The sequence below is a fragment of the Pseudomonas sp. E1BtOHC1 genome, assembly GCF_058744285.1.
The window spans coordinates 1,637,501-1,694,428 of record NZ_CP196023.1 but is presented as its reverse complement, the minus strand read 5'-3'; the positions used below and the strand labels follow the sequence as shown (position 1 = coordinate 1,694,428).

Annotated in this window: 46 protein-coding genes, 2 tRNA genes, 3 rRNA genes and 2 pseudogenes (2 of these 53 only partly in view); 21 read left to right on the top strand and 32 right to left on the bottom strand. The window is 62.4% G+C overall.

Annotated features, from left to right (window positions below; translation table 11 throughout):
- Nucleotides 1-240, top strand: the 3' portion of a protein-coding gene (locus tag ACSSVC_RS07750) for a hypothetical protein (RefSeq protein ID WP_346633698.1). The gene continues 219 nt to the left of window position 1, outside the view; only the last 240 of its 459 coding nucleotides appear in the window; its start codon lies beyond the left edge, outside the window; it ends in the stop codon at nt 238-240.
- A 42-nt stretch (nt 241-282) separates the two neighbouring features.
- Here the strand turns inward: ACSSVC_RS07750 and ACSSVC_RS07745 are convergent, their stop codons facing one another.
- Nucleotides 283-840, bottom strand: a complete 558-nt coding sequence (locus tag ACSSVC_RS07745) for a pesticin C-terminus-like muramidase (protein WP_346633699.1) — start codon at nt 838-840, stop codon at nt 283-285.
- A gap of 168 nt (nt 841-1,008) precedes the next feature.
- Between ACSSVC_RS07745 and ACSSVC_RS07740 the strand changes: the two genes are divergently transcribed.
- The 3 genes from ACSSVC_RS07740 (at nt 1,009) to ACSSVC_RS07730 (ending at nt 2,790) form a co-directional block, all read left to right on the top strand.
- Nucleotides 1,009-1,392, top strand: coding sequence for a transcriptional regulator (locus tag ACSSVC_RS07740; protein WP_102861053.1), 384 nt, complete (start codon nt 1,009-1,011; stop codon nt 1,390-1,392).
- Nucleotides 1,393-1,473: 81 nt separating this feature from the next.
- Nucleotides 1,474-2,130: a DUF2589 domain-containing protein gene (locus ACSSVC_RS07735; protein ID WP_346633700.1), complete on the top strand. Its 657-nt coding sequence runs from the start codon at nt 1,474-1,476 to the stop codon at nt 2,128-2,130.
- A 75-nt stretch (nt 2,131-2,205) separates the two neighbouring features.
- Complete coding sequence (locus ACSSVC_RS07730; RefSeq protein WP_123727372.1) at nt 2,206-2,790, top strand: DUF2589 domain-containing protein; 585 nt, start codon at nt 2,206-2,208, stop codon at nt 2,788-2,790.
- Nucleotides 2,791-2,843: 53 nt separating this feature from the next.
- Here ACSSVC_RS07730 and pmrG read toward each other — a convergent pair whose 3' ends face one another.
- The gene (gene pmrG, locus ACSSVC_RS07725) at nt 2,844-3,521 is read right to left on the bottom strand and encodes a lipopolysaccharide core heptose(II)-phosphate phosphatase PmrG (protein WP_346633701.1); all 678 of its coding nucleotides are present in this window, start codon (nt 3,519-3,521) and stop codon (nt 2,844-2,846) included.
- A 494-nt stretch (nt 3,522-4,015) separates the two neighbouring features.
- Here pmrG and ACSSVC_RS07720 point away from each other — a divergent pair.
- Nucleotides 4,016-4,894 (top strand): annotated as a pseudogene (locus ACSSVC_RS07720) (methyl-accepting chemotaxis protein); the annotation flags it as partial.
- A gap of 42 nt (nt 4,895-4,936) precedes the next feature.
- Nucleotides 4,937-5,800 (top strand): methyl-accepting chemotaxis protein, encoded by an 864-nt coding sequence (locus ACSSVC_RS07715; RefSeq protein WP_372342433.1) that lies wholly within the window; start codon nt 4,937-4,939, stop codon nt 5,798-5,800.
- Between the two features lie 212 nt (nt 5,801-6,012).
- On the opposite strand, the gene ACSSVC_RS07710 is transcribed toward ACSSVC_RS07715, so the two are convergent.
- Complete coding sequence (locus ACSSVC_RS07710) at nt 6,013-6,405, bottom strand: DUF3077 domain-containing protein (RefSeq protein WP_492612133.1); 393 nt, start codon at nt 6,403-6,405, stop codon at nt 6,013-6,015.
- Nucleotides 6,406-6,957: 552 nt separating this feature from the next.
- Here ACSSVC_RS07710 and gliR point away from each other — a divergent pair.
- Complete coding sequence (gene gliR / locus ACSSVC_RS07705) at nt 6,958-7,986, top strand: AraC family transcriptional regulator GliR (RefSeq protein WP_404938197.1); 1,029 nt, start codon at nt 6,958-6,960, stop codon at nt 7,984-7,986.
- A 6-nt stretch (nt 7,987-7,992) separates the two neighbouring features.
- On the opposite strand, the gene ACSSVC_RS07700 is transcribed toward gliR, so the two are convergent.
- The 8 genes from ACSSVC_RS07700 to mdaB form a co-directional block, all read right to left on the bottom strand.
- Nucleotides 7,993-8,361, bottom strand: a complete 369-nt coding sequence (locus ACSSVC_RS07700) for a glyoxalase superfamily protein (protein ID WP_123727367.1) — start codon at nt 8,359-8,361, stop codon at nt 7,993-7,995.
- Nucleotides 8,362-8,477: 116 nt separating this feature from the next.
- Complete coding sequence (locus tag ACSSVC_RS07695; protein WP_404938196.1) at nt 8,478-9,944, bottom strand: N-acyl-D-amino-acid deacylase family protein; 1,467 nt, start codon at nt 9,942-9,944, stop codon at nt 8,478-8,480.
- A gap of 1 nt (nt 9,945) precedes the next feature.
- Nucleotides 9,946-10,806, bottom strand: coding sequence for a MurR/RpiR family transcriptional regulator (locus ACSSVC_RS07690; protein ID WP_346633705.1), 861 nt, complete (start codon nt 10,804-10,806; stop codon nt 9,946-9,948).
- Nucleotides 10,807-12,156, bottom strand: coding sequence for a GntT/GntP/DsdX family permease (locus ACSSVC_RS07685; RefSeq protein WP_346633706.1), 1,350 nt, complete (start codon nt 12,154-12,156; stop codon nt 10,807-10,809). It lies immediately after the preceding gene.
- A gap of 216 nt (nt 12,157-12,372) precedes the next feature.
- The gene (locus ACSSVC_RS07680; RefSeq protein WP_346633707.1) at nt 12,373-13,818 is read right to left on the bottom strand and encodes a SulP family inorganic anion transporter; all 1,446 of its coding nucleotides are present in this window, start codon (nt 13,816-13,818) and stop codon (nt 12,373-12,375) included.
- Between the two features lie 212 nt (nt 13,819-14,030).
- The gene (ggt, locus tag ACSSVC_RS07675; protein ID WP_492612132.1) at nt 14,031-15,698 is read right to left on the bottom strand and encodes a gamma-glutamyltransferase; all 1,668 of its coding nucleotides are present in this window, start codon (nt 15,696-15,698) and stop codon (nt 14,031-14,033) included.
- Nucleotides 15,699-16,040: 342 nt separating this feature from the next.
- Nucleotides 16,041-16,952, bottom strand: coding sequence for a LysR substrate-binding domain-containing protein (locus ACSSVC_RS07670; RefSeq protein WP_346633709.1), 912 nt, complete (start codon nt 16,950-16,952; stop codon nt 16,041-16,043).
- Nucleotides 16,953-17,027: 75 nt separating this feature from the next.
- Nucleotides 17,028-17,618, bottom strand: a complete 591-nt coding sequence (mdaB, locus tag ACSSVC_RS07665; RefSeq protein WP_346633710.1) for an NADPH:quinone oxidoreductase MdaB — start codon at nt 17,616-17,618, stop codon at nt 17,028-17,030.
- A 203-nt stretch (nt 17,619-17,821) separates the two neighbouring features.
- On the opposite strand from mdaB, the gene ACSSVC_RS07660 reads away from it, so the two are divergent.
- Nucleotides 17,822-18,136, top strand: coding sequence for a putative quinol monooxygenase (locus ACSSVC_RS07660; protein ID WP_492612131.1), 315 nt, complete (start codon nt 17,822-17,824; stop codon nt 18,134-18,136).
- Between the two features lie 9 nt (nt 18,137-18,145).
- Here the strand turns inward: ACSSVC_RS07660 and ACSSVC_RS07655 are convergent, their stop codons facing one another.
- The gene (locus ACSSVC_RS07655) at nt 18,146-18,910 is read right to left on the bottom strand and encodes a sulfite exporter TauE/SafE family protein (protein ID WP_492612130.1); all 765 of its coding nucleotides are present in this window, start codon (nt 18,908-18,910) and stop codon (nt 18,146-18,148) included.
- Nucleotides 18,911-19,124: 214 nt separating this feature from the next.
- On the opposite strand from ACSSVC_RS07655, the gene ACSSVC_RS07650 reads away from it, so the two are divergent.
- The 3 genes from ACSSVC_RS07650 (at nt 19,125) to ACSSVC_RS07640 (ending at nt 21,072) form a co-directional block, all read left to right on the top strand.
- Nucleotides 19,125-20,006 (top strand): LysR family transcriptional regulator, encoded by an 882-nt coding sequence (locus ACSSVC_RS07650; protein WP_404938193.1) that lies wholly within the window; start codon nt 19,125-19,127, stop codon nt 20,004-20,006.
- Between the two features lie 56 nt (nt 20,007-20,062).
- Nucleotides 20,063-20,638, top strand: a complete 576-nt coding sequence (locus tag ACSSVC_RS07645) for an NAD(P)H-dependent oxidoreductase (protein ID WP_346633714.1) — start codon at nt 20,063-20,065, stop codon at nt 20,636-20,638.
- 62 nt (nt 20,639-20,700) lie between these two features.
- Nucleotides 20,701-21,072, top strand: coding sequence for a MerR family DNA-binding protein (locus tag ACSSVC_RS07640; protein ID WP_346633715.1), 372 nt, complete (start codon nt 20,701-20,703; stop codon nt 21,070-21,072).
- A gap of 277 nt (nt 21,073-21,349) precedes the next feature.
- Here ACSSVC_RS07640 and ACSSVC_RS07635 read toward each other — a convergent pair whose 3' ends face one another.
- From ACSSVC_RS07635 to kynU, 3 genes and pseudogenes are all read right to left on the bottom strand, one after another.
- Nucleotides 21,350-21,775 (bottom strand): transposase, encoded by a 426-nt coding sequence (locus tag ACSSVC_RS07635; RefSeq protein ID WP_472978351.1) that lies wholly within the window; start codon nt 21,773-21,775, stop codon nt 21,350-21,352.
- 5 nt (nt 21,776-21,780) lie between these two features.
- Nucleotides 21,781-23,194, bottom strand: a pseudogene (locus ACSSVC_RS07630) (amino acid permease); the annotation flags it as partial.
- 110 nt (nt 23,195-23,304) lie between these two features.
- Nucleotides 23,305-24,555: a kynureninase gene (gene kynU, locus ACSSVC_RS07625; RefSeq protein ID WP_492612129.1), complete on the bottom strand. Its 1,251-nt coding sequence runs from the start codon at nt 24,553-24,555 to the stop codon at nt 23,305-23,307.
- 188 nt (nt 24,556-24,743) lie between these two features.
- Here kynU and ACSSVC_RS07620 point away from each other — a divergent pair, with 188 nt between their 5' ends.
- Nucleotides 24,744-25,217, top strand: a complete 474-nt coding sequence (locus ACSSVC_RS07620; RefSeq protein WP_102878281.1) for an Lrp/AsnC family transcriptional regulator — start codon at nt 24,744-24,746, stop codon at nt 25,215-25,217.
- Between the two features lie 208 nt (nt 25,218-25,425).
- On the opposite strand, the gene ACSSVC_RS07615 is transcribed toward ACSSVC_RS07620, so the two are convergent.
- Nucleotides 25,426-26,439 (bottom strand): AraC family transcriptional regulator, encoded by a 1,014-nt coding sequence (locus ACSSVC_RS07615; RefSeq protein WP_404938191.1) that lies wholly within the window; start codon nt 26,437-26,439, stop codon nt 25,426-25,428.
- Nucleotides 26,440-26,775: 336 nt separating this feature from the next.
- Here ACSSVC_RS07615 and antA point away from each other — a divergent pair, with 336 nt between their 5' ends.
- The 5 genes from antA (at nt 26,776) to ACSSVC_RS07590 (ending at nt 32,571) form a co-directional block, all read left to right on the top strand.
- A complete protein-coding gene (gene antA, locus ACSSVC_RS07610) occupies nt 26,776-28,164 on the top strand; it encodes an anthranilate 1,2-dioxygenase large subunit (RefSeq protein ID WP_404938190.1) in 1,389 nt (462 codons plus the stop codon).
- Nucleotides 28,165-28,166: 2 nt separating this feature from the next.
- Nucleotides 28,167-28,658, top strand: a complete 492-nt coding sequence (gene antB, locus ACSSVC_RS07605) for an anthranilate 1,2-dioxygenase small subunit (protein ID WP_404938189.1) — start codon at nt 28,167-28,169, stop codon at nt 28,656-28,658.
- A gap of 18 nt (nt 28,659-28,676) precedes the next feature.
- A complete protein-coding gene (antC, locus tag ACSSVC_RS07600; protein ID WP_492612128.1) occupies nt 28,677-29,699 on the top strand; it encodes an anthranilate 1,2-dioxygenase electron transfer component AntC in 1,023 nt (340 codons plus the stop codon).
- A gap of 79 nt (nt 29,700-29,778) precedes the next feature.
- Complete coding sequence (locus ACSSVC_RS07595) at nt 29,779-31,179, top strand: amino acid permease (RefSeq protein WP_233323814.1); 1,401 nt, start codon at nt 29,779-29,781, stop codon at nt 31,177-31,179.
- A 183-nt stretch (nt 31,180-31,362) separates the two neighbouring features.
- A complete protein-coding gene (locus ACSSVC_RS07590) occupies nt 31,363-32,571 on the top strand; it encodes a benzoate/H(+) symporter BenE family transporter (protein WP_346633719.1) in 1,209 nt (402 codons plus the stop codon).
- A 14-nt stretch (nt 32,572-32,585) separates the two neighbouring features.
- Here the strand turns inward: ACSSVC_RS07590 and pdxR are convergent, their stop codons facing one another.
- From pdxR to kynB, 3 genes are all read right to left on the bottom strand, one after another.
- Nucleotides 32,586-34,085: a MocR-like pyridoxine biosynthesis transcription factor PdxR gene (gene pdxR, locus ACSSVC_RS07585; RefSeq protein ID WP_346633720.1), complete on the bottom strand. Its 1,500-nt coding sequence runs from the start codon at nt 34,083-34,085 to the stop codon at nt 32,586-32,588.
- A gap of 185 nt (nt 34,086-34,270) precedes the next feature.
- Nucleotides 34,271-35,122 carry a tryptophan 2,3-dioxygenase gene (kynA, locus tag ACSSVC_RS07580; RefSeq protein ID WP_123723289.1) on the bottom strand — a complete coding sequence of 284 codons (852 nt, stop codon included), beginning with the start codon at nt 35,120-35,122 and terminating at the stop codon, nt 34,271-34,273.
- 105 nt (nt 35,123-35,227) lie between these two features.
- Entirely contained in the window at nt 35,228-35,869 is a 642-nt protein-coding gene (gene kynB / locus ACSSVC_RS07575) for an arylformamidase (RefSeq protein WP_346633721.1), read from the bottom strand.
- A 275-nt stretch (nt 35,870-36,144) separates the two neighbouring features.
- On the opposite strand from kynB, the gene ACSSVC_RS07570 reads away from it, so the two are divergent.
- The 3 genes from ACSSVC_RS07570 (at nt 36,145) to ACSSVC_RS07560 (ending at nt 37,615) form a co-directional block, all read left to right on the top strand.
- Nucleotides 36,145-36,489 (top strand): cupin domain-containing protein, encoded by a 345-nt coding sequence (locus tag ACSSVC_RS07570; RefSeq protein ID WP_102861021.1) that lies wholly within the window; start codon nt 36,145-36,147, stop codon nt 36,487-36,489.
- A gap of 125 nt (nt 36,490-36,614) precedes the next feature.
- Complete coding sequence (locus tag ACSSVC_RS07565) at nt 36,615-37,100, top strand: Xre family toxin-antitoxin system antitoxin (protein WP_346633722.1); 486 nt, start codon at nt 36,615-36,617, stop codon at nt 37,098-37,100.
- Entirely contained in the window at nt 37,097-37,615 is a 519-nt protein-coding gene (locus ACSSVC_RS07560) for an RES family NAD+ phosphorylase (protein WP_492612127.1), read from the top strand. The genes ACSSVC_RS07565 and ACSSVC_RS07560 overlap by 4 nt, the downstream gene beginning before the upstream one ends.
- A gap of 116 nt (nt 37,616-37,731) precedes the next feature.
- Here the strand turns inward: ACSSVC_RS07560 and mmsB are convergent, their stop codons facing one another.
- Nucleotides 37,732-38,622 (bottom strand): 3-hydroxyisobutyrate dehydrogenase, encoded by an 891-nt coding sequence (mmsB, locus tag ACSSVC_RS07555; protein WP_446439088.1) that lies wholly within the window; start codon nt 38,620-38,622, stop codon nt 37,732-37,734.
- Nucleotides 38,623-38,632: 10 nt separating this feature from the next.
- On the bottom strand, nt 38,633-40,159 hold the full coding sequence (locus ACSSVC_RS07550; RefSeq protein ID WP_346633725.1) for a CoA-acylating methylmalonate-semialdehyde dehydrogenase: 1,527 nt from the start codon (nt 40,157-40,159) through the stop codon (nt 38,633-38,635).
- 148 nt (nt 40,160-40,307) lie between these two features.
- Between ACSSVC_RS07550 and ACSSVC_RS07545 the strand changes: the two genes are divergently transcribed.
- Complete coding sequence (locus ACSSVC_RS07545) at nt 40,308-41,258, top strand: LysR family transcriptional regulator (protein WP_346633726.1); 951 nt, start codon at nt 40,308-40,310, stop codon at nt 41,256-41,258.
- A 44-nt stretch (nt 41,259-41,302) separates the two neighbouring features.
- On the opposite strand, the gene yfiB is transcribed toward ACSSVC_RS07545, so the two are convergent.
- From yfiB to ACSSVC_RS07490, 11 genes are all read right to left on the bottom strand, one after another.
- Nucleotides 41,303-41,797: an outer membrane lipoprotein YfiB gene (gene yfiB / locus ACSSVC_RS07540; protein WP_015634043.1), complete on the bottom strand. Its 495-nt coding sequence runs from the start codon at nt 41,795-41,797 to the stop codon at nt 41,303-41,305.
- A 14-nt stretch (nt 41,798-41,811) separates the two neighbouring features.
- Entirely contained in the window at nt 41,812-43,080 is a 1,269-nt protein-coding gene (dgcN, locus tag ACSSVC_RS07535) for a diguanylate cyclase DgcN/YfiN (protein ID WP_346633727.1), read from the bottom strand.
- Entirely contained in the window at nt 43,077-43,658 is a 582-nt protein-coding gene (gene yfiR, locus ACSSVC_RS07530; protein WP_346633743.1) for a regulatory sequestration protein YfiR, read from the bottom strand. The genes dgcN and yfiR overlap by 4 nt, the downstream gene beginning before the upstream one ends.
- A gap of 116 nt (nt 43,659-43,774) precedes the next feature.
- Complete coding sequence (recD, locus tag ACSSVC_RS07525) at nt 43,775-45,856, bottom strand: exodeoxyribonuclease V subunit alpha (protein ID WP_404938186.1); 2,082 nt, start codon at nt 45,854-45,856, stop codon at nt 43,775-43,777.
- Nucleotides 45,853-49,545 carry an exodeoxyribonuclease V subunit beta gene (recB, locus tag ACSSVC_RS07520; protein WP_492612126.1) on the bottom strand — a complete coding sequence of 1,231 codons (3,693 nt, stop codon included), beginning with the start codon at nt 49,543-49,545 and terminating at the stop codon, nt 45,853-45,855. The genes recD and recB overlap by 4 nt, the downstream gene beginning before the upstream one ends.
- On the bottom strand, nt 49,542-52,994 hold the full coding sequence (recC, locus tag ACSSVC_RS07515) for an exodeoxyribonuclease V subunit gamma (protein WP_492612125.1): 3,453 nt from the start codon (nt 52,992-52,994) through the stop codon (nt 49,542-49,544). The genes recB and recC overlap by 4 nt, the downstream gene beginning before the upstream one ends.
- A 164-nt stretch (nt 52,995-53,158) precedes the next feature.
- A 5S ribosomal RNA gene (gene rrf, locus ACSSVC_RS07510) occupies nt 53,159-53,274 on the bottom strand.
- Nucleotides 53,275-53,422: 148 nt separating this feature from the next.
- Nucleotides 53,423-56,314, bottom strand: a 23S ribosomal RNA gene (locus ACSSVC_RS07505).
- A gap of 235 nt (nt 56,315-56,549) precedes the next feature.
- A tRNA-Ala gene (locus tag ACSSVC_RS07500) sits at nt 56,550-56,625 on the bottom strand.
- A gap of 10 nt (nt 56,626-56,635) precedes the next feature.
- Nucleotides 56,636-56,712: transfer RNA gene (locus ACSSVC_RS07495), tRNA-Ile, on the bottom strand.
- Nucleotides 56,713-56,835: 123 nt separating this feature from the next.
- A 16S ribosomal RNA gene (locus ACSSVC_RS07490) occupies nt 56,836-56,928 on the bottom strand; it runs 1,446 nt beyond the window's last position.
- Together the 16S, 23S and 5S rRNA genes with 2 tRNA genes alongside form the textbook arrangement of a ribosomal RNA operon.

Below are 56,928 nucleotides of genomic sequence, written 5' to 3'. Positions count from 1 at the left end.
GACAAACTGCCGGACATGGCTCGCAGCACCTTGATCAATGCCAGCAGCGTGACCCCGCAGAACACCACTCAGGCGCAGTACCGCTATGAGTTTTCCAACCCCATCGGCCAGGCCAAGGGCAAGTCCCTCAAGGCGCTGTGCCTGCTGGTGGATTGGCGCTCGCTGCCCACCGGTACACGGCCCGACGACAGCAGCTACATGGGCAGCGCAAGCCTGCTGCAAATCATCCCCTGCCTCTGAAACCGGCAAGCCGCCCAGGCCGGTAGCCTGGGCGGCAACGGATCATGAACCGAGCTGCGAGCTCAGCAGATCGGCCTCCTTGTGCCGGCGGGTGCCGTAGCTGTCGCCAAAGTTACGCAGGTTGGCCAGGGCACTGGACCAGTCGCGGGCCACCACCTGGGCCCAGAAGTTCGGCGTGCGGCTGGCCAGGTCGCCGTACTGAAAGGCCACCGAAGCGATCACGGTCTGCATCGGTGCCGGCAGTTGGGCGAAATCCACCCCGCTGGCCTTGGTGTAGCTCGCCGCCAGACGATCGACGAAGGGCGCCTTGTACGCCTCGTCGATCAGTTCGGCCTCGTCGCTGCCGATGGTCAAGGGCTGGTCATCGAGAAACGCCTTGGCCTTGGGCCCCGTCAGGCCCAGATAGGGCGTCAAGCGCCGCACCAGATCCGCCGGCAGATTGAGCGCCTGCAAATCCTTCACCCCACGCTGCCCCAGATCGAAGCCGGTGCCCACCGTGACGCCACTCTTGCTCTTGTCCGGATTGGGCACATAACCGCGGGTAATGCCAGCTCCCTCCAGAGCGGCGATAAAACTGAAATCAATCGCATAGCGTGACATGGGGATTTCCTCCTCCAGTTGAAGAAAATCCAGTGCATCACCAGCGACCGATACAACGTCAGAATGTAATAGTTCCCTTTAATAGGGGGGAAATTTCCCACTGAACAGAGGACGACACACCTCCTTAGGATCGAACCAGCTGTATCCATAATTCCAAGGAGGTACCAAATGGACGTGAAAGACCTCAGCCTTATCGATATTCGCCAGCTACCCCATTCGCTCCAGGCCCTCATCGACTGCATCGGCCTGGAAAACGCCTACCGCCTGACGCGTGAATACGGCGGCCGTCCTAAGTACATCCCCAAGCACGCCGAACGCACTTCGCTGGCGCTGATCCTGCCTCCCGATGCCCTCAACGCCCTGATCGAACGCTTCGCCGGATTGGCCCTGGAGATCCCCAAGGCCGACCACTTCTGCCGGCAGATCCGCAACCAGCACATCCAGCTGGAAAGCCTGGGAGGCATCTCCCGCAGCGTCCTGGCGGACAAGTACGGCCTGAGCCTGCGGCAAATCGGCAACATCCGCCGCCTGGAAGCCAACACTCACCGGTAATCGATTCCCGCTGAATCGGCGGCGTTGGCTTGCTTAAGGTGCAAGGGCGCAACTCGCGCATAAACGATAAGGAGATTGACCATGCCAGATATCGACAAGGGCTTGATCGGCGGCGTGATTGCCGCCCTGCCCCTGGACAAGATGATCACCGGTCCGCTGATGGCAATGATCCAGGCGCAGGTCGCCGCGAGCAAAGCCTATGCGGACTTCCTCATGGGTGTGTGTATCCAGAACGGCCAGGCGGTATCGGTGCAGTTCGACTACGACGAAACCCTGGTGGATGACCAGGGCGTCTACAAGGGTACGGTGAAGAAATCGATGCGCATCCCGCTGCTGGCGGCCATCAGTCACCCCAACATCACCATTGAGGAAGGCTCCATCGAGTTCGAGCTGACCATCAGCCAGATGGCTGAAGACACCAGTTCCACCGAAGCCTCCGGCAGTTTCGAGGCGAAGATGGGCTGGGGCCCGTTCAGTGTTTCGGTCAAGGGCGCGGCGAGCCACAAATCCACGCAGACCCGCAAGACCGACACCCGGGCACGCTACGCCATCAGCACCAAGATCATCCGCCAGGACCCACCGGAAGCCCTGATGCGAGTCATCGACTTCCTCACCGACGCCGCCACCAAACCGGTGATGCTGCCGAGTGCCACCGCCACCGACACCGACAAGCTGCCCACCGCCAACGCGCTGAAAATGCCCGATGCACCGGCGGAAAAAAGCGGCGCCAATCCCTGACAGCCACGCTTGACCCAGCCAACCGCCCCGCCGCCACGGCGGGGCACTTCAGCCATCGAACAAGGAGCATGATCCATGGCGTTTTTTTCCCGTCGCAAGGAGCCCATGTCCGCCAGCGACCTGAGCCACATCACCCGTGGCATGCACCAGGCCGCCGCCGCGACCCACAACCTGATCGCCCAGCAATACATCAAGTTGTTCGACCAGTTCTTCGACTACAACGTCAACGACCTGGGTACGCCGATGAAGGCCAAGATGGTCGAGGTGGCGCTCAACGAACAGCACATCATCAACGTCCCCTTGATTGCCCTGGTCTCGCCCAAGGGCCTGGCCCTGCACAAGATGACCGTCGACCTGTCGGTGCGCATGCAGGGCACCGAACTGCAGAAAGCCAGCCACGACCTGGAGAATGGCGAGCTGCAGAGCGAGAAGTTTTTCGTCACCTTCGGCAGCGGCAAGCGCGAAGGCCAGGAGCGCGACCCGGACGAAGTACAGATCAGCATGGAGTTTCGCGACTGCGAGCCGCCAGAAGCGATCCAGCGCCTGATCGAAGAGTTCACCAACCTGATCAGTCCGCAGCGGATCAATGAAAGTCCTGCGCCCGGCACGCTGCCCCCCGCGACAACCCCGCCCGCCGATCCGGACCTGATGGCCCCCTGAGCCCGATTGCCGGCCTCGCCCGGCTGACCGCGACGGCCGGCTCCCCGGGGCCGTCAGGGCTTGAGGTTTACCGAACGCCAGTCACTGGCCTCGATCATCCCGAGCATTTTCGGCGCCCCGTTGAGGGTATCGGTGGACACGAACAGCGAGGCGCCGTAACCCAGGGTCGGGGTCGACAGCTGCAGTTGTTTCTCCAGTTCGTCCATGCACTCACTGTGGGTCACCAGCACCAGATTGCGGCCGGCTACCTTATGCGCCAGCACGTCGCGCAGCATGCTGTTCTTGCAGTTGTACAGCCAGCCGTCGCCACTGCTGACCTTGCTGAACATATAGCCGGCCGTCTGCGCGGTACGGGTCGAAGGGCTGTTATAGATGTCGGTGCGTTCCAGGCCCAACTGCTCGAAGCGCGCGCCAATGCTCACCGCCACCTCCCGCGCTCGATCGGTAATGCCGTCCGCCGGGCCGAGGCAGGCGGCACTGGAACGATCGCAACGCTCCACATGACGCACCAGGACGATCATGTCGCCCTTGGCCCAACTGCTGGTCAAGGCCTTGATCCCGGCCACGTTGCCATGGGCCAGGTCGGGCACCGCCGCCGGCTTGAACAGGTACAGACTCAAGGGGAGCAGCAGCAAACCGCCCAGCAGCAGCGCCAGTGTGTTCTTGTAACGAACCAGGGAACGCCATAAAGGCGGACGCTTGGCCACCGCCAGCACGAGTCTTGTAGCCACAGTCCTGCCGCCCCTTTGAGGATGATCCGAGGTGTTGAGCAGCACGTAGCGAGGCTACAGAACCCGGATGACAATTGAGCGCTGCCGGTCACTCTGGCAGCAACCGGACCGACTCTAGGGTGGGCGGCGTGGGGGAGCGGTGAAATCAATGTGAAAAAAAGCTCAACGGACTGGCGGTTCATCCCGCAAAATAACCGTCCATCGCCTAAAACATTGTCTTGGGACAATGCCGACGAAATCGTTTCAGCTATGGCACATCCCGCCGATACACCCCCTACAAAACACCTTGCTGGTCACCAACAACAACAATCTTCCAGCCAACTCAAGATCAAGAAGAGCTACGTTCCTGGAGGAATTCAATGAGCAGTTGGTTTGCCAACATCAGCGTCAACCTTAAGCTGGGCCTGGGCTTCGGCCTGGTCCTGGCCCTCACCAGCGTCCTGGCACTGACCGGCTGGACCAGCCTGGGCAGCCTGATCGACCGCAGTAACTGGATGAGCGATATCACCCAGCTCAACAGCGGCCTGACCAAGCTGCGGGTCACCCGCCTGCAGTACATGCTGGCCAACGGCGACGAAACCGCCGCCCAGGGCGTGCAGAACACCCTGGACGATTTCAGCGCCCAGCAGAAAAAACTCCTGACCTCGTTCCAGAGCCCGGAAAACATCAAGCTCCTGCAAGGCCTGGGCGCGACCATCAGCGCCTATCAGGACTCGCTGAACAAGATGCGCAACGCCTACCGCACTGGCGACGCTGCGCGCCTGGCGATGAACCAGAACGCCGAACGCGCCAATGACTTGATCAACGGCATCAACACCTGGGTCAAGCAACTGCCCCTGAGCGACGAGCGCTTCGAACAATTCCAGGCCATCACCCAGGCCAAGGAAGCCTTCCAGCTGGCCCGCTATGAAGTGCGCGGCTACGTCACCACCAACAACCCGGACACCGAACAGAAAGCCGTCACCCAGCTCAACGCGGCGATTGCCGAAATGGATCAGCTCAAGAGCCATTTCAGCATCACCCAGCGTGATGCCCTGCAACAGCTGGAAACGGCCCTGAGCGGCTACCGCAGCTCGCTGCAGGCCTTCAAGGTCGCCTTCACCGACGCCGTGCAGGCGCGCAAGGAAATGACCGACCAGGGCGCCGACATCGTCAGCCGCAGCGACGCCCTGTACCAGATCCAGCTGGAGCGCCGCGACATCGAAAGCGCCCAGGCCCGCAGCCTGCAATTGATCAGCACCCTGCTGGCCCTGCTGGTCGGCGTACTGGCTGCCGTCATCATCACCCGGCAGATTACCCGTCCACTGCAGGAAACCCTGGCCGTGGTCGAGCGCATCGCTTCCGGCGACCTCACCGAGAACCTGCGAGTGACCCGCCGCGACGAACTGGGCGTGCTGCAGCAAGGCATCGTGCGCATGGGCGTGACCCTGCGCGAACTGATCGGTGGCATCCGCGACGGCGTGACCCAGATCGCCAGCGCCGCGGAGGAACTGTCCGCCGTGACCGAAGAAACCAGCGCCGGGGTCAACAGCCAGAAAGTCGAGACCGACCAGGTGGCCACCGCCATGCACGAGATGACCGCCACCGTGCAGGAAGTCGCGCGCAACGCCGAAGAAGCCTCCCAGGCCGCGGCCGCCGCCGACGGTGAAGCCCGCGAAGGCGACAAAGTGGTGGCCCAGGCCATCGAGCAGATCGAGCGCCTGGCCAGTGAAGTGGTGCGCTCCACCGACGCCATGACCGTGCTGCAACAGGAAAGCGACAAGATCGGCAGCGTCATGGACGTGATCAAGGCCGTGGCCGAACAGACCAACCTGCTGGCACTGAACGCCGCCATTGAAGCCGCCCGTGCCGGTGAAGCCGGTCGTGGTTTTGCCGTGGTCGCCGACGAAGTGCGGGCTCTGGCCCAGCGCACCCAGAAGTCCACCGAAGAGATCGAGGAACTGGTGGCCGGCCTGCAGAACGGCACTCAGCAAGTGGCCACGGTGATGAACAACAGCCGCAGCCTCACCGACAGCAGCGTCGAGCTGACCCGCAAGGCCGGCGCCTCGCTGGAAAGCATCACCCGCACCGTGTCCAACATCCAATCGATGAACCAGCAGATCGCCGCCGCTGCCGAGCAACAGAGCGCCGTGGCCGAAGAGATCAGCCGCAGCATCATCAACGTGCGCGACGTGTCCGAACAGACCGCCGCCGCCAGCGACGAAACCGCCGCCTCCAGTGTTGAACTGGCGCGCCTGGGCGGCCAGTTGCAAATGATGGTCAGCCACTTCCGCGTCTGATCCGCCGCGCGCCCTTCGCCGGCAAGCCGGCGAAGGACTAGCAAACGCTCAAGGTGGCAGCTATACGCAGGTTGGTAGACCGGGACTCCAGGAAACCCAGCGCACACGAGGTGCCCTGCGCACAGCCGCCATAACACGTCGACGACGCGCCTTTCACGGGCACACCGCTCCGTAGGAGCTGGCTTGCCAGCGAAAGGCGCAACGCGGTCGCCCTACCCTACCGGCCTGGCCGCGCCATCCAGCAGCGCATCCACCACCGCTCGCGCCATCTCCACCGAATGAATCATCGACCAGATCAAGCCGCGCTCGATGCCGCTGGCGCTGGTGATTTCGTCGGCGGTTTCTTCGGCGCACTTGAGCAGCAATGAAACGTGCAGCAGCGCCTCTTCGGCATTGAACCCTTCACGTACCGCGAACAGCTGACGGCCATCGCCATCCCGACATCCAAAGCGGGTGCTGCCAGTGGCAGTGAAACGCTCATGCAAAGGGGGCGAAAGCGCGGTGTTTTGCAGCGCCTGTAGCAAGGTCTTGTTGGGGTCTTCCAGCGCAGTGATCAACTCACGACTGGGTTGCAGAACGGGTGGATCGGGAACGATTTTCTTCATGATCAGCAGCTCCTTTTTATGAAAGCCGCCAGCATCACTTGCAGATGATGGGTGGCGGCTACGTGCGAGCCTGCAAGACCAGGAAGAAGCAAACCCGGTAGATCCGAAGACCTCCCGCACGTAGCCACCATAAATCGAACTGAACAATCAGTGATTCTGAGTGGACGTGGACATTCGCTTCTTGTGCGGGCTTGCAGACCCGATCGCTGGTTTTGGCCAACGACGGACGCAGACTAGCCCCGGACAATTGGAAGGTTCAAGCCACTCGAACAGCTGAAATGTAACGGGTGGATTCTCGCGGAAATGCCCTACAAATCAAAGCGAAAATCCGCCATCAGAGGCGAATCTTATCGCGCGGTGGTTAGGGGAATAGGCGGCGTGCCCTTCGCCGGCAAGCCAGCGCCTACAGAGCAGTGTTCAACCACCCTGGAGCCGGCTTGCCAGCGAAAGGCACCCATCCCTCGCGCCGAGCATTTACACCCATCAGGGTTTGCCCTTACCTTTCCCGGTCTGCGTCCTGCTGTCCGAAGGATCTGTCACCAGGAAACCCCAATGCCCAGCCTCGGTTTTACTTCGGTTCCGCCCTTGCTCAAATATCTGCTCTATGCGGAGCAGTTGGGTATCGCCACGGCACCGGCGCTGGCGGCGGCGGGGCTTGAGGCCGCGCAGTTGAACGACACCAGTCTGCGCCTGCCGGTGGAGGTCCATGAGCGTTTGCTCGACTACTTCTGCCAGCATTCCGGCGATCCGCTGTTCGGCCTCAATTCGGCGCGCTTCGTCAAACCCAACTCCTGGAATGTGCTGGGCTACATCACCATGAACTGCGCCACCCTGGGCGAGGCCATGGGCCGCATCATGCCGTTCGAGAAGCTGGTGGGGGACATGGGCACCAGCCGGGCCGAGGTGGCGGGCGATCAGGTGCGGCTGATCTGGAGCTGTCGTCATCGGCGCCCGGACATTCGCCGGCACCTGGTGGAAAACGTGCTCGCCTCCTGGCTGCTGTATGCGCGCTGGATCGCCGACTCGCAGCTCTCACCCAGTGCAGTGTGGTTCGAGCACTCGCTGCCGGAGTCGGCCGAGGTGGCGCAGTACGAGGCCTTGTTCGGCTGTCCGGTGCTGTTCGGGCAAGCCTGCTCGGCCCTGGTGGCGCCACTGCAATACCTGCAGTTGCCCCTGCGCCAGGCCGATGCGCGGCTGCTCAAGACCCTGGAGGATCACGCCCAGGCGATGATGGCCGCGCTGGCCGATGCGCCCCTGGCGTTGCAGGTGCAGAACGTATTGCGCCAGTTGCTCAAGGATGGCCTGCCGCGCAAGGAGCAGGTGGCGGAACAACTGCAGATGTCCGAGCGCACGCTGCAGCGCCAGCTGCAACAGGCCGGCACGTCCTACCAACAGATTCTCGATGACTTGCGCCAGGAGCTGGCCGAGCACTATCTGCGCCACAGCGAGCTGTCGATCCAAGGGATCGCCGATTGCCTGGGCTTCACCGAATCGCGTTCATTTCACCGCAGTTTCAAGAGCCGCACCGGGTTGACCCCGGGACAGTTTCGTCAGGCCGCGCTGAGCGCCGGCAAGGCCTGAGCCCGGTCAGACGCTGATGGCGTTGGTGAACACCAGCCGATTGCCGAACGGATCGCTGATGGTCATGTCCTGGCTGCCCCAGGGCATGGCCTGGATCTGCGGATGGGAAAACCGGTATTCCTTGGCCAGCAATTGCTGCTGGAAGGCTTCCAGTTCGTCGGTCTCGATCCGCAACGCCGCGCCCGGGGTGCAATCGCCGTGATGCTCGGACAGGTGCAGCACGCACTCGCCCCGGGACACCTGCATGTACAGCGGGAAGTTGTCCTCGAAGCGGTGCTGCCAATCGAGGTTGAAGCCCAGGAAGTCCAGGTAAAACTCCCGGGCCTTGGCTTCATCGAAGATCCGCAGGATGGGGGTGGTTTTGCCAAAGCTCATTGCACGACTCCCTGACTGAAATAAGCCGACTATACAGGCGGCGATTCCCAGCACTTCGGCGCCGCGCAAGGATTCTTTAATAGCACAGCGCTATCACTGTGATGAAGATCAAAGAATCAGACTGCGGATGCGAAGCCCCGGCGCAAATCCCCCTCCCGCGGTAAGAAACGTCCCGAGCGCTGACCGTTGGCCTGGCCCTCGGCATAGCTGCGCACGCCATTGACCCAAACCCCGTCGATCCCTTCCGCCGCTTGTTGCGGGTGCTTGAAATCGGCCACGTCGCGCACCCGCGCCGGGTCGAACAGCACCAGATCGGCCCAGTGCCCCTGGCGAATTTCGCCACGCTGGTGCAGGCCGAACCGTGCAGCCGAAAGCCCGGTCATCTTGTGCACCGCGGTGTGCAGCGGGAACAGGCCGAGGTCGCGACTGAAGTGGCCCAGCACCCGGGGAAAGGCACCCCACAACCGCGGATGGGGGAACGGGTCTTCCGGCAGGCCATCGGAGCCGATCATCGACAGTGGATGGGCGAGTATGCGTCGCACATCGTTTTCATCCATGCCGTAGTACACCGCCCCCGCCGGTTGCAGGCGCTCGGCGGCGACCCGCAGGCTGACGCCCCACTCGTCGGCAATCTCGCTCAGATCACGACCGCTCTGTTCGGGGTGCGGCGTGGACCAGGTGATGGTGATGCGATAGGCATCGGTGACCTGTTTCAGGTCCAGGGTCGAGGAACTGGCGGCGTAGGGATAGCAATCGCAGCCCACCGGATGGTCCTGGGCCGCCTGTTCCAGGGCCGCCAGCAGTTGTGGGCTGCGGCCCCAGTTGCCGGCGCCGGCGCATTTGAGGTGGGAGACGATCACCGGCGCCCGGGCCGCGCGGCCGATCAGAAAGGCTTCATCCATGGCCTCCAGCACCGGTTCGAATTCACTGCGCAGGTGAGTGGTGTACACCGCCCCGAACGCCGTCAGCTCCTGGGCCAGTTGCAGCACTTCATCGGTCTCGGCACAGAAGGCGCTGGCATAGGCCAACCCGCTGGACAGGCCGAGGGCGCCGTCCTCCAGGCTTTCGCGCAGTTGCTCGCGCATGGCCGCGATTTCGGCGGCGCTGGCGGTGCGATGCAGGTCCGAGAGGTGGTTGCTGCGCAGCGCCGTGTGGCCCACCAGGGCCGCGACGTTCACCGCCGGGCGCGCACCATCCACCGCCGCGCGATAGTCGCGAAAGTGCGGATAGACAAACATCGAGCGCTGACCCAGCAGGTTCATCGGGTCCGGCGGATCGCCCTTGAGGCTCACCGGCGCAGCGCTGATCCCGCAGTTGCCGACGATCACTGTGGTCACGCCCTGGCTGAGCTTGGGCAGCATCTGCGGCTGGCGGATCACCACGGTGTCGTCGTGGGTGTGCACATCGATGAAGCCCGGGGCCAGGACCCGGCCGCTCGCATCGATCTCTTCCTCGGCCGTGGCGGCGGACAGCTCGCCGATGCGCTGGATGCGACCGTCGCCGATCGCCAAATCGGCGGGATAGCCCGGGCGGTCGCTGCCGTCGATGATCAGGGCATTGCGAATCAACGTGTCATAGCGCATGTCAGTCTCCCAGGGGCAGGCAGTCGTCGCCGCCCCGGTAATGGTCCAGGGCCAGCTTGATTCGCCGCAGGCGTTCCTGGCTGTCATCGGGCAGGGCCAGGGCCAGCTCGGTGGCCAGCACATCAATGGCCAGCAGCATGCCGTAGCGGGCCGCGGTGGGTTTGTAGATGAATGAGGTTTCGGCGCTATGCAGGGGCAGCACCACGTCCGCCAGTTGGGCCAGGGGTGACTCGGGCAGGGTAATGGCGAGGATGCCGGCACCGTAGTTGCGGGCCAGGGCCACCGGTTCCAGCAACTCGGGGGTGAGGCCGGTCAGGGAACAGGCGATCACTGCGTGTTGCGGCCCCAGGGCGGCGGCGGTGACCCGCATCATCACCGGGTCGTGGCAGGCGGCGATGGGGTAGCCCAGGCGCACTAGGCGCACCTGCAGTTCATCGCTGCACAGGGTCGAGCAGCCGCCCATGCCGAAGGCGTGGATCATCCGTGCCCGCCCCAGCAAGCGCACCGCATCGGCAAACCGCGCCTCCTCGAAACCGGCCAGGTGCTGATGCAGCGCAGACTCGATATCGCCCAGGATCTGCCGGTAGAAACCGGACTGTTCGGGCGCCCCGGCCGGGTCGAGAAAGCGGCTGCCGATACCGCTGGCCTGGGCCAGTTGCAAACGCAGTTGGCGCAGGTCGCGGCAACCGACACTGCGGGCAAAGCGCGACAGGGTGGCGGCGCTGACTTCGGCGCGCTGGGCCAGTTCGTCGAGGCTGGCGGAGGCGGCAAAGCCCACGTCGTCGAGCAGCAAGCGGGCGATCCGCCCTTCCCCGGCGCTGAAGTCATCCAGGCGCGAACGGATCTGATAAAGAATGTCCATCTACAACAGCTCCGCGAGTCCCAGGGTCAAGCCAAAGGCGATCACCGAAATCAGCGTCTCCAGCACGGTCCAGGTCTTGAAGGTTTGAATGACGGTCATATTGAAGTATTCCTTCACCAGCCAGAAGCCACCGTCGTTGACGTGGGACAGAATCACCGAACCGGCCCCGGTGGCAATCACCAACAACTCCGGATGGGGATAACCCAGACCGACGGCCACCGGCGCCACCACCCCGGAAGCGGTGGTCAGGGCCACGGTGGCGGAACCGGTGGCGACCCGCATCAGCACCGCGAACAACCAGCCCATCCACAGCGGCGACAGCTGGAATTCATGGGCCAGGCCGACGATCTGCTCGGTGACCCCGGAGTCGACCAGAATCCGGTTGAGGCCACCACCGGCACCTACCAGCAAGGTGATGCTGGCCGTGGGCGCCAGGCATTCGTTGGTGAACTTGAGGATCGATTCACGGTTGATGCCCTGGGCCAGCCCCAGGGTCCAGAAACTCACCAGGGTGGCCACCAGCAGGGCGATCACCGAGTTGCCGATAAACAGCAGGAACTGATTGAGCCCCGTGCCGGGTTCCGCCAGCAGGTTGGCCCAGCCACCGATCAGCATCAGCACCACCGGCAGCAGGATGGTGGCCATGGTCAGGCGGAAACTCGGCAGGCGCAGGCGCGGCTCACGGGCAATGAACTGACGCTCCAGGGGGTTCTCGGCCGGCAGATGAATGTGCGGCACGATAAACCGGGCATACACCGGACCGGCAATGATCGCCGTGGGCACGCCGATCAGCAGCGCGTACAGCAGGGTCTGCCCCACCGACGCCTGATAGGCCTGCACCGCCAGCATCGCCCCCGGATGGGGCGGCACCAGGGCATGGACCACCGACAGCCCGGCGACCATGGGCAGGCCCACCATCAGCAGCGACACCCCCACCCGCCGCGCCACGGTAAAGGCAATGGGGATGAGCAGCACAAAACCCACTTCGAAAAACAGCGGCAGCCCCACCAGGAAGGCAATGCACACCATGGCCCAGTGAGCGTTGCGCTCGCCGAAACGATCGATCAGGGTCCGCGCCACTTGTTCGGCACCGCCGGATTCGGCCATCAATTTGCCGAGCATGGTGCCCAGGGCCACCACCAGGGCAATGTGGCCCAGGGTCTTGCCGACCCCGGCTTCATAGGCACCCACCACGCCGGACGGCGGCATGCCGGCCATCAACGCCAGGCCGACGGACACCAGAGTGATGACGATAAAGGGATTGAGTCGGTAGCGAGCGATCAGCACGATCAGCGCAATGATGGCGACTGCGGCGTAGCCCAGCAGCCAGTAACCCGATGCAGGAGCCATGGGTTCCTCCTTGAAGACAGTGTCACTTTGGAATGGTTGTGAAACTCATTAATCACTTAAGGAGATGAGTCTCAAGCCAAGTGAAACTAATTTTCGTAAAGAGGCAGGCTTTGTCGCGAACAGCTATGCAAAAGCGGCGGCGATGAAAATCCGCAGTGGGTATTTTCACCCCCTATCACTGAAAAACGGGCGAGCTCTCTCACTCGCCCGCAGGCCTCAGTCGTGTTGCACCCGGGCCCGTTTCAGCAGTTTCTTGCATCGCTCCGACAGGTGCAGCACCCGTAGCTGCTTGCCGGCCTTGGCATAACGCTCGCGCAAGGTCTTCAAGGCGGCGACGGCCGAGTAGTCGACAAAGCTCAGGTGGCGGCAGTCGACGGTCACCTGCTGCGGGTCACCCGCCGGGTCGAACTGATTGAGAAACGGCGTGGTGGATGCGAAGAACAGGGTCCCGTGCAAGTGATAGAGCTTGCTGCCGTCGGCCTCCAGGTGAGCATCGGCGTACAGCTCCCGGGCCTGCTGCCAGGCGAAGTTGAGGGCCGCGATCACAATGCCGCAGAACACCGCCATGGCCAGGTCGGTGAACACTGTGATCACGGTCACGGCGAGGATCACCAGCACGTCGTTCATCGGCACCTTGTTGATCACCCGCAACGAGGCCCAGGCAAAGGTCTGCTGCGACACCACGAACATCACCCCCACCAGCGCCGCCAAGGGAATGCGCTCGATCAGCGGCGACAGGAACAGCACGAACAGCAGGATCAGCCCCCCGGCCACCACCCCGGACAAGCGCCCGCGGCCACCGGAACTGAGGTTGATCACGGTCTGGCCGATCATCGCGCAGCCGCCCATGCCGCCGAACATTCCCGAAACCACATTGGCCGCGCCCAGGGCCACGCATTCGCGGTCCGGGTAGCCGCGGCTCTCAGTGATTTCGTCAGTGAGGTTCAGGGTCAGCAGGGTTTCCAGCAGGCCGACCATGGCCATCAGAAACGCGTAGGGCGCAATGATGCCCAGGGTTTCCAGGTTCCACGGCACTTGGGGCAGCGCCAGGCTCGGCAGGCCACCGGCGATGTGGGCCATGTCACCCAGGGTGCGGGTCGGCAGGCCCAGCAGGTACACCAGCAAGCCCACGCCGAGAATCGCCACCAGGGCCGGCGGCACGGCCCGAGTCAGCCGTGGCAGCAGGTAGACAATGGCCATGGTCAGCGCCACCAGCCCGGCCATCAGGTACAGCGGCTGGCCGCTGAGCCAATGCTCACCACTCTTGAAATGCTCCAGCTGAGCCAGGGCAATGACGATCGCCAGGCCGTTGACGAAACCCAGCATCACCGGGTGCGGCACCATGCGCACCAGCTTGCCCAGGCGCAGCAGGCCAAAGGCGACCATCACCAGCCCGCCCAGCAACACCGTGGCCAGCAGGTACTGCACCCCGTGCTGCACCACCAGGGCGACGATCACCACCGCCATGGAACCGGCAGCGCCGGACACCATGCCCGGCCGACCGCCGAACAGCGCCGTCAGGGTGCAGATGAAGAAGGCGCCATACAGGCCCATCAATGGATTGAGATGGGCCACCAGGGCGAAGGCGATGCATTCGGGCAACAAGGCGAACGAGGTTGTGAGTCCGGCCAGGACATCGGCACGCAGACGTTTTGCTTTCATGATTGACCTGATAGGCGGACCGACGGACGCGGCCCTGGGAGAGCGGAAAGAAGGCGGGGAATGTTACGGAATTGAGCCTCCGGCGACCAGCCGGCCGTCGGAGCCTGCACAACGAATGTAGGAGCTGGCTTGCCAGCGAAGAGGCCGTTGGATCTGGCATCAGATTCACGGGCCCTTTCGCCGGCAAGCCGGCTCCTACCGGGGTTCAGCGGTTATTTGACGACCTTGCCGACACCGCGGCCGCGTGGGTCGGAAGCGGTTTCAAGCTGGGTGCCGTTGACCCGGATCGCCTGGATATCGCCCATCTCCCAACCCTGGTCTTCCAGGGTGTAGCCCATGGTTTTCAGCTCATCGGCGACCTTGCCGGTGAGCGGCGCATAGGCGTCGTAGTAGATCGTGTCCTTGGGCAGCAGTTGGTGATGCAGGCGCTGCGCGGCCACGGCTTTTTCCAGGGGCAGGTTGTAGTCATAGAGGTTGTTCAGCACCTGGAAGATCGAGGTGAAGATCCGCGAACCACCGGGGGTGCCCAGCACCAGGGTGACCTTGCCGTCGCGGGTCACCAGGCTCGGGCTCATGGACGACAGCATGCGCTTGCCCGGGGCGATGGCGTTGGCATCGCCACCCACCACGCCGAAGGCGTTGGCTACGCCTGGCTTGGCGCTGAAGTCGTCCATTTCATCATTGAGCAGAAAGCCTGCGCCCTTGACCACCACACCGCTGCCGTAATCCCAGTTCAGGGTGTAGGTGTTGCTCACCGCGTTGCCCTGGGCATCGACAATGGAGAAGTGAGTGGTCTGGTGCCGCTCAAGCCCGGGGCGCACTTTTTCGGTGGCCGAGATGGCATTCGGGTTGACCTCGGCGGCGCGCTTTTTCAGATAGGCCGGGTCGGTCAGTTGCTTGACCGGCACCTCGGAGAACGCCGGATCGCCCAGGTAGTCGGCGCGGTCGGCGAACACGCGTTTTTCGATTTCCGCCAACAGGTGAATGTACTTGGCCGAGTTCAACTCGACGCCCTTGAAGTCTGCAGCGCGCTCTTCCTTGATGCTGATCAACTGCGCCAGAGCCACCCCGCCGGAACTGGGCGGCGGTGCGGTGTACAGGGTGTTGCCGCGGAAGGTGACCTGCAGCGGCTGGCGCCACTGGACCTTGTAGTCCTGCAGGTCCTGCTTGGTGATCAGGCCTTTGTCGGCCTGCATCTGCGCCACCAGCAAGTCGGCGGTCTTGCCGCTGTAGAACTCCTTGGCGCCCTGGTCGGCGATGCGTTCCAGGGTGGCGGCCAGCTCCGGCTGACGGAAGGTTTCACCCGGCTTCATGCTGCCGAAGTAGTCGCCGAAGTTGGTGGTGCCGTTGAACAGCTTCAACGCATCCTCGCGGTACTGGTACTGCTTGTCCGCCACCTTGAAGCCGTTTTTCGCGTAGCCCACGGCCGGAGTGATCAACTCGCTCCACGGCAACTTGCCGAACTTCTGGTGAGCTTCCCACAGGCCCATCACCGTGCCCGGCACCCCGGCGGCGCGGGCGCCCACCAGGCTCAGGTTCTCGATCACCTCGCCCTTTTCATTCAGGTACATGTCCCGGGTCGCGGCCTTGGGCGCGGTTTCCCGGTAGTCGAGGAAGTAGGGTTTGCCGTCGACGTACATCGTCATGAAACCGCCACCGCCGATGTTGCCGGCTTCGGGGTAGGTCACTGCCAGAGCGAAGGCCGTGGCCACCGCGGCGTCCACCGCGTTACCGCCCTTCTTCAGGATTTGCGCCGCGACATCGGCGCCGTACTGGTTGGGCGCGGCCACCGCACCGCCTTCCAGGGTCACGGCAAAAGCCGAACTGCTGGCGGCGATGGCGGCCGTCAGGGCCAGGGACTTGAACAACAGAATGCGCATAAGGTCCTTCCTTTTCTTGTTATCGAACGGCAAGAACATAGGCCCGGAACCTGGGTTTGGGCAATCGCCAATCGCAGTACACCCGTCCCAACCCACAAACATGGATGACCGTAGGAGCTGGCTTGCCAGCGAAGGCGATTTCGGGACTTGCACAAAACCCGGGGTCTCTTCGCCGGCGAGCCGACTCCTACAAGGGATCGGTTGCCAGAGAGATCCACTGCGTGCGGCCACCGTAGGAGCTGGCTTGCCAGCGAAGGCGATTTCGAGACTTGCGCAAAATCCGAGGACCCCTTCGCCGGCAAGCCGGCTCCTACGAGGGACAGGCAGGGAACGGGGAAGCCTTCAGCCTTGGAACTGGGGGTTGGCGTAGTCCGCCAGCTTGCCCTGGATGAAATCCAGGAAGCACTGGATGCGCAGGGCCAGTTGCGAGTTGCGGTAGTACACCGCGTTGATCGGCTGGCGATAACCGCTGTTGAACGAGGCCAGCACCGGTTGCAGGCGCCCGGCGCGGATGTCGTCGATGGTCATGAAATGCGACAGGCAGGCAATGCCCTGCCCCTCCAGCGCCAGGTGGCGCAGGGTCTCGCCGCTGGAAGCACTGATGCCCGGCTGGATCTGCCAGCGGTCACCGTGCACATGGCGCAATGGCCAGTGATTGAGAGTCTCGGTCTGGGTGAAGCCCAGCAAGGTGTGTTCGGCCAGTTCGGCCACGCTTTGCGGCGTGCCGTGGCGGGCCAGGTAGTCCGGGCTGGCGAGGATATGCAGCGGGCTGCAGCCCAGGGAGCGGGCATGCAGGGTCGAGTCCGCCAACACGCCGATGCGAATGGCGATGTCGGTGCTCTGCTCCAGCAGGTCGATGATCAGGTCGTTGCTGTTGAGCTCCAGCTGGATATCCGGGTACAGGCTCCGGAACTCGGCCACGTAGGGAACGATGGCGTGCAGCATGAAGGGCGCCGCGGCGTTGATCCGCAGGCGCCCGGACGGGTTGCGCTGGCGCGAGGACAGGCGCTCTTCGAGCTCGTCCATCTGGTCGAGAATCAGCTTGGCCTGCTCGAAGAAATAGCGCCCTTCTTCGGTCAGGTCCATGCGCCGAGTGGTGCGGTTGATCAGCGTGGTGTCGAGCTTGGCCTCCAGCCGCGACAAGGTGCGGCTGACCGCCGAAGGGGTCTGGGCCAATTGCTCGGCGGCGGCGGAAATCGAACCGCACTCGATGACGCAGACGAACACTTGCAACTCGTCGGATCGGGCTTTCACAGGAGTCCTTTATCAGCGGTGGTAGGCCCCCGCAAAACCAGAGGCCGGCCTCAAGGCTCTCAATAGTAGCCGGATTCAGCCCGGGAGATTGAACACCGCCTTGAGGTGCTCCGCGTAACGCTGCACGTCGCCTTCGATGTTCGGGCGCTTCATCACGTCGACACAGAGAAAGGTCGGTAGACCGCTCATGCCGAGGAACTGGTTGGCCTTGTGGAATGGAAAGTACACCGCGTCCACGCCCTTGGCTTCGAAGAAGTCGCTGGGGTCGTCGAAGGCCTGCTGCGGTGCGTTCCAGGTCAGCGACAGCATGTACTGCTTGCCCTGGATCAGGCCGCCGCTGCCGTACTTCTGCGAGGCGTCGGAACGGGTCCGGCCATCGCTGGCGTAGAGGCTGCCGTGGCCTTCGGTGAAGACTTCGTCGATGTACTTCTTGACGATCCACGGCGCCCCCATCCACCAGCCGGGCATCTGATAGATGATCACGTCAGCCCAGAGAAACTTCGCCACTTCCTCCTGGATGTCATAGCCCTCGTCGATGTGAGTGACCTTGACCTCCAGGCCGCCACGATCCAGTACCGCCAGGGCGGTGTCGTGCAGGGTAGCGTTGTAGCGGCCATCGGAGTGGGCGAATTGCTTGGCGCCATTGAGCAGCAGTACTTTTTTCATGATCCAGCCTCATCGGGAACAACCCGTTGCGCATCGGTAGCGGCGGGCTGTGAAGATTGAAAACGATGGCGGCAGGGTAATCAGGCAAGGGCCGGAGAATAAGCCCGGGTTGTTCAAAATACATTTGACTCAAACGCACGAATCGACAGCGGATTGTTGCCTTAGAATTTTCAACATCCTCCAACGCAGCGAGCGCTTACAGCATGTCCACGCCCCAGGCCTTTATCCTCCACGCCAAGACCCGTCCCGAGCGCGCCGACGCTTTCGAAGCCTTCTTCCTCGGGCACGTGGCGGCCAGTCGCGCCGAAGCAGGCTGCATCGAATACCACATGCTGCGGGACCGGCAGGACCCGAGCCTGTTCATTTTCTACGAGGTCTGGGCCTCCCAGGAGGCGCTGGATATCCACTCCAACCTGCCGCACATGCGGCAGTTCCTTGAGGCCCGCATGGACTACCTGGAGCAGGACTTCGAGATCCGCGCCATCGACATGCTCAGCCCGGCTGCGGCTGGCCGCTGAGCAAAAGGTCTAGCCACTGATCAACAAATGCCCACCCAGCAGCCCCAGGCCGATAAAGAACGCCCGCTTGAACAGCAGCGCGCTGATGCGCTGGCGCAACCATTGCCCCAGCCACATGCCCAACAGCGCCGGGGCCAGGGTCAGCAATGAAGCCCCCAGCTCAGCGCTGCCCAGAGCGCCACGCCACAGCAAGCCGGCGGCCAGGGCCAGGGTCGAGACGGTGAACGACAGGCCCAGGGCCTGCACCAACTGCTCCTTGTTCAAGCCCAGAGCCTGCAGATAGGGCACCGCCGGGATCACGAACACTCCGGTGGCGCTGCTGATGACGCCGGTGATCAGCCCGCACAGCGGTGCCAGCCAGCACTCATGGGCAGGGGCGAGCCGCAAGCTCGGCAGCAACAGTCCGCTCAGCGCATACAACAGCAAGGCGCCCCCCAGCCCCCGCACCACCCCATGCCCGCCATCGAGGCCCAGCCACAGGGAACCGGCTGCAGTGCCGACGAAAATCGCCAGCAGCATCGGCCACAGACGCTTGAGCAAGGCCGGCAGGTGCCCGCCAAAGGCCAGTTGCCAGAGGTTGGTCAGGGTCGCCGGAATGATCAGCAAGGCCGCAGCCTGCGTCGGATCCATAGCCAACCCCAGCAAGCCCATGGCAATGGTGGGCAGCCCGAGACCGATCACCCCCTTGACCATGCCGGCCAGTACGAAGGTGCCGATGACCAGCAGAGAAAGGGCCATGCCTAGATTCTGATAAAACGCGAGAGAGCTGTTCATGGGCCTATCCTGCGCCCTGCTCGCCGAGCTGGAAATCTGCCATATACTGAGCCAGCCTCTTGTCAGGCAATAGGCATATACAAAACCTATTGCCCACACATCCGTAGGAGCTGGCTTGCCAGCGAAGGCGCGCTCAAGCCCGGTGCAAAATCCGAAGGCCTCTTCGCCGGCAAGTCGGCTCCTGCATAAGAAACTGCTGGTTGGGGAATCATTCATGCACTTCGATCTGATCGACCTGCGGCTGTACCTGAACGTTCTCGAGGCCGGCAACATCACCGCCGGGGCCGCTCGCAGCCATCTGTCCCTGGCCGCCGCCAGCGCTCGAATCCGCGCCATGGAAGCCTCCCTGGGCATCGAGTTTCTCGAACGCGGGCGCCGCGGCATCAGCCCGACACCCGCCGGCAAGGCCCTGGCCCAACATGCCCGGACGCTGCTGCTGTACGCCGAACACCTGCAACAGGACCTCGCCGAATACGCCAAGGGAATCAAGGGGCAGGTGCGCTTGCTGTGCAACACCACCGCCCTCAGCGAGTACCTGCCAGAGTTGCTGGCGGACTTCCTGTGCAACCATCCCCAGGTGGATATCGACCTGCAGGAACTGCCCAGCCAGCGCATCACCCACGCCTTGCGCCAGGGCGCGGCAGACCTGGGTATCGTCTCCGACGCGGTGGATATCCAGGGGCTGATGAGCCGACCCTTGCGTGATGATCCGCTGGTCCTGGTGATGCCCCTGGATCACCCACTGAGCCTGCAGCCCACCCCCAGTTTCAGCGACACCCTGGCCCACGACTACGTGGGCCTGGCCAGCCACAGCGCCCTGGCGGTGTATCTGGAGGAACAGGCCCTGCACCTGGGACGACGCATGCAACTGCGCATCCGCGCCGAAGGTTTCGACGCCCTGCTGCGCATGGTGGCCCGTGGTGCCGGGCTGGCGCTGGTGCCCCTGGCGGCCCTGGAGCGCAACCGTCACCTGCCCTTGCAGTCGCGCCCCTTGAGCGAAGCCTGGGCCCGTCGCCGGTTGCTGTTGTGCGCCCGCGACTTCGCGGCACTGCCGCTGTATGCCCAAGGTTTGTGCGCGGCATTGCTGCCGCCTTGACTCTCCCCTTAGGGGCAGACTTTAGCCTTGAGGTTTATTCCTCAAGGACCACGGCAATGAGCAAACGCATCCTGGTGATTCTCGGCCACCCTTCGCGCCACAGCCTGTGCGCGGCATTGAGCGAGCGCTACGTGAAGGCAGCGCAAGAGGCCGGTCATGAAGTGCGCCAGCTCAGGCTCGGCGACCTGCACTTCGATCCGGTGCTGCGCGAAGGCTACCGGCAGATCCAGCCCCTGGAGACCGATCTGCAACAGGCTCAGGCCGACATCCTCTGGGCCGAACACCTGACCTGGGTGTTCCCCATCTGGTGGGGCGGGATTCCGGCCCTGATGAAGGGTTTTCTCGACCGCGTACTGCTGCCGGGCTTCGCCTTCAAGTACCGCCCCGGCAAGGCCTTTCCCGAGCAACTGCTCAAGGGCCGCACCGCCCACCTGCTGGTGACCATGGACACCCCGCCCTGGTATTTCCGCTGGTTCTATCGCATGCCCGGCTTGCAGCAGATGCGCCGCACCACCCTGGCCTTCTGTGGCATCAAGCCGCTGCGCACCTTGACCTTTGGCCCGGTGCTGGACGCCAGTGAAGAGCGCAAGGCCGATTGGCTGATGCAGGCGCAGTACCTTGCCAGGCTGTGAATCCGCCGGATAATGCGCAACGCCGTCCACCGCCCGCAACCGGTACTGAACAAGGAGTTTTCATGTACATCGGCCAAGCCGCGCAACTGTCCGGGACCACAGTCAAGAGCATCCGCCATTACGAAGCCATCGGCCTGCTGCCGGCCGCGCCGCGCCAGGGCCGCTATCGGTTGTATGACGCCCAGAGCGTCGAACAGCTGATGTTCATCAAGTGCGCCCAGCAGCTGGGTTTCAAGCTCAAGGAATTGCAGCAGGTGTTCGCCACGCACGCGGGCCAGGCGTTCCCCTGGGATCGGGCCCAGGCCGCCCTGGCGCAAAAGAGGCGCGAGCTGCAACAACAGATCGATGACTTGCAGCAGTTGCAGAGCCGGCTCGAAGTCTTCGAGACCAGCCTGCAACAGGCTCGCGAGGAGTGCCCCCTGGGCAGCCTCTAGCGGGTCGTTAAGAAAGGAGCAGAAAAGTGCATTCCGATAGAAAACTCAATTAATTAGTGACGCCAATCAGGCTCAGCGGCTCGCACGAACAAGTACGCTGGCACCGTCCAGACCTCCGGACTCGCTCCACCAGCTCCGCCCTCAGACTTTCGGATGCAACTTGGGGCACCAAACCAAGCTGCGATGTGTTCCTCGGGGACATTTGGGTCCCCCTCAATGCCGACCACGACCGCAAGAAGGCCGTCTAGCTCGACTAAGTCACCACGTTGCCAATTTGTCATGCGCAGCACCTTTGAAGGCTTTCGATTTTCAAGTCAGCTCGTTCGTCGCAAGCGCGACACTCACCACAACTCAAGTCGGGGATGGCTGCCACCACCCAGCGATTGCGCCCAGGCGGATCACATTGTAAGCCGCTAAGGCCCAGGTGACCCAGCCTCGCAAGGTGGCGAGACCTAACCACCCTCCTTAGTCGCTCACTACGCACGCTATACACAACCTGCACCCGCGATGCCCGGAGAATCCGCTCAGACGGAATCGACGGCCGCCCAGCGTCCGCATAGCGGGTGTCCAGCAGATCGCTCAGCTCGCGGAGAATCGTATCGACCAAGATGCGAAGCCTACGAATGGGGTGATCGGCCGGTACACCGGCCTCCACCGATACGTACGAGCTATACGTACGAGAGCAGGCCAAGCTGCTGGACATCCGGGAGGCGTGGCCTCAGACCTCGGACAGTCCGGCGACCGTCCTGGGCTTACGGAAGCACAGGCAGTAGACCAGGGTCAGCAACAGCAGGAAGGGCACCCCGAACACCAGGGTCATCTTGAACGCCTCGGTGAAGAAGGTGGTGATCATCACCGCTCCCATCAGTACCAGCCCCAGCAGGGTGCTGTAGGGAAACAGACGCATGCGAAACGACAGTTGCTGTTCACCCTGACGCTGGTGATAACGGCGGAAGCAGTAGTGGGTGAGGAAGATCATGAACCAGGTGAAGATCGCGCCGAACATCGAGATCGCCATCATCAGAACGAATGAGCTCTCCGGGTACAGCACGTTGATCAGGGTCGCCAGGGCGATACCGGAGCTGGACAGCAGCAAGGCATTCAGCGGAATCCCGGTCTTGCTCAGGGCGCCCATGGACTTTGGCGCAAAGCCGGCGCGGGACAGGCTGAACATCATCCGCGTGGTGATGTAGAGCTGGCTGTTCATCGCCGACAGGGCCGCGATCAGGATCACGAAGTTCATCACCCCGGTGGCTCCGGGAATACCGATAGTCTGCATCACCGTAACGAACGGGCTCTGGGCCTTGCCCGCCTGGACCCAGGGCACGATGGCCAGCATCAGAGCCAGGGTCAGCAGGTAAAACACCACCAGCCGCACGATGGTGGCGCGAAACGCCTGCTTCACCGCACGTTGCGGGTCCTTGGCCTCCCCTGCCGCCACCGCGATCATTTCCACGCTCAGGTAACTGAAGATCGACACGATCACCGCGATCCACATGCCTTCGAAACCATTGGGAAAGAAGCCGCCGTGGGCAGTGTAGTTGTGCACGCCGTAGTCAGGATTGCCGGAGCCGAACACCACGTACACCGCCAGGAGGATGAAACCGACGATGGCGGCGATCTTGATGGTAGAGAACCAGTATTCGAAGTTGCCGAAGGTCTTCACGCTGATGGCATTGAGCAGCACCAGCACGCTGGAGAAGGAGACGATCCACACCCATTCCGGGACGTTGGCGAACCAGTACTTCATGTACATGGCAATGGCCGTGACCTCGGCGCCCACCGCCAGCACGATGGCCGCCCAATAGGCATAGCGCACCAGGAACCCGGCCAGGGGACTGATGTAGAACTCGGCATAGGCGCCGAAGGAACCGGAGGTGGAATGGGCCACGGTCATTTCCGCCAGGCAGCCCATCAGCAGCAGGGTGATCAGCGCGCCGATGGCGTAGCTCAACAGCACGCTGGGGCCGGCATAGCCAATGGCGTAGGCACTGCCCATGAACAGGCCGGTGCCGATGGCCCCGCCAATGGCGATCATGCTCATCTGGCCGGCGGTCAGCTGACGCCTGAGGCCGTGCTCGCGATTGGAAATCGCTTCGAAACCCTTGTTGGAGGTGGTCACTTTGAGTGCCTCTTTATTTTTGTGTGCACGTATGAACGATGTGACGGCCCATCCTTGTGCCGCTTGTCCTGATCACCGCAGGCTGCGGCGACCAGGAAGCAGGAGCCCGGTCAGGTCACGCTGTGACGCACCTGGAATTGCGCCTGGGCCCAGGTTTTTTCATCGAGGATTTCACCGAGGATCTGCACCGCTTCCCAGACCTCACTGAAGCGGGTGTAGAGCGGGGTGAAGCCGAAACGCATGATCCGCGGCTCGCGATAATCGCCAATCACACCACGGGCAATCAGGGCCTGGATCACTGCGTAGCCTTCGGGGTGTTCGAAGCTCACGTGGCTGCCGCGCTTGGCGTGATCCCGCGGAGTCACCAGCTTCAGGTCATGGCCGGCGCAACGCTGTTCCACCAGTTCGATGAACAGGTCGGTCAGGGCCAGGGACTTGCGCCGCAGGCTCTGGATATCGGTCTGTTCGAAGATTTCCAGGCCGCACTCGACCATGGCCAGGGAGGTGATTGGCTGGGTGCCGCACAGGTAGCGGGCAATGCCGTTGCTGGGCTCGTAATGGGTGGCCATGTCGAACTGCCGGGCATGGCCGAACCAGCCGGACAGTGGCTGGGTCACCAGATTGCACAGGGCAGGAGCGACCCAGGCGAAGGCTTGCGAACCCGGACCGCCATTGAGGTATTTGTAGGTGCAGCCGATGGCGTAGTCGGCGCCGCTGCGGTTCAACTCCACCGGCACCGCGCCCGCCGAGTGGGCCAGGTCCCAGAGGCTCAGGGCGCCGGCTTCGTGGATCAGCCCGGTGACGGCCTGCATGTCGTGCATGTAGCCGGTCTTGTAGTTGACGTGGGTGAGCATCACCACCGCCGTGTCCTGGTCGATCGCCGCCGGCAGTTGTTCCGGGCTGTCTACCAGGCGCAGGGAGTAGCCCTGCTGGAGCATCCGGGTCAGGCCTTCGGCGATGTACAGATCGGTGGGAAAGTTGCTGCTTTCGGAAACGATCACCCGCCGCTCGGGGGCGCGCTCGGCCTGCACCTGCAGGGCGGCGCTGAGGACCTTGAACAGGTTGATGGAGGTGGTGTCGGTGATCACCACTTCGCCGCTACCGGCGCCGATCAATGGGGCCAGGCGGTCCCCCAGGCGCTGGGGCAGGTCGCGCCAGCCGGCGCTGTTCCAGCTGCGGATCAGGCCGTCGCCCCACTCCTGCTCTATCACTTGCCGGGCCCGCTCCAGGGAGGCCATAGGGCGAGCACCCAGGGAGTTGCCGTCGAGGTAGATCACGCCTTCGGGCAAGGCGAACTGTTGGCGCAACGGCGCCAGTGGGTCCTGTTCATCGAGACGCAGGCAGTGGTTTTTATCGATCATTGGAAGTCCTGTCTTGGTCAATGTCATGCCCGCCTTGCGTGGGCCGGGCACGGGGTCTGGGCAACCCGCAAACTCAGGAAATAATGGACGAAGCCGCGGAGAATTTTCGTGCAAAGTGCAGCGCGTTACCGTACTACTCTCGAATAAAATTCTAATCCTCCAATAAAAAACGCGGATTTATGCCAGCCATGACCCTCGACTCCACCGACCTGCGCATCCTGCACTTCCTGCAACAGGATGGGCGTATCAGCAATCAGGAACTGGCGGAGAAAGTCGCCCTTTCACCCTCCGCCTGCCTGCGCCGCCTGCGCATGCTCGAAGGCGACGGCATCATCAGCGGCTACCGCGCTCAGCTCAACGCCGAGCGCCTGGGGATCGAGCTGGAAGCCATCGTCCATGTGTCCCTGCGCCAGGACGTGGAAGGCTGGCACGAGACGTTTATCAGCAAGGTCCAGCAATGGCCGGAAGTGGTCGCCGCCTACGTGATCACTGGCGCCAGCAACTACGTGCTGCGCATCCGGGCGCGCAACCTCAAGCACTTCTCGGATTTCATCGTCAATCACCTGAACCGCGCGTCCGGGGTCACCGACATCCGCTCGGAAATCGTCTTGCAGAAGATCAAGGAACAGGACGGCCTGCTGGATCTGGTGCTGCGCAAGTAGCCCGTCCTAGGGTCTGTACGAAAACTCGCCGAGCAAAGATCAGGCAAGGCAAAAACAGGCGAGGAACGGCCGGGGTCGCGTTCGACTTTAGGGGCCTAAATGAGCATTTCGATCGGACTCGCGCACGAGCCTGTTTCTACGTAGCGCCGAAGGCGCGCAGTGCGCAGTGCGCAGTCTGATCGAAGTGCAGGTAGTTTTCGTACAGAGCCTAGAACCCCACCGGGCGCCGCGCCTGGTGGCGCTGGGCCGTGGCGCTCGGCGCCTCGTCGAACAGCTTGCGGTACTCCGCGGAAAACCGCCCCAGGTGGGTAAAACCCCAGGCCAGGGCAATCTCGGAAATATTGCGCGCCGCGCCGTGTTCGAGAATGTCCTGGCGCACGCCATTGAGCCGATGGCGCTTGAGATAGGCCATGGGCGACAGGGCGAAGTACTTGCGAAAGGCCTCGAACAATTTGAAGCGCGAAACGCCGGCGGCGGCTTCCAGGTCCTCCAGGTGCACCGCCTCCCGGGCATGCTCGTGCAGGTACTGGCGGGCACGCACCAGGTAATGCGGCAGCTTGACCCCGAGCATCGCCCGCAACTCCGTGGAGTAGTTGTTGGGCTGGGCCAGGATCAGGCCCTTGATCAGGGAGCTTTCGATTTCCCGGGTGAAGGCCAGTTGCTCGTAGAGCTCGTTGCCCTGGGCCAGTTCGCCAATGAAGTGATGGGCCATGCGCCACCAGGCCGCGGCGGCGCCATGCAGTGCATCCATGGCCGGTTCGAAGCGCAGCGGCTGCTGCACCGGACGTTGCAGCAAGGTTTCCAGGGCCTCGCTCATGGCCGGCCGGGAGATCACCACCTGCAACTTGCGGCAGTCTCCGGAGATGGCCAGTACCTGGCTTTCGTTGGGGGCAATGATCACTCCCTGGCCGCGATCCGAGCGCAGCAGGCGGCCGTCCTTGCTCAGTTCCTGCTCGCCGCACAGGGGCAGGCTCAGGCTGTAGCTGCTGAAGCGCTCGGTGTCCTCGATATCCACCACCACATCGGTGCCGTACTCGATGATGCCCAGGGTCGTGGAGCGCGACCTGAGCACATTGGCACTGTGGTGAAAACGGATGCGTTCGGGGTTCGCGGTTTCCAGACGGTGGGGGCCGCAGATGCCCGCCATCCAGTTCCTGGCCCCTTCGAGGTCATAACGATCGATCCGAATCTCGCGAAACAGCCCATCAGCCTTGCTATTCATCACGGCGCACCCACGGCAATTTTATTCAGCGCGCTCTGACGGCGCGTCTTGTGTGACAGGGCAAGTTTTGCGCCAGCCGACGATGCTGCCAACCCAATGGATAGCAATCGCCAACTAAGTGGATAACCCCGCCCCCTCGTCCTCTTTGGCAGGACTCACAGTAGCCGATCAGCGCCCCGCGATGCAGCCGTCGATCGCTTATCCGCACGATTGTGGGTAGAGGCTACCCAGGCAATTTTGTGGATGGCCTTGGCCGACTAAGCGGATAGCCACCGGCGCCCTGCACTCTCTCTAATGACGGCACCCGATTGGCCTGAATAAAAAAGGTACCGACTCATGAGTGGTGCAAGAAACGTCGAGCAGTGGCAAGACTTCATCCACAGCTGCCTGGATTTTCGCCCCGCGGACGGGGTGTTCCGGATCGCCCGGGAGATGTTCACCGAACCCGAGCTGTTCGATCTGGAGATGGAGCTGATCTTCGAAAAGAACTGGATCTACGCCTGTCACGAAAGCGAACTGCCCAACAATCACGACTTCATCACGATGCGTGCCGGGCGCCAGCCGATGATCATCACCCGTGACGGCGAAGGCCGGCTCAATGCCCTGATCAACGCCTGCCAGCACCGCGGCACTACCCTGACCCGGGTGGGCAAGGGCAACCAGTCGACCTTCACCTGCCCGTTCCACGCCTGGTGCTACAAGAGCGACGGGCGCCTGGTGAAGGTCAAGGCGCCGGGGGAATACGACGAGGGTTTCGACAAGGCCACCCGTGGCCTGAAGAAGGCCCGCATCGACAGCTACAAGGGCTTTGTCTTCATCAGCCTGGACGTGGCTGCCGACAATTCCCTGGAAGACTTCCTCGGCGATGCACGGATCTTCTTCGACATGATGGTCGCCCAGTCCCCCGACGGTGAACTGGAGGTGCTGCCGGGCAAGTCGGCCTACACCTACGACGGTAACTGGAAGCTGCAGAACGAGAACGGCCTGGACGGTTATCACGTCAGCACCGTGCACTACAACTACGTGGCCACGGTGCAGCACCGCCAGCAGGTCAACAGCGATAACGGCACCGGCAGCAGCGCCACCCTGGACTACAGCAAGCTGGGCGCCGGCGACGCCAGCACCGACGACGGCTGGTTCGCCTTCAACAACGGCCACAGCGTGCTGTTCAGCGAGATGCCCAACCCGGCCGTGCGTTCCGGTTACGCCAGCATCATGCCGCGCCTGGTGGAAGAACACGGCCAGGCCAAGGCCGAGTGGATGATGCACCGCCTGCGCAACCTGAACATCTACCCGAGCCTGTTCTTTCTTGACCAGATCAGCTCGCAGTTGCGGATCATCCGCCCCATTGCCTGGAACAAGACCGAGATCATCAGCCAGTGCATCGGGGTCAAGGGCGAGAGCGACGCCGACCGGGAAAACCGCATCCGCCAGTTCGAAGATTTCTTCAACGTTTCGGGCATGGGCACGCCGGACGACCTGGTGGAATTTCGCGAAGCCCAGCGCGGTTTCCAGGGGCGCCTGGAGCGCTGGAGCGATGTCTCGCGCGGCCATCACCGCTGGGTCAGCGGGCCCACCGCCAACAGCGAGAACCTGGGCATCCAGCCGGCCATGACCGGCACCGAAATCACCCATGAGGGGCTGTACGTCAACCAGCACCGAAACTGGCAGAAGTTCCTCCTCGACGGCCTGCAGCGCCAGCCCCTGAAACTGCGTGAGGTGTAAGCATGAATGCGCAATTGCAGTACCAGATCGAGCAATTCTTCTATCGCAAGTCCGAACTCTGCGACGCCCAGGACTGGGACGCCTACCTGCAGCTGTTCGCCGTGGACAGCGAGTTCCACCTGCCGCAATGGGACTCGGAACACGTCTACACCCAGGACCCGAAGCGCGAGATGTCACTGATCTACTACGCCAACCGGTCGGGGCTGGAGGACCGGGTATTCCGCCTGCGCACCGGCAAGGCGGCCTCGACCATTCCCATGCCGCGCACCCTGCACATGGTCAGCAACCTGCGGATCGTCGAGGGCCACAACGGCCATCTGCAGGTGCGCCTGAACTGGCACACGCTGTTCTATCGCCTGGCCACCTCCGAGGACTTCTATGGCCACGCCACCTACGACCTCAAGCCCCACGGCGACAGCTGGCTGATCCAGCGCAAGCACGTGCTGCTGCTCAACGACACGATCAACTCGGTGCTCGATTTCTACCACCTCTGACTCGACGGACATTTCTTCATGACGCACAAGGTCGCGTTCAGCTTTGCCGACGGCAAGACCCTGTTCTTCCCGGTCAAGGCCAATGAAATATTGCTCGACGCCGCCCTGCGCAACGGCATCAAGATCCCCCTGGACTGCCGCGAAGGGGTCTGCGGCACCTGCCAGGGCCGTTGCGAGTCGGGCCAGTACAGCCAGGACTATGTGGACGAGGAGGCCCTCTCGCCCCAGGACCTGGAGCAACGCAAGATGCTCACCTGCCAGACCCGGGTGCAGTCGGATGCGGCGTTCTACTTCGACTTCGATTCCAGCCTGTGCCACAGCGCCGATCCGCTGCAGCGCACAGGCTCGGTGATCGATGTGCGCCAAGTGTCGGACAGCACCGCCATCCTCCACCTGGACCTGGGCAGCAGCGAGGCACCGCTGGAGTTTCTCCCCGGCCAGTACGCGCGCCTGCGAATTCCTGGCACCGACAGCAGCCGGGCCTACTCCTTCGCCAACCGGCCGGGGGCGGACAACCAGCTGCAGTTCCTGATCCGCCTGCTACCCGACGGGGTGATGAGCAACTACATCCGCGAGCGTTGCCTGGTGGGCGACAGCATTGCGCTGGAGGCGCCGCTGGGGGCCTTTTACCTGCGCCAGATCAGCCGTCCGCTGGTGCTGGTGGCCGGCGGCACCGGACTGTCGGCGCTATTGGCGATGCTCGAACAGGTCGTCGAGCAGGGCTGCCAGCAACCACTGCATCTGTACTACGGCGTGCGCCACAGTGCCGATCTGTGCGAACTGGAGCGTATCCAGGCACTGGGCGAGCGCTTGCCGGCGTTTCGCTTCACCCCGGTAATCAGCGACACCGACCCGGATTGGTCGGGCAAGCGCGGCTACATCACCGAGCACCTGGACAGCAGCGAACTGCGGGACAACGACACTGACCTGTACGTTTGCGGGCCGCCACCGATGGTCGATTCGATCCGGATCTGGCTGCAAGAACAGCAACTTAACCGCGTTCAGCTGTATTACGAGCGGTTTACCGAGAGTAATATCTGATTCCGTCAGCATTCAGCCGCGATCGGTCCTGTTCAGCCTGGGATCGGTCCTGATAACAACTAGAAGAGAGCGCAATTTAGTGGATCAGACCTTGAAGCAAGGTGAACTCAAGCGTGGCTTGAAGAACCGCCATATTCAGTTGATCGCCCTGGGCGGGGCGATCGGCACCGGACTCTTCCTCGGCTCGGCCGGGGTGCTCAAGTCCGCCGGACCTTCGATGATCCTCGGCTATGCGATTGCCGGTTTCATTGCCTTCCTGATCATGCGCCAGCTGGGGGAAATGATCGTCGAGGAGCCAGTGGCCGGTTCTTTCAGCCACTTCGCCCACAAGTACTGGGGCGGTTACTTCGGCTTTCTCGCGGGCTGGAACTACTGGGTGCTGTATGTCCTGGTGGGCATGGCCGAGCTCACCGCGGTGGGCAAGTACGTGCAGTTCTGGTGGCCGGAAATTCCCACCTGGGTCAGCGCCGCGGTGTTCTTCGTGCTGGTCAACCTGATCAACATGATGAACGTGAAGTTCTTCGGTGAAGCCGAGTTCTGGTTCGCCATCATCAAGGTGGTGGCCATCGTCGGCATGATCGTCCTCGGCTGCTACATGCTGTTCAGCGGCAGCGGCGGCAGCCAGGCGTCGGTGAGCAATCTCTGGTCCCACGGCGGTTTCTTCCCCAATGGCGGCACCGGCCTGCTGATGGCCATGGCCTTCATCATGTTCTCCTTCGGCGGCCTGGAACTGGTGGGCATCACCGCCGCCGAAGCCGCGGAACCGCGCAAAGTGATCCCCAAGGCCATCAATCAGGTGGTGTACCGGGTGCTGATCTTCTACGTCGGCGCCCTGGCGGTACTGCTGTCGCTGTATCCATGGGATGAACTGCTGGTGAGCCTCAACGCCGGCGGCGACGCCTACAGCAGCAGCCCTTTCGTGAAGATCTTCTCGCTGATCGGCAGTGATGCGGCGGCGCAGATCCTCAACTTCGTGGTCCTGACCGCGGCGCTGTCGGTGTACAACAGCGGCGTGTACTGCAACAGCCGCATGCTCTACGGCCTGGCCGAACAGGGCGATGCACCCAAGGCGCTGATGAAACTCAACAAGCAAGGCGTGCCGATTCTGGCCCTGGGCATTTCCGCGCTGATCACCCTGCTCTGCGTACTGGTCAACTACCTGGCGCCCCACGAAGCACTGGAGCTGCTGTTTGCCCTGGTGGTGGCGGCACTGATGATCAACTGGGCACTGATCAGCCTGACCCACCTGCGCTTTCGCAAGGCCATGGCCGAGCAAGGCGTGGTGCCGTCGTTCAAGGCCTTCTGGTCGCCACTGAGCAACTACCTGTGCCTGGCGTTCATGGTGATGATCGTCGGCGTGATGTGGATGATCCCGGGCATTCGCGCCTCGGTGTATGCGATTCCGGTGTGGGTCCTGGTGATCTGGGGCTTCTATCGCCTGAGTCATGCCCGCAAGGCCGGGCAGCCCGCCCTGCACTAAGGCTCAGGGTTGCAACACCCCCAAAGCCCGGCCTGATCAAGGCCGGGCTTTTTTGTCGACGGCTCAAAAGCGGTCTGCCAATTACGGCAAATGCGGCCTGAAACAACAATCCGCCCCCTATCTAGAATCGACTCCCTCCCGGCACATGAGCCAGGGAGCCTGTTCCTCGATGGAGAGCGGCTTATGAACAGAACTGCAGCAAGCCTGCGCTGGACCGATGTTTTCTCGCCCACCGTGGCGGCGCTGATTTCAGTGCTGGTGAACTACGGCGGGACCTTTGTCCTGGTGTTCCAGGCTGCCGAACTGGCGCGGCTGTCACCGGCCCAGACGGCCTCCTGGGTCTGGGCGGTGTCGGTGGGCGTGGGCCTGACCGGGCTGTGGCTGAGCCTGCGTTACAAGGCACCGATCATCACCGCCTGGTCCACCCCCGGCGCGGCGTTCCTGGCCACCGTGATGCCGTTCACGCCCTATGCCGAGGTGATCGGTGCCTACCTGATCTCGGCCCTGGGCTTCATTGTTCTGGGCGGGTCCGGGGCCTTCGACAAACTGGTGCGGATGATCCCCAAGGGCATCGCCGCCGGCCTGCTGGCGGGCATCCTGTTGCAGTTCGGGATCAATGCTTTTGGCGGCGCCAGTGCCGATCCGCTGCTGGTGATCGTGCTGTTGGTGTCCTACGCCTTGCTGCGGCGTTTCACCTCGCGCTTTGCCGTGGTGGGCATCCTGGTCATCGGCCTGGGGCTGCTCATCGCTCAGCAGCGGATCGACTTTTCTGCCGTGCACTTGAGCCTGGCAGTACCGGTATTCACCGCGCCGCAGTTCTCCCTGCAAGCCTTGCTCGGAGTGGCGTTGCCGCTGTTCGTCATCACCCTCACCGGCCAGTACATGCCCGGGATGCTGGTGCTGCGCAATGACGGCTACAGCACCAGCGCCAACCCACTGCTCACGGTCACTGGCCTGGGTTCGCTGCTGATGGCACCGTTCGGCGCCCATGCCTTCAACGTGGCGGCGATCACCGCGGCGATCTGTACCGGCGAGGACGCGCACCCGGACCCGAAAAAGCGCTACATCGCCGGCATTGCCTGCGGGGTGTTCTACCTCCTCGTGGGAACCTTCGGCGTGACCCTGGCGACCCTGTTCATGGTGCTGCCCAAGGCCTTTGTCACCACCCTGGCGGGCCTAGCGCTGTTGGGTGCCATCGGCGGCAGCCTGGCCAATGCCATGGCCGACGGAGCAACCCGGGAAACGGCGCTGATCACCTTCCTCGCCACCGCGGCCAACGTCACCCTGCTCGGGGTCGGCGGCGCCTTCTGGGGGCTGGTGGCCGGCTTGACCGTGCACCTGCTGATCCATGGCCGGGTCAATCTGCTGGCCGCCCGTGCCGCCAAACCCTGAAGGCCAGCGTCTGACTAGGCCTTTCTCAGGGCCTGGGCCAGGCGCGCCATGGTCGCTTCGATCTCATGGCCACTCAACGAGGCGTAGCCCAACAACCAGCCTTGCTGCTTCTGCTCACCGGCATAGAGCCGGCTGAGCCCCGGCAACTGGATACCGGCCCTGGCGGCTCGTTGCTGGGTCAACGCTTCGCTCCAGCCGGGCTCCAGCAGGCAAGGAATCTGCAACCCGCCCGGTGGCGGCAAGGCCACGGCAATGCCCTGCAAATGCCGCCCGATGGCATCGAGCATGGCTTGCCGACGTCCGGCGTACAGCTTGCGCATGGCCCGCACATGGGCGTTGTAGTGCCCCTCTTCCATGAACCGCGCCAGGGTCAGCTGGAGGATCTGCGGCGTGTGCCCGTCGATGATGCTGCGGGCAGCACTGAAGGCGCTCACCAGCTCGCTGGGCAAGGCCATGTAACCCATGCGCAGGCCCGGGTAGAGGGTCTTGCTGAAGGTGCCGATGTAGAGGGTGCGCTGATACGGGTCCAGGCCCTGGACACAGGCGGTGGGTAAACCGTCGTAGTGGAACTCGCTGTCGTAATCGTCCTCGATGATCCATTTCTCCTGCTCGGCGGCCCAACGGGTCAGTTCCAGGCGACGCTCCAGGGACAAGGTGGCGCCCGTGGGGTACTGATGGGACGGCGTCACATAGACACAGCGGGCGCCACTGCGGTCGGCCCGCAGCAAGTCGGTACGAATGCCCTGGCTGTCGACATCAATGGGCACGATCCGCGCCTCGGCGGCCTCGAATGCCTTGCGTGCGCCGAAGTAGCCCGGGTTCTCCAGCAGGATCGGCTTGCCAGCGTCCACCAGCAGTTGCGCGCACAGAAAGAGCGCCTGGCGGGTACTGCTCAGCACCAGGATCTGCTCGGGCTGCACCTTGGCTCCGCGTTCCAGGTTCAGGTAGGCGGCAATGGCCTTGCGCAGGGGGAGTGCGCCCTGGGGATCGCCATGCAGCAGTACATTGGCGCGGTAATCCTTCAACGCCTGGCGTTGCAGGCGTTCCCAGACGTCCAGCGGGAAGCTGCGGGTTTCCGGCAGTCCGGTAGCAAAGGCGGTGACGGCCTGCTGATCGCTGACGCCGCCCCTTTGCAACAGCAGCGCGCCGCGCCGGCTCAAGCCCGCCCCAGGCTCTGGGCTGTGCCCCGGCGGCCCCTGCAACTGCTGGCGGCGGCGGGCCGAGCCGCGCAACTGAGCACCGATGGTTTCACAGACATAACTCCCCGAGCCTTCGCGACGCTGGATAAAACCGTCGCGCTGCAACTGCACATAGGCGTTCTCCACGGTGTCCCGGGATACCGCCAGCGACTTGGCCAGGGCCCGACTGGCCGGCAGTTTCAACCCGGGGCCCAGGGCGCCGTCGAGGATCAGGCCACGCAAGGCCCGCTGAATGCGCTGGTGCAGGTCCAGGGGCGCGAACTCAGGGTCGCTGAGCCGCATCTTCAGGGTTTCAAGCTCGAAGGTTCGGGACATGTGGTCTGCCTGGTCAGATGAAAGTGGCGCATAAATGGCGGCCACTTTATCGGTACAACGACTCTCGTGTCAGCCGCTGCAACCTTCGCCACCGGCGAACGAAGAATGTGGCAATAGGCAAGCCCAACAAAAACGGCGCGTCCCCAGGTGAGGGCGCGCCGTTTTGGCTTAAGTGAACAGAACGATCAGAGCGAGGATCGAACCCGCCACAGTTCGGGGAACAGCACGGTGTCGAGCATCTTGCGCAGGTAGCCCACGCCTTCGGTGCCGCCGGTGCCGGGCTGGAAGCCGATGATGCGCTCCACGGTGGTCACGTGACGGAAGCGCCACTGGCGGAAGGAATCCTCCAGGTCGATGAACTTTTCCGCCAACTGATACAGGTCCCAATAGGCTGAAGGGTTGGCGTAGACCTCGCGCCAGGCCGCTTCCACCGAAGGGTCATGCTGAGTCGTGGTGGTGCTGTTCAGCGCCAGGCGCGCCGGGTCGATGCTCAAGCCGCTGCGGGCCATCAGGGCAATCGCTTCGTCATACATGGACGGAGTGGCAATCGACGCTTCCAGGGATTGCAGCAGCTCGGGACGGTGGGCGTGGGGCCGCAGCAGCGCCGCGCTCTTGTTGCCGAGGATGAATTCGATTTCCCGATACTGGAACGACTGGAAACCCGAGGACTGGCCCAGGTACGGGCGGATCGACTTGTACTCGGACGGCGTCATGGTGGCCAGCACCGCCCAGGCATGCACCAGTTGGTCGAAGATCCGCGAGACCCGCGCCAGCATCTTGAACGCCGGGGGCAACTGGCCCTGGCGCACCTGCTCGCGGGCGGCCTTGAGCTCGTGCAGCATCAGCTTCATCCACAGCTCCGAGGTCTGGTGCTGGATGATGAAGAGCATCTCGTTGTGGTCCGGCGACAGCGGATGCTGGGCGCTGAGGATGCGCCCCAGATCCAGGTAGTCGCCGTAGCTCATGGAATCGGAGAAATTCAGCTCGGCGTTATGCCATTCATCCGGTGGGTTGCTTGAAAAAGGACATTGGCTCATGGCGTGGGCTCCTCGCCTCAGGCAGCGGTTACCACCCGCAGGCTGTGCAACCCGGGGCGGGATGCACAACGGCGCGGACGGCCAGCTGTGTATTTATTGTAGGAATCAATCGGCCAGGGGACGCAGGATCGCCCGTACCGGACTGGCGTCCAGATGGGCGAAGCGCAGTGGCAGGGCAATCAGTTCGTAGTCGCCTTCGGCAACCTCATCCAGCACCACGCCCTCGAGGATCGCCATGCCATGGCGGGCCACGGTGTTGTGGGCATCCATGGTCTTGGATTGCTGGGGATCGAGGGACGGGGTATCGATGCCGATCAGGCGCACGCCGAGGCTGGCCAGCAGCTCGACAGTGGCTGGAGCAACGGCGGTAAAGTCCGGGTCCCAGGCACTCAGCGGAGCCTGTGGATAAGTGCGCAGCAACACTCGCGCAGGCAGGTTGTCCAGGCGCCCGAGCAAGGCTTCGGGCTGCACCAGGGCGCCACTGTCCAGGCAATGCAGGACCCGGCACGGGCCCATGTAGACATCCAGCGGCACTTCGCCGATGGGCAGGCCATCCGGCCGGTAATGCAGGGGCGCATCGACATGGGCGCCGGTGTGGGGCGACAGGGTCACCCGCCCGACATTCACCGGGCACTCGGGCCCGAACTGCCAGACGCGCTCCTCCTGGAACGGCGTGTCCCCCGGCCAGGTCGGGGTCGCGGTACTCAAAGGCGGGCTGATATCCCACCAGCGTGGTGTATTTTCCATTCGTGCGGCTCTCGGTCACTCCGGACTGAATGATACGAGCGATACCGGTAAAGATTCTTGCGAAATAACTCGGGCATCGTCAGATATTTCGCAAATCCTGCTAAAAAACCGCCCTTTGTCGAGGGAATGTTTCAACCGTCAGCCGCCCGTTATCCGCAACCGATAGCGGCCCTCGCATTGCGCTTCTGGATACCCCGAGGTCGAGAACAGACATCCCCCTGAACGTCTGGCGCTATAGGGTGCGTCTTCAGTTCTCTGCCCGCTAGGAGCACAGCATGTCGCAACCCATTACCGTTCTGCGCGATACCCATCCGCTGCCCGTCCTCGACGCCTGCAAATGGGAAAAACTCGAGGGCGATCCCCACACCGTCAACCTCAACGCCTACACCAGCGAGGACGGCAGCAAGATCATGGGCACCTGGATCTGCACCCCGGGCAAGTGGCGGGTGGCCTATGAGAAGTGGGAGTACTGCCATTTCCAGGAAGGGTACTGCGTGATCACCCCGGATGGCCGCGATCCCATCCACTTGCGTGCCGGCGATATCTTCGTAGTGGAACCCGGGATGAAAGGCACCTGGGAAGTGGTGGAAACCGTGCGCAAGTACTTCGTGTTTGCCTGAACCCCGCACACTCACCGGGAGCCCGCTCGACTCGGGCTCCCCTTCCGGCATTGCCACTCAACTCAACGCACCCCGCCAAATGTCTATATAATCACTGCCAAATGGCAAAGGCAGGAGCAGCACCCATGGTTGCGCTGACAGGCACCGGCATCCCCCCCAAGCGGCGGGGCAAACTGGTATTGAAAGAACAGTCTTCGGACATCCTCCTGGGTGGCCGGGCACGGTTTGACGACCGCATTTCGATCTATCGCCTGACCGAAGAAGGCATCCCCCTGACGGCGATCATCAAGTTCGTCTCCTCGGTGCCCATGCTCAAGGACGAACAGGTGCTGGCCAAGATCATCGGCCTCTCCGAACGCACCCTGCATCGGCGCCTGAAAACCCCGGACGAACCCCTGAACCCGGAGCAGAGTGCCCGCGCGGTACGTTTTGCCCAGGTGCTGGCCAAGGCCCAGGACGTCTTCGGCAGCAGTGAAGAGGCACAGGACTGGATGGCCAAGCCGGTGATGGGCCTCGACGGCCATAAACCGGTGGATCTGCTGACCAACCCCATAGGCTTCGAACTGGTGGACGAGTTCCTCACCCGCCTGGAATACGGGGTCTATCAGTGATCAGTATTCCGGGCAGCAGCGAGATTCATTTCTGGCGACTGGACGCCGCCCGGCACGCCGACAGCTGGGACAGTGGCATCGGTGCCGAGCTGTGCGGCGGTCGCTGGAACTCCAAAGGGGTCAAGGCCGTGTATGGCAGCGCCGACCCCGCCACGGCGATTCTGGAAGTGGCGGTGCACAAGGGCTTTGCCGCACTCGATAACGTGCCCCATGTCCTCACCGGCGCCCTGATCCAGGACCCGTCGGCTATCTATCGCGTGGATGAACGCAGTCTGCCCAATCCCAACTGGCTGATCCCGGGCATCCCCAGTGCCGGCCAGCAGAAATTCGCCGACCAGTTGCTGGCGGATCACCCCTTCGTGCTGGTGCCCTCATCGGTGTCCCGGCACAGTTGGAACATCTTGATCAATCCGTTGCTGGCCAAAGGGCTGTATCAGGTGGTGATCCAGGAGCGCTTCGGCCTCGACACCCGTCTCAACCCTCCCCCGCAAACCGCTGCCAATCGCCCGAACTGAACCCACAAAAAAGCGGGAACCTGCCCGACGCAGATTCCCGCAAATGCCCCTGTTGAAGGGGCTGTGTTCGAAGAGTTGATGCAAGCATCGAGGCGGGGGCGCTCGCCCCCGTCGGTTTACGATTGCGGCTTGCGGTAGCTGTTGACGATGGCCGAGAAGTCCTTGCCGCCTTCCCCACGCTGGCTCATGGCCTGATACAGCTGCTGGGCCACGGCACCCAGCACCACGGGCTGGTGAGCCTGACGGGCGGCCTCGGTGGCCAACCCCAGGTCCTTGAGCATCAGCTCGGCACCAAAGCCGCCGGTGTAGCCGCGGGATGCCGGAGCGGTTTCAATCACTCCCGGCCACGGGTTGTAGGTATCGGAACTCCAGCAACGACCGGTGGAGCTGTTGATGATCCCCGCCAGCACTTGGGTGTCGATGCCCAGCGCATCCCCCAGGGCCATGGCTTCGCTGACGCCGATCATCGAGATCCCCAGCAGCAGGTTGTTGCAGATCTTGGCGATCTGCCCGGTGCCCACTTCGCCGCAATGCACGATGTTGCGCCCCATCTGCGCCAGTACTGGTTGCAGGGTGGAGAACAGCTCGGCACTGGCGCCGACCATGAAGGTCAGGGTCCCGGCCTGTGCACCACCGGTGCCGCCGGACACCGGCGCATCAGCCATGGCCACGCCGTGCTTGGCAGCTGCGGCGGCCACTTCGCGAGCGGTTTGCGGGTCGATGGTGCTGCAATCCACCGCCGGGACACCGCGGCCAATCCCCGCCAACACCCCGTCTTCACCCAGCCACACACTGCGCACATGGGCCGCAGCCGGGAGCATGGTGATCACCAGTTCGGCACCTTCGGCAGCCGCCTTGGGCGAGGCAGCGACGTGCCCGCCCAGCTGCGCCAACTCCGCCAACACGCTCTGGTTGAGGTCGAACAGGTTCAGCTGATGCCCGGCCTTGATCAAGTTGCGGGCCATGGGCGCGCCCATGTTGCCCAGGCCGATAAATGCAATGTTCATGTCAGGCTCCTCAACGCAGGCTGATGGTGGTATTCACACCGTCGTTGACGCTGTCATCGTCGAACCAGCGGCTGGTGACGGTCTTGGTCTGAGTGTAGAACTGCACCACTTGCTTGCCGTAGGGGCCCAGGTCACCGAGCTTGGAGCCACGGGAGCCCGTGAAGCTGAAGAACGGCACCGGCACCGGAATCGGAATGTTGATACCCACCTGGCCGACGTCGATTTCACTCTGGAACTTGCGCGCCGCCGCGCCGCTCTGGGTGAACAGGCCGGTGCCGTTGCCGAAGGGGTTGGCGTTGACCAGGGCGATAGCCTGATCCAGGGTGTCCACCTCCAGCACCACCAGCACCGGGCCGAAGATTTCCTGGGTGTAGATCTGCATAGAGGGGGTCACCCCGGAGAACAGGGTCGGGCCGATGAAGTTGCCTTGTTCGTAGCCCGGGACCTGGATGCCGCGGCCATCGAGCTCCAGCTTGGCGCCTTCTTTCACGCCGCTTTCGATCAGCTCCAGAATCCGCGCCTTGGCGCGCTTGGAGACCACCGGCCCCACATCGGTGCCCGGCTCGCTGCCGGCGTTGACCTTGAGTTTCTGCGCCAGGGCCTTGAGGTCCGGCAGCCATTGTTTCGCGGCGCCCACCAGCACCACCACCGAGGTGGCCATGCACCGCTGACCGGCAGCGCCGAAGCCGGCGCCCACCAGGGCATTGAGGGTCTGTTCGCGGTTGGCGTCGGGCAGCACCACGGCGTGGTTCTTGGCGCCCATCATCGATTGCACGCGCTTGCCGTGCTTGCCCGCCAGGTCATAGACATGGGTGCCAACCGCGGTCGAACCGACGAAGGACACGGCCTTGATGTCCTTATGGGTGCACAGCGCATCCACCACTTCCTTGCCGCCGTGCACCACGTTGAGCACACCGGCCGGCACCCCAGCTTCCACTGCCAGCTCCACCAGCAACATGGTGGACAGCGGGTCCTGCTCGGAAGGCTTGAGGACGAAGGTGTTGCCGCAGGCAATGGCCATCGGGAACATCCACAGCGGAATCATCGCCGGGAAGTTGAAGGGGGTGATCCCGGCGCACACGCCGATCGGCTGGCGCAGGGTGTAGGTGTCCACGCCGCCGGCGACGTTCTCGGCGAACTCGCCCATCTGCAGGGTGCCGATGGAGCAGGCATGCTCCACCACTTCCAGGCCGCGGAAGATGTCGCCCTCGGCGTCGGCGATGGTCTTGCCCTGCTCGGCGCTGAGGACCACGGCGATGCGTTTGGAATGCTCGCGAATCAGGGCCTGGAGCTTGAGCATGATGCGCATCCGCGCGCCGATCGGGGTCAGTTTCCAGGTCTGGAAGGCACGCTGGGCCGCGGCGATCGCGGCGTCGACTTCAGCGGTAGTGGCAAAGGGCACCTTGGCCAGCACTTCCTGGGTCGCCGGGTTGACGATGTCGTGCCATTCCTGGCTCTGGGACTGGACCCATTCACCATCGATCAGCAGTTTGACCTGTTGCAGGGTAGTGCCGTCGGGCTTGAGGGATGCGTTCATGGGGTCTCCTGACTTCTTGAGTTCTTATGCAGGGAACCAAGGCGGGCAAGCGCCTTGAAAGAGGGGCTGTCGCGAGTTGGTGTCGGACGGTTTTTGGAGTATAGATGTGCAAATACCTAATAAGAACGCACATAAAAACCGGTCCATCATGCAAAAAAACATCACCTCGCTAAGCACCCTGAACTGGGACGACCTGAAGTTTTTCCTCGAAGTGGCGCGCACCCGCAAGGCCAGCAGCGCGGCCAAACGCCTGGCGGTGGACTACACCACGGTGTCGCGGCGCATCGGTTCGCTGGAAACTGCCCTGGGCACCCTGCTGTTTGAAAAGTCTCGCACCAACGGCTTTGTTCTGACCGCCGAGGGCCAGCGCCTGCTGGGTTATGCGGAGTCCATCGAAAGCACCCTGCATATGGCGTGCGAGCAGGTCTCGGGCTCAGGCGTGGCGTTGTCCGGGCATGTGCGCATGGGCTGTACCGAAGGCTTCGGCAGCTTCTTCATCACCCCGCAGCTGAGCCATTTCCTCGATGCCTACCCGGCGATCTCGGTGGACATCCTGCCGCTGCCGCACTTCATCAGCCTGTCCAAGCGCGAGGCGGACATCGTCATTGCCCTGGAACGCCCGGAGCACGGGCCCTACGTGTGCTGCAAGCTGTGCGACTACCGCCTGCAGCTGTACGCCACCCAGGAATACCTCGACCGCCACCCGCCGATCCGCCGCCCCGGCGACCTGAGCGAGCATCAATTCATCAGCTATGTGGATGACCTGGCCTTCAGTTCCGAGCTGCTGTACCTGGCCAATGTAGTGCCCGGGGCCAGCGCTAACCTGCGCAGCACCAGCGTCATTGCCCAGTACGTGGCGGCGCAGCAGGGCCGCTCCCTGGCGATCCTGCCGTGCTTCCTGGCCGCCCAGGACCCGCGCCTGCTGCCGGTGCTACCCAAGGAGATCAACCTGACCCGGCAATTCTGGATGTACTGCCGGGAGGATCTGCGCAAGCTCAAGCGGATCACCCTGTTGTGGGATTACATCCGCGAGGTGACCGAGCAGAATCGGCCGCTGCTGATGGGGGACAGTCGCAGCATGCTGTTCGCCACCCCCTGATCCTTAACGGCCGCAACGACAACCGCAACGATGTGGGTCGCCGATCAGTCGGCGATCACCACGATCGACACCCGACGGTTCTCGGTGCGTCCGGCCACGGTGCTGTTGGAGGCCACTGGCTCACTGCTGCCAAGACCGCGCAACTGGATGTTTTCTTCACGCATGCCGACCTGGGTCAGCACCTTGACCACGCTCTTGGCCCGGCGCACGGACAGCTGCACGTTGTAGGCTTCCTTGCCCGAAGCGTCGGTGTGGCCATCGACCCGGACCTTCTGGATATCGACGCTGAGCAGCGCCTTGCCGATGCGCTGGACGATCTCGGTGCTGGCCTGGTTCAAGGTTTCCACATCACTGCCAAACAGCACCTTGCCGGACAGGCCGAAGGCCCAGCCTTCATCCGTCAGTTCGAAGCCCTCCTGTTTCAGTACCGCGATCTGTTTCGGGGTCAGACCTTTGGGCGGCACACTCTGGCAGCCCGCCAGGGCCAGCAGGGCCATGAATACCAGGGTGCTGAACAGTCGAACCGAACGTTGCGTCATTGAGAACAAGGGAATTAGCTCCTGTTTTGTACCTGAACGATAGGGAGCTCCGCCCCCACTGTGTGTTGCCCGCCTCGCGAACCGCGCTTGGCTTGGTACATGGCTTCATCGGCAGCGTTCAACAGGCTGCCGGGAGTCACGCCATGATCCGGGTACACGGCAATGCCGATGCTCAGCGACGTCATGATCGACAAGTTGCCAGGCAATTGAATCGGCACGTCCATGCTGTGGATGATTTTGTCAGCGATGCGTTGGGCATCTTCAAGCCGGTGCAGCGGGCTGAGCAGCACGGCGAATTCGTCGCCACCCAGACGGGCCACCAGATCGTCTTCGCGTAGCTGCGCACGAATTCGCGTGGCCACCGCCACCAGCACCGCATCGCCGGCAGCGTGACCGAAGTTGTCGTTGATTTCCTTGAACCGGTCGCTGTCGAGAAACAGCACCGCCATACGCTCGTTGAGCTTGTTGGCACTGCGCAGAGCACGAATCAGCCGGCCCTCGAAAAACGCTCGGTTGGGCAAGCCAGTCAGACTGTCGTGACTGGCCTGGTGAGCCAGGGTTTCATTCTCGCTTTGCAGGTGGGTCTGCCAGGCTTCCAGTTCATCGAGCAGGGCATTGAAGTCGTTGCCGAGGTTGTCCAGTTCGGCGATTTCCGCAGGCGGCACCCGCTGATCGAAGGCCCGCTCGCGCCGGGCCGCGTGAGCCACTTCCGCCAGACTGCGCAAGGGCCCGGTGATCCCTCGCAGTTGCCGGCGTGCCAGGTACAGCGACATCCAGGCACTCAAGGCGGTGCACAACACGATGCCCACCAGACCACTGAGCAGAAAGCGCAGCAGGCTGCCGCCATGGCCGGTGACATTGACGCTGCCCACCTCCCGGTTCTGATGAAGGATCGGCAAGCTGATGGGCTTTTCCAGGATCGCACTGGCAACGTGCATTTCCAGATTGGTCAGCAGACCGCTTTGCGGACGTTGCCAACTGGCCAGCAGACGGCCCTGGCTGTCATAGACCTTGGCATCGGCCACCTCTTCGGTTGAGGCAATCAGGGCCAGCGCCTCGGTGGCCACCACACTGTCGTTGAACACCACGGCAGCTTCCACGGTGTAGCTGATGGACCGGGCAATCAGGTGCAGGTTGTGATCGGCATAAACCCGCAGTGCCAGGACTCCGAGGAAGGTCAGGGACAGGCTGGCCATGGAAATCGCCAGCAGGGCGACGATCAGGTGGCCGCGACCTATGACCGACCGCAGGGTGGGGCGGGCGTTGGGCTTGAACCAACTCATGGGGCCGCCGGGCGACGACGCGACAGTTGCAGCACGCTGGGATGAATCTTCACCCCGCTGCGGGCCACTGAATCCAGGTTGACCTCGAACGACACCTGGTTGTCGCTGACCCGCAGGCAGAACAGGCTGCCCACGGTGCACTGATCGCCGCCCTCGCTGATGCTCAGCACGGGTTGGCCGGTCAGCGAATTGAACAGGCGGGTGCGTTCATCATTGCTCAGTTTGCCGACATAGATCGAGTCGCACTCACTGACGATTGCCGGGCTGCTGGCCAACAGGCGGCGCACCAGCACCGGACGGCCGGTAGCCTGGGTGGTGCCCTTGAGCAGATCGTCGGTGTATTCGGTCGGGCCCACCACGCACAGGCGCAGTTCTGCAGGTTCCACCGGCCAGCGAGCGTAGCTGAGGATGCCCAGCACTACTTGCGTCACCGCCTTGGCCCGCTGTTCAGCCAGGCTGGTGGAGGCTGACGATTCTGGCTGCGCAATGGCAAGCAGACTGAACAGGCAAAGAATGGTCGACAGTACACACTGCCTCCACCCCAAAATGCGCTCTGTCCTGAAGACAGCCACGTCCATGCAGGGATTCTCTTTGAATTTCACGGAAATGATGCCGCAACGATAGCACAGCCCGGGAAAATGCAGCGAGCCCAGCGCCCCGAAACGGAGCTGGGTACTGGAGCGGGACATAGGCCTCAGTCCAACTCCAGCATCAACCCGCTAAGACGCTTGACCTTACGCCGCACCGCCTCTTCAAACACCCCGGCCCGAGGCTCGATCAGGCTGAACCAATCCTTGGCCCGGGTGATACCTGTATAGATCAGTTCCTTGGTCAGCACCGGGTTCAGGGCATCGGGCAGAATCAGCGCAGTATGAGCGAACTCCGAGCCCTGGGACTTGTGCACGGTCATGGCGTAGACAGTTTCCACATCATTGAGTCGACTCGGCAGCACCAGGCGTACCCCGCCCTGGCCATCGTTGCGCGGGAAGGCCACCCGCAGCACCTGACGCCCGGCTTGCGGCCCCTCATGTTCCGGCAGCTTGAGGGCGATGCCGATATCGCCATTCATCAGGCCCAGGCCATAGTCGTTACGGGTCATCAGCACCGGACGACCTTCGTACCATTGCTGGTCGCTGTCGATCAGGCGAGCCTTGAACAACGCCTGAGTGACCCGCAGGTTCAGTCCTTCGACGCCCCACGGCCCCTTGCGCACCGCACAGAGCAACTGGAAGCGGTCGAAGGCCTGGAGGACGTTGCGCGCCCAATCGGTCCAGCGGCGGTCTTCCAGGACGGTGTCCGCGGGCGGACGCTGGCTGCGCAGCACATTCAGGTAATGCCGATAGCCTTGTGGCCCCTCGCCGTGGCCCTCCAGCAATAGCCGCTCAAGGGCCCGGTCCTGCTCGCCCTTGAGGCTCAGGCCGTACAAGTCCGCATGGCTGCGAGCCGCCAGCAGGCGCCGCGCCTCCTCGGCCTGCTGTTGATTGACCCAGCGCGCCAGCTGGCCAATGCCACTGCCTTCGCCAAAGCGCCGGGAGTGGCGCAGCATCACCACCTGCTGCGCCAGGGGATGCTGATGCCCGGTGTCTTCCTGCAAGCCACTGGCGCCAAGGTTCTCCGCGCTGACCGCTTCCAGCCAGGCGCGAGTCTGCGGGTTGTACCAGCCGGCCTCGGCATCACGACACAGGTCACCGAGCACCGCACCCGCCTCCACCGAGGCCAGTTGATCCTTGTCTCCCAGCAACACCAGGCGTGCATGAATGGGCAAGGCGTCCAGCAGATTGGCCATCATTTCCAGGTCGATCATCGAGGCTTCGTCCACCACCAGTACATCCAGGGGCAGGCGGTTGCCGGCGTGGTGGCGGAAATGCCGGGTGCCCGGGCGATTGCCCAGCAAGCGGTGCACCGTGGTCACTTCGCTGGGGATCTTTTCCCGTACCTCGTCGGCGACTGCCAGGGACCGCACTTGCAGGCTGATGGACTCGGTGAGGCGGGCCGCGGCCTTGCCAGTGGGCGCCGCCAGACGAATGCGCAAGGGTTTGCGCGCCTCCACCGCCGGAGCCTGGAGCAATGCCAGCAGACGCACCACGGTGGTGGTTTTGCCAGTGCCGGGGCCACCGGTGATGATGCTGAAGGCGCCTCGGGTAGCCAGCGCGCAGGCGAGTTTCTGCCAATCGATGGGCCCGGCAGCCTTGGCCGGGCCAAATAGCCCGTCCAGGCGTTGGGCCAGATTCTCCGGAGTCGCCTCCGTCGACGCCAGGCGCTGGCGCAGGGCGTTGTCGATCCGCCGTTCATAGGCCCAGTAACGCCGCAGGTACAGGCGTTTTCCGGACAGCACCAACGGCCGCTGCTGGGATGCCTCGCCGTGATCCGCCGACAGGGCCACCAGCCGGCTGCCGGCCAGGACCTTGCACCAGTGAGCCCCCTCCAGATTCGCCAACACCTGGGAAGGCAGCACCGTGGCACCGCCTTGCGAATCCCCTTCCGGCGGCAGCGACAGAGCGAAATCCGGCTCCTTGAGGGTTTCGAACAGGTCCAGGCAGACGTGCCCATGACCCAACTGGTGACTGGTCAGAGCCGCGGCCATGAGCACCAACGGATCGCAGCCGGGGTCCAGCTCATGGAGGAAGCCGACGAAGGCCTTGTCCAGGGCCCGCAGCCAGCCGCGTTCGACCCAACGCTCAAGCAACAACAGCAGGTCTTCGGCGCGAGACAGGGGCGCCAGGTCAAACTGGGGCGCTGGCGGCTCGGCCAACTCGGCAAACAGATCCTGGGTCATAACAGCACTCCCTGTTCCCAGGCGGGCTCGGTCTTGGGCGGCTCGGACTGGCCCTGGAACATGCGGTCGAGACGTTCGATCAACTGCCGTGGCGGCCGGGCAAAGTAAGCGCCCTGGCTCGCGGAGCGGCTGCCGCGCAAAAACAGATACAAGGCGCCGCCGATGTGCCGATCGTAATCGTAGTCCGCCAGCCTGGCCTTCAACTGCCGGTGCAGCGCCAGCAGGTAGAGCACGTATTGCAGGTCGTAGCGGTTGTCGAGAATCGATTGTTCCATGGCCTGCTCGGTGTAGGCCGCGTCGTCCACGCCCAGCCAGTTGGATTTGTAGTCGGCCACGTAATAGCGGCCCTGATGTTCGAATGTCAGGTCGATGAAGCCCTTGAACATGCCATTGAGCAGCACCGGCTCGGCGGTGACTCGAGGCGCGCCCTGGTGAGTCTGCTGGCGCACCTGCTCGTCGAGCTTGAGCACGTCGACCTTGTGGCTGGCAAACCAGAACTCCATTTCGACCCGGTACTGGGTCAGTCGCCCCAGCACCACTGGCGGTTGCCCGTCCCCCACCGGCAGGGATGCCTGCAACAAGTGCTGCAACCAATCGCTGAGGGTCGGAATCCAGCCTTGCCAGCCGCGCCGATTGCAACGGCGGGCGATGGCATCCTCGATCACCTCAGGGGCGGCGGCAAAGCCCTCCTCCCCGGCCCATTCCAGCAGACCGTGGAGGAAGGTGCCGGGATTCGGGCCCCGGGGAAAACGGTGAATATCGCCACCACTGGCGGCTACTTCCCGAGGGGCCTCGGGGTCCAGCCGCTCATCGTCGAAGAGCTTCTGTGCCTGGGGATTTTCCGGCGCTTCGGTGTTGCCGGCGCCCAAGGTGTCGCTGATGCGCAAGGCACTGTAGGAGGCGATCCACCAGTTCTCCGCCGCGCGTCGAATCGGCTGCAGCGGGGCCAGCAGGCTGGCGTCATTGCGCGGCGGGTAGAAGCACTGGTCATCGGCCGCAGGCAGCTCGCTGACACCGATGGCCTCACAGCCTTGCTGCAAGTCCAGGAGCCAGCGCAGCAATCCCTTGGACTCGCCCAACAGAGCACCGCCGCCAAGCAGGTAGCCCAGGGCCGACAAGTGCAGCACCGAGCTGCTGTGGTTGCCGCGCTTGAGGTCGGCCACTCCCAGCCAGCAGGCATGCTGGGCCCGGGTCAGGGCCACGTAGAGCAGACGCAGATCCTCCGCCAGGCGCTCCTCGTCGGCCTGGGCGATCAGCTCCGGTGTCGGTCGCAAACTGACCTGGGCCTTGCCGGCTGCATCGTGGTAATGCAGCGGCAGACGACTGCCATCCACCGGTTTGGTGGAGCAGATGAAGGGCAGGAACACCAAGGGGTATTCCAGGCCCTTGGACTTGTGGATGGTCACCACCTTGACCAGTTGCTCGTCGCTTTCCAGGCGTAGGATCTGCTCTTCACCGGCCTGCCCGGACAGCGCCAGATGCTCGGCCAGATGGCGAATCAGCGCCTGTTCACCGTCCAGTTCCGCAGCGTTCTGCTGCAACAACTCAGACAGGTGCAGAAGGTTGGTCAGCACCCGCTCGCCGTCGCTGCGGGCCATCAGCGCCTGGGGTAGCTGGAAGTCATGGAGCAAGCGTCGGAGCATCGGCAGCACGCCCTGGCTGCGCCAGATCGTCCGGTATCCGCGGAACTGCATGACTCGGGCTTCCCAGGCCAGTTCATCCTGGTTCAGCCGCTCCAGTTCCACCAGGGACAGGTTCAGGGTCAGGGAGGCCAGGGCGGCCCGCAGCGGGCGCTCCACATCCGGCTCGGCACAGGCCTTGAGCCACACCAGCAGGTCCCGGGCTTCCTGGGCGGCGAACACCGAGTCCTTGTCCGAGAGATACACGCTGCGCACCCCGCGGGCGGCTAGTTCGCCGCGCACCGCCTGGGCCTCCTTGCCGTCGCGGACCAGGATGGCGATATCCGCCGGCAACAACCCCTTGAGTTCCTGCTGAGCGCGGGCAAAACCACTACGGCCCTGCTGACCGCCATTGAGCAGATCGACAATGGCGCTGGCACAGGCCGCGGCCTGCTGCTGGCGATACTGGGCCCCGGACAGCGGCTGCTCCGAGGGCAGTTGCCAGAAGTTCAGCGCCGGTACCGCTTGGCCATCCACCTGCAGGCGTTCCTTGCGGCCCTGAGCCGCTACCGCCAGGAAGGGCACCGGGTTCTCGCCATCCTCTTCGCGAAACAGGAAGGCCCCCTGCCCTTGCTGCCGCTGTTCGGCTTGCAGGAACACATGGTTGACCGCGCTGACCATGGCCTGGCTGGAACGGAAGTTGGTGCCCAGGGTATGTAAGCGTCCCGTGGTGGCCTGGCGGGCTCGCAGGTAGGTGTAGATGTCGGCGCCACGGAAGGCATAGATCGCTTGCTTGGGGTCGCCGATCAGGAACAGCCCGGTCTCGGGGTCGTTGGCCTCGATACGGTAGATGCTTTCGAAGATCCGGTACTGCACCGGATCGGTGTCCTGGAACTCGTCGATCAGGGCCACCGGGAACTGCTCGCGAATCAGAGTCGCCAGGCGCTCGCCACCGTCGCTTTGCAGGGCGTTGTCCAGACGCAGCAACATATCGTCAAAGCCCATTTCGGCGCGGCGACGCTTCTCTTCTTCAAAACGCGCACCGACCCACTGCGCAGCATGCTGCAAGACTGCGGCGTCGGGGCTGGGCAAGGCGTCAAGGCTGGCCTTGAGTCCCGCCATGGCATCGAGCCCCGGGTGCTGCGGAGCTTCACCTTTCCAGGCTTCGCTCATCCCGTCTGGAGTCAGGCGGGTGAAGCCGGTGCCAATATCCAACTGCTCGACGGATTCGTCCTCGGCCCAGGCAATGATCTTTTCAAACCAGGGCTCGAAGAAGCGGGCCTGCATCTTGCGGCCGTCGACGCTCTTGCTGGCAACGCCTTGCAGGCAGATATCCCGCAACTCCACCGCCCATTGCCGCCAGGGTGCCTTGAGTTGTACCAGGGCTTCCCGGCGTTCCTGCAGGCAGGCTTCGATCAATTCGCTGGGGGTCTGTTCCGACGGCTCACGACGCTCGCTGCCGAACATCGCGCGTACCCGAGGCAGCAATTGGGCCGGACCGACCCAGTTGGAGCGCACCCAGTTCAGCGCATCGCCCTGCATCGGATAGCAGAACAACCGCCAGTAATCGCGCAACACCTGACCCAGCAGATCGCTGTGGTCGGTTTCCAGGGTCTGGGTAAACAGACTGCCACTGTCGAAAGCGTGCTCGCGGAGCATGCGTTGGCACCAGCTGTGAATGGTCGAGACTGCGGCCTCATCCATCCACTGCGCGGCGATGTCCAGGCGGTTGGCGCAGGCGGCCCATTGTTCGGCGGGATATTGCTCGCGCAGCTCGACGATCAGGCTGTCGGGGGCGCTGGTCTCATCACGGAAGAAGCGTGCAGCCTCCGCTAGACGGGTGCGGATGCGTTCGCGCAATTCCTTGGTGGCGGCATCGGTGAACGTCACCACCAGGATCTGCGGCGGCAGCAATTGGCGACCAAAGCCTGCGGAGTCGCCGCCGTGGCCCAGCACCAGACGCAGGTAGAGCGCGGAGATGGTGAAGGTCTTGCCGGTACCGGCACTGGCCTCGATCAGTTGGCTGCCCCGTAGCGGGAAAGCCAGGGCCAGGGGGGCTTGTTGAGTCATGAGCCGGCCTCCTCGCCGAGGGCCGAACGCCAGGGAGCGTCCAGCAGGGGCCGATAGAGTGTCTCGGCCCAGCCGCTGAAGGTTTCATCGGCAATCAGGGCGTTGTAGTCGGCGAATTGCCGAGCCAGTGCCGGGCTTTCCCGACGCTCGCCTTCACTGTTCTGGCCATCGCCATCGTAGGTCTTGCGGGCCGCAGCGGCGGCTTTGTCCGGGTCAGTCTGCCCCAACCAGGCGAAGGCGGTCTTGACGGCCACCGGCAGTGGCTGGCGCATGCCCGATTGCCAGGCCTGCAGCAGGTTGCCGAGGATCGCCCGAGCCTGATCCTGTTCCAAAGGCGGTAGCAACAGGCTGTCATCGCTGGCCACCAACGCGGTGGTCAGGGAGTAGCCGCTGGCGCAGGCCAGCAGGTGGTTGATCCAGGGCTTGATCAGGCGGTGCCATTTGCGGGTTTTGATCGAACCTATGCCGTTGGGAATGGTGGTCACGGCCAATAGCCCGCCATCCGCCCGTTGATGCAGGTGGCTCAACCAGCCTTCCAGGCGCACGCCCTGCAATTCCAGGCTGACAGGCAATGCACTGGTGACCGGCGTTGGCCATAGATCCAGCAGTTGCCGGTAGCGCTGCAGCAAGTCCGGCAGGGGCTCCATGAGTTCGCGCTGCAGGCATTCACCGAAACCGGCCATGGGCAACAGACCGCTGGCCTGCAGCCTTTGCGCCTGGGCCTGCAAGGCCTGATCCGGGTGCGCGGCATCGCTCAATGCAGCCTCCAGCAAGCTGTCGCTGAGGCTGTAGCGTTGCAGGGCGTCGAGGACAAAAGGCTCCTCGTCAGCCAAGGGAGCTTCCATGGCCTCGAAAAACACCTTGAGCCGTTGGCTGAAGAAGTGCCGTACCGGGTTGCGCAGAAAATCCTGCAACTGGGCCAGGCTCAAGGGTTCATCCTGTACGTAAGGCTCGAGGCGTTCGGTGGCGGCGGTTTCTGCCGGGGCCTGATGCAGTACCTGCCACTCCCGGGCGTAGCTGAACAGGACATCATTGTCATGAAAGTAGCGGGCACTGAAGGGCTGCAGCGGGTGCTCCTGGGTCAGGGCATCGAGCAGGGGTTGCTGCGCGTCCGCCAGTCGCCAGCCGCCGGCCAGATGATCGCGCAACTGGCCGATCAGCACAGAGGCAGGCCGTTCGCTATTGTCGCGGATGCTGCGGCCAACCCAACTGACATAGAGTTGGTCCCGGGCCGAGAGCAAAGCTTCGAGCAGCAGGTAGCGGTCGTCTTCGCGTCGTGAACGGTCCCCGGGGCGGTAGTCGCTGCCCATCAGGTCGAAGTCCAGGGGCGGTTGCGCCCGTGGGTAGTCACCGTCATTCATGCCCAGCAGGCAAACCAGCTTGAAGGGGATTGCACGCATCGGCATCAGGGTGCAGAAGTTCACGGCGCCGGCAAGGAAGCGCTGGGACAAGCGGCCCTGATCAAGGCCCGCCAGCCAGGCTTCCCGCACCACGGTCAGGGGCAACTCATCTTGCAGACCGACGGAGTCGCAGGTTTCCAGCCAGTTTTCCCGAAGGTCCTCGAGCTGGCCCAGGAGGTAGTCGTCATGTTCGGTGCTGGCCAGGAAGAACTGCTCCAGCAAGTGCTGCAGACGCTCGCCCCATTGGGCCGGCACAGCTGGCTGGGTGAGCTGCTGGTAGGCAATCTGCAGAGCATCCAGCAGTGCGACCAGGGGGCCGATCAGCGCGGCATCCAGGCCGCCGATTTCGTCATAAGGCTCAATGCCGTCGCAGGCATCGGAACGACCGACCGCGTATCCCAGGAGCATTCGTCGCAGGCCGAAACGCCAGCTGTTTTGCTCAAGCTCCTGGGGCAGCCCCAGTTCGGCACGTTGCTCGGCGTTCATGCCCCAACGGATGCCGGCACCTTCGATCCAGCGGTGCAAGGTGGGCAGGTCGGCTTCATCGACACCAAAACGCGCACGCAATGCTGGGACGTCCAGCAGGTCGAGAATCTCACTGACAGGGAAACGACTATCCGGGAGTTTGAGCAGGTGTTCGACGGCGATCAGCAACGGGTCACGACCGCGCTGGCCCTGGTCGGTGAGGGTAAAGGGGATGAAACGCCGGTCATCACGCTCCAACTGGCCGAATACCGCACGGATATGCGGGGCGTAGCTGTCGATATCGGGGACCATGACGATGACGTCGCGAGGTCGCAGGTCGGGCTCGGCGCTGAAGCGCGCCAGGAGCTGGTCGTGGAGGATTTCCACTTCGCGCTGGGCACTGTGGGCAACGTGAAAACGGATTGACTGGTCCTGCTGGAGATCGACTTCGGGCCACAGTTCGCGGGTCTCGTTGAGGGGACGCAGTTCGAGGATATCGTCCTGCAGTTGCTGGAGCATGGTGCGTGGCTGGCTGTCGCTGAACAGGTCGATGCGGCCATCGCGGAAAGCCGTGCGATAACTGTTCGGGTCGTCGTAACTGTCTAGCAGGTTGATGTAATCACGTCCCTGCTTGCCCCAGGCGGCCAGCAGCGGATGGGCGTGCTGGTGCAGGGTTTGCGGGTCCAGGGCCAGTGGCATACCGGCTTTGCGCGCCTGGCGCTTGTACTGATGACGCAGCAAATCTTTGTCAGCAACGATGTCCGCCCAGTGATGGCGACAGGGGTTGTGCACACAGAGCAGCACCTGACTGAAACGGGCCAATCCGGCCAAAGCCTCCAGGGCCTGGGCCGGCAAGGAAGAGATACCGAAAACGATCACCCGTGACGGTAGGCCAGTGGGAGCTTGGTCCAGGTTATGGATCCGCTCGATAAAGCGTTGGTGGACTCCGGCTCGGCTCTGGGCCATGCCTTCGGTACCCACATCCAGAAGCAGTGCTCGCCACAGTTCGGCTTGCCAGCAGTTGGCCGGGGTCAGGGCTTTGGCTTCGCCACGAACGTTACGCAGTGAATGCCGTCCAGCGGCCCAGTCCTCAAGCCAATCGGCCCGATAGACTTGGTATTGGTCGAACAGGTCGGCAAGGCGCTCTGCCAGTTGGTAGCGTTTGCGCAAATCGCTGTCGTGGGTCAGGAAGCGCTGCAGGGGTTCGAAGTGGGGCTCATCGATCAGTTCTGGCAGCAGGCGCATCAGACGCCAGGTCAGCGGGGCTTTGTCCAAAAGGGATTTAGGCGGGATTTCGTCCCGGCCCAATACCAGGCGATAAAGTTGCCACATGAAGCTGCCGGGCAACTGCACATCGATGGCGGCGGCAATGCCACAGCCGCCGGAGTCATCCTCTTCAGGATCTTCAGCCAGGGCCAACTTCAACCATTGGGCGATGCCATTGCTCTGCACCAGGGCGATTTCATTTTCCAGAGGGGCCAGCGGGTAACGCCGCATCCAGCTGACCACCAGGCTGCGCAACTCGTCCAGGCGGTTACCGTGAACCACCATGAAACCAGGGTTGAGGGACGAAGCGTCCGGCATAAAGGCTTCCTTGGAGAATGCAAAAAGCTAGGCCGGAACCTTAGCACTGTCACGGGGTGGTGGCAGCCGGACCGAGCAAACAGCGGAAGAGAAACTGCTGCAGCTTTTCTGTCGCGCAAAAACAAAACCCCAATTGCTTTCGCAATTGGGGTTTCGGAATTTAATCTTGACGATGACCTACTCTCACATGGGGAAACCCCACACTACCATCGGCGATGCATCGTTTCACTTCTGAGTTCGGGATGGGATCAGGTGGTTCCAACGCTCTATGGTCGTCAAGAAATTCGGTAGCCAGACCGTCGCTTATGCAACGTGCCAGCAAATGGGTATGTAATAGATTTGTGTGCTTTGTGAGCGGTGCAAACTTTCGGTTTGTTTCGTCTTCACACACCGCAACTCGCTTCTTAAGCAAATTGCTTGGGTGTTATATGGTCAAGCCTCACGGGCAATTAGTATTGGTTAGCTCAACGCCTCACAGCGCTTACACACCCAACCTATCAACGTCGTAGTCTTCGACGGCCCTTTAGGGAACTCAAGGTTCCAGTGAGATCTCATCTTGAGGCAAGTTTCCCGCTTAGATGCTTTCAGCGGTTATCTTTTCCGAACATAGCTACCCGGCAATGCCACTGGCGTGACAACCGGAACACCAGAGGTTCGTCCACTCCGGTCCTCTCGTACTAGGAGCAGCCCCTCTCAAATCTCAAACGTCCACGGCAGATAGGGACCGAACTGTCTCACGACGTTCTAAACCCAGCTCGCGTACCACTTTAAATGGCGAACAGCCATACCCTTGGGACCGGCTTCAGCCCCAGGATGTGATGAGCCGACATCGAGGTGCCAAACACCGCCGTCGATATGAACTCTTGGGCGGTATCAGCCTGTTATCCCCGGAGTACCTTTTATCCGTTGAGCGATGGCCCTTCCATACAGAACCACCGGATCACTAAGACCTACTTTCGTACCTGCTCGACGTGTCTGTCTCGCAGTCAAGCGCGCTTTTGCCTTTATACTCTACGACCGATTTCCGACCGGTCTGAGCGCACCTTCGTACTCCTCCGTTACTCTTTAGGAGGAGACCGCCCCAGTCAAACTACCCACCATACACTGTCCTCGATCCGGATAACGGACCTGAGTTAGAACCTCAAAGTTGCCAGGGTGGTATTTCAAGGATGGCTCCACGCAAACTGGCGTTCACGCTTCAAAGCCTCCCACCTATCCTACACAAGCAAATTCAAAGTCCAGTGCAAAGCTATAGTAAAGGTTCACGGGGTCTTTCCGTCTAGCCGCGGATACACTGCATCTTCACAGCGATTTCAATTTCACTGAGTCTCGGGTGGAGACAGCGCCGCCATCGTTACGCCATTCGTGCAGGTCGGAACTTACCCGACAAGGAATTTCGCTACCTTAGGACCGTTATAGTTACGGCCGCCGTTTACCGGGGCTTCGATCAAGAGCTTCGCGTTAGCTAACCCCATCAATTAACCTTCCGGCACCGGGCAGGCGTCACACCCTATACGTCCACTTTCGTGTTTGCAGAGTGCTGTGTTTTTAATAAACAGTCGCAGCGGCCTGGTATCTTCGACCGGCATGAGCTTACGGAGCAAGTCCTTCACCCTCACCGGCGCACCTTCTCCCGAAGTTACGGTGCCATTTTGCCTAGTTCCTTCACCCGAGTTCTCTCAAGCGCCTTGGTATTCTCTACCCAACCACCTGTGTCGGTTTGGGGTACGGTTCCTAGTTATCTGAAGCTTAGAAGCTTTTCTTGGAAGCATGGCATCAACCACTTCGTCACCTAAAAGGTAACTCGTCATCAGCTCTCGGCCTTAGAATCCCGGATTTACCTAAGATTCCAGCCTACCACCTTAAACTTGGACAACCAACGCCAAGCTGGCCTAGCCTTCTCCGTCCCTCCATCGCAATAACTAGAAGTACAGGAATATTAACCTGTTTTCCATCGACTACGCTTTTCAGCCTCGCCTTAGGGACCGACTAACCCTGCGTCGATTAACGTTGCGCAGGAAACCTTGGTCTTTCGGCGTGGGTGTTTTTCACACCCATTGTCGTTACTCATGTCAGCATTCGCACTTCTGATACCTCCAGCAAGCTTCTCAACTCACCTTCACAGGCTTACAGAACGCTCCTCTACCGCATCACTTACGTGATACCCGTAGCTTCGGTGTATGGTTTGAGCCCCGTTACATCTTCCGCGCAGGCCGACTCGACTAGTGAGCTATTACGCTTTCTTTAAAGGGTGGCTGCTTCTAAGCCAACCTCCTAGCTGTCTAAGCCTTCCCACATCGTTTCCCACTTAACCATAACTTTGGGACCTTAGCTGACGGTCTGGGTTGTTTCCCTTTTCACGACGGACGTTAGCACCCGCCGTGTGTCTCCCATGCTCGGCACTTGTAGGTATTCGGAGTTTGCATCGGTTTGGTAAGTCGGGATGACCCCCTAGCCGAAACAGTGCTCTACCCCCTACAGTGATACATGAGGCGCTACCTAAATAGCTTTCGAGGAGAACCAGCTATCTCCGAGCTTGATTAGCCTTTCACTCCGATCCACAGGTCATCCGCTAACTTTTCAACGGTAGTCGGTTCGGTCCTCCAGTCAGTGTTACCTAACCTTCAACCTGCCCATGGATAGATCGCCCGGTTTCGGGTCTATTCCCAGCGACTAGACGCCCTATTAAGACTCGCTTTCGCTACGCCTCCCCTATTCGGTTAAGCTCGCCACTGAAAATAAGTCGCTGACCCATTATACAAAAGGTACGCAGTCACAGAACAAAGTCTGCTCCCACTGCTTGTACGCATACGGTTTCAGGATCTATTTCACTCCCCTCTCCGGGGTTCTTTTCGCCTTTCCCTCACGGTACTAGTTCACTATCGGTCAGTCAGTAGTATTTAGCCTTGGAGGATGGTCCCCCCATATTCAGACAAGGTTTCTCGTGCCCCGTCCTACTCGATTTCATGACTAAGAGATTTTCGCGTACAGGGCTATCACCCACTATGGCCGCACTTTCCAGAGCGTTCCGCTAATCTCAAAGCCACTTAAGGGCTAGTCCCCGTTCGCTCGCCACTACTAAGGGAATCTCGGTTGATTTCTTTTCCTCAGGGTACTTAGATGTTTCAGTTCCCCTGGTTCGCCTCTTGCACCTATGTATTCAGTACAAGATAACCATCTTATGATGGCTGGGTTCCCCCATTCAGACATCTCCGGATCAAAGTCTGTTTGCCGACTCCCCGAAGCTTTTCGCAGGCTACCACGTCTTTCATCGCCTCTGACTGCCAAGGCATCCACCGTATGCGCTTCTTCACTTGACCATATAACCCCAAGCAATCTGGTTATACTATGAAGACGACATTCGCCGAAAATTTGCAATTGCTGCTCAATTAAGAGCCTCACAAATTTTACCTTAGCCTGATCCGTTACCAGTGAAAGTAACGTTCAGTCTATCTTTCTATCACATACCCAAATTTTTAAAGAACGATCTAATCAAAAGACTAGAAATCAACATTCAAAGTGAATGCTCATTTCTAAGCTTTCAGAAGCAGTTTATGGTGGAGCCAAGCGGGATCGAACCGCTGACCTCCTGCGTGCAAGGCAGGCGCTCTCCCAGCTGAGCTATGGCCCCATAACAAAATTGGTGGGTCTGGGCAGATTCGAACTGCCGACCTCACCCTTATCAGGGGTGCGCTCTAACCAACTGAGCTACAGACCCAATTTCGAGCTTGTAACTGTTAGCTTGGAGCTATCAGCTTGGAGCTTAAAGCTGCTTCTATCGTCTTCTTCAATGAATCAAGCAATTCGTGTGGGAACTTATGGAGCAGCTGATGTCGTCGATTAAGGAGGTGATCCAGCCGCAGGTTCCCCTACGGCTACCTTGTTACGACTTCACCCCAGTCATGAATCACACCGTGGTAACCGTCCTCCCGAA

What these genes read in the sequence shown, in the direction of transcription:
- ACSSVC_RS07745 (WP_346633699.1), bottom strand. Translation starts at nt 840, where the DNA reads ATGTCACGCTATGCGATTGATTTCAGTTTTATCGCCGCTCTGGAGGGA.
- ACSSVC_RS07740 (WP_102861053.1), top strand. Translation starts at nt 1,009, where the DNA reads ATGGACGTGAAAGACCTCAGCCTTATCGATATTCGCCAGCTACCCCAT.
- ACSSVC_RS07735 (WP_346633700.1), top strand. Translation starts at nt 1,474, where the DNA reads ATGCCAGATATCGACAAGGGCTTGATCGGCGGCGTGATTGCCGCCCTG.
- ACSSVC_RS07730 (WP_123727372.1), top strand. Translation starts at nt 2,206, where the DNA reads ATGGCGTTTTTTTCCCGTCGCAAGGAGCCCATGTCCGCCAGCGACCTG.
- ACSSVC_RS07715 (WP_372342433.1), top strand. Translation starts at nt 4,937, where the DNA reads ATGGGCGTGACCCTGCGCGAACTGATCGGTGGCATCCGCGACGGCGTG.
- ACSSVC_RS07710 (WP_492612133.1), bottom strand. Translation starts at nt 6,405, where the DNA reads ATGAAGAAAATCGTTCCCGATCCACCCGTTCTGCAACCCAGTCGTGAG.
- gliR (WP_404938197.1), top strand. Translation starts at nt 6,958, where the DNA reads ATGCCCAGCCTCGGTTTTACTTCGGTTCCGCCCTTGCTCAAATATCTG.
- ACSSVC_RS07700 (WP_123727367.1), bottom strand. Translation starts at nt 8,361, where the DNA reads ATGAGCTTTGGCAAAACCACCCCCATCCTGCGGATCTTCGATGAAGCC.
- ACSSVC_RS07695 (WP_404938196.1), bottom strand. Translation starts at nt 9,944, where the DNA reads ATGCGCTATGACACGTTGATTCGCAATGCCCTGATCATCGACGGCAGC.
- ACSSVC_RS07690 (WP_346633705.1), bottom strand. Translation starts at nt 10,806, where the DNA reads ATGGACATTCTTTATCAGATCCGTTCGCGCCTGGATGACTTCAGCGCC.
- ACSSVC_RS07685 (WP_346633706.1), bottom strand. Translation starts at nt 12,156, where the DNA reads ATGGCTCCTGCATCGGGTTACTGGCTGCTGGGCTACGCCGCAGTCGCC.
- ACSSVC_RS07680 (WP_346633707.1), bottom strand. Translation starts at nt 13,818, where the DNA reads ATGAAAGCAAAACGTCTGCGTGCCGATGTCCTGGCCGGACTCACAACC.
- ggt (WP_492612132.1), bottom strand. Translation starts at nt 15,698, where the DNA reads ATGCGCATTCTGTTGTTCAAGTCCCTGGCCCTGACGGCCGCCATCGCC.
- mdaB (WP_346633710.1), bottom strand. Translation starts at nt 17,618, where the DNA reads ATGAAAAAAGTACTGCTGCTCAATGGCGCCAAGCAATTCGCCCACTCC.
- ACSSVC_RS07660 (WP_492612131.1), top strand. Translation starts at nt 17,822, where the DNA reads ATGTCCACGCCCCAGGCCTTTATCCTCCACGCCAAGACCCGTCCCGAG.
- ACSSVC_RS07655 (WP_492612130.1), bottom strand. Translation starts at nt 18,910, where the DNA reads ATGAACAGCTCTCTCGCGTTTTATCAGAATCTAGGCATGGCCCTTTCT.
- ACSSVC_RS07650 (WP_404938193.1), top strand. Translation starts at nt 19,125, where the DNA reads ATGCACTTCGATCTGATCGACCTGCGGCTGTACCTGAACGTTCTCGAG.
- ACSSVC_RS07645 (WP_346633714.1), top strand. Translation starts at nt 20,063, where the DNA reads ATGAGCAAACGCATCCTGGTGATTCTCGGCCACCCTTCGCGCCACAGC.
- ACSSVC_RS07640 (WP_346633715.1), top strand. Translation starts at nt 20,701, where the DNA reads ATGTACATCGGCCAAGCCGCGCAACTGTCCGGGACCACAGTCAAGAGC.
- ACSSVC_RS07635 (WP_472978351.1), bottom strand. Translation starts at nt 21,775, where the DNA reads ATGTCCAGCAGCTTGGCCTGCTCTCGTACGTATAGCTCGTACGTATCG.
- kynU (WP_492612129.1), bottom strand. Translation starts at nt 24,555, where the DNA reads ATGATCGATAAAAACCACTGCCTGCGTCTCGATGAACAGGACCCACTG.
- ACSSVC_RS07620 (WP_102878281.1), top strand. Translation starts at nt 24,744, where the DNA reads ATGACCCTCGACTCCACCGACCTGCGCATCCTGCACTTCCTGCAACAG.
- ACSSVC_RS07615 (WP_404938191.1), bottom strand. Translation starts at nt 26,439, where the DNA reads ATGAATAGCAAGGCTGATGGGCTGTTTCGCGAGATTCGGATCGATCGT.
- antA (WP_404938190.1), top strand. Translation starts at nt 26,776, where the DNA reads ATGAGTGGTGCAAGAAACGTCGAGCAGTGGCAAGACTTCATCCACAGC.
- antB (WP_404938189.1), top strand. Translation starts at nt 28,167, where the DNA reads ATGAATGCGCAATTGCAGTACCAGATCGAGCAATTCTTCTATCGCAAG.
- antC (WP_492612128.1), top strand. Translation starts at nt 28,677, where the DNA reads ATGACGCACAAGGTCGCGTTCAGCTTTGCCGACGGCAAGACCCTGTTC.
- ACSSVC_RS07590 (WP_346633719.1), top strand. Translation starts at nt 31,363, where the DNA reads ATGAACAGAACTGCAGCAAGCCTGCGCTGGACCGATGTTTTCTCGCCC.
- pdxR (WP_346633720.1), bottom strand. Translation starts at nt 34,085, where the DNA reads ATGTCCCGAACCTTCGAGCTTGAAACCCTGAAGATGCGGCTCAGCGAC.
- kynA (WP_123723289.1), bottom strand. Translation starts at nt 35,122, where the DNA reads ATGAGCCAATGTCCTTTTTCAAGCAACCCACCGGATGAATGGCATAAC.
- kynB (WP_346633721.1), bottom strand. Translation starts at nt 35,869, where the DNA reads ATGGAAAATACACCACGCTGGTGGGATATCAGCCCGCCTTTGAGTACC.
- ACSSVC_RS07570 (WP_102861021.1), top strand. Translation starts at nt 36,145, where the DNA reads ATGTCGCAACCCATTACCGTTCTGCGCGATACCCATCCGCTGCCCGTC.
- ACSSVC_RS07565 (WP_346633722.1), top strand. Translation starts at nt 36,615, where the DNA reads ATGGTTGCGCTGACAGGCACCGGCATCCCCCCCAAGCGGCGGGGCAAA.
- mmsB (WP_446439088.1), bottom strand. Translation starts at nt 38,622, where the DNA reads ATGAACATTGCATTTATCGGCCTGGGCAACATGGGCGCGCCCATGGCC.
- ACSSVC_RS07550 (WP_346633725.1), bottom strand. Translation starts at nt 40,159, where the DNA reads ATGAACGCATCCCTCAAGCCCGACGGCACTACCCTGCAACAGGTCAAA.
- ACSSVC_RS07545 (WP_346633726.1), top strand. Translation starts at nt 40,308, where the DNA reads ATGCAAAAAAACATCACCTCGCTAAGCACCCTGAACTGGGACGACCTG.
- yfiB (WP_015634043.1), bottom strand. Translation starts at nt 41,797, where the DNA reads ATGACGCAACGTTCGGTTCGACTGTTCAGCACCCTGGTATTCATGGCC.
- dgcN (WP_346633727.1), bottom strand. Translation starts at nt 43,080, where the DNA reads ATGAGTTGGTTCAAGCCCAACGCCCGCCCCACCCTGCGGTCGGTCATA.
- yfiR (WP_346633743.1), bottom strand. Translation starts at nt 43,658, where the DNA reads ATGGACGTGGCTGTCTTCAGGACAGAGCGCATTTTGGGGTGGAGGCAG.
- recD (WP_404938186.1), bottom strand. Translation starts at nt 45,856, where the DNA reads ATGACCCAGGATCTGTTTGCCGAGTTGGCCGAGCCGCCAGCGCCCCAG.
- recB (WP_492612126.1), bottom strand. Translation starts at nt 49,545, where the DNA reads ATGACTCAACAAGCCCCCCTGGCCCTGGCTTTCCCGCTACGGGGCAGC.
- recC (WP_492612125.1), bottom strand. Translation starts at nt 52,994, where the DNA reads ATGCCGGACGCTTCGTCCCTCAACCCTGGTTTCATGGTGGTTCACGGT.